The sequence below is a fragment of the Nostoc sp. genome, assembly GCF_036917675.1.
In the GTDB taxonomy this organism is placed as follows: Bacteria; Cyanobacteriota; Cyanobacteriia; order Cyanobacteriales; family Nostocaceae; genus Nostoc.
The window spans coordinates 1-54,831 of sequence record NZ_JBALCT010000008.1 but is presented as its reverse complement, the minus strand read 5'-3'; the positions used below and the strand labels follow the sequence as shown (position 1 = coordinate 54,831).

General features: G+C 41.5%; 56 protein-coding genes and 7 pseudogenes. 24 read left to right on the top strand and 39 right to left on the bottom strand.

The window, feature by feature from the left end; all coding sequences use genetic code 11:
* The 3 genes and pseudogenes from V7K31_RS03000 to V7K31_RS02990 all read right to left on the bottom strand — a co-directional run.
* Positions 1-404 (bottom strand): annotated as a pseudogene (locus tag V7K31_RS03000) (HEAT repeat domain-containing protein); the annotation flags it as partial.
* 370 nt (positions 405-774) lie between these two features.
* The gene (locus tag V7K31_RS02995; protein WP_335092501.1) at positions 775-1,113 is read right to left on the bottom strand and encodes a hypothetical protein; all 339 of its coding nucleotides are present in this window, start codon (positions 1,111-1,113) and stop codon (positions 775-777) included.
* 274 nt (positions 1,114-1,387) lie between these two features.
* On the bottom strand, positions 1,388-3,913 hold the full coding sequence (locus V7K31_RS02990; protein WP_335092500.1) for a sigma 54-interacting transcriptional regulator: 2,526 nt from the start codon (positions 3,911-3,913) through the stop codon (positions 1,388-1,390).
* 342 nt (positions 3,914-4,255) lie between these two features.
* Between V7K31_RS02990 and V7K31_RS02985 the strand changes: the two genes are divergently transcribed.
* The 5 genes and pseudogenes from V7K31_RS02985 (at position 4,256) to V7K31_RS02965 (ending at position 7,783) form a co-directional block, all read left to right on the top strand.
* A complete protein-coding gene (locus V7K31_RS02985; protein ID WP_335092498.1) occupies positions 4,256-4,891 on the top strand; it encodes a transaldolase family protein in 636 nt (211 codons plus the stop codon).
* 150 nt (positions 4,892-5,041) lie between these two features.
* Positions 5,042-5,680 (top strand): Uma2 family endonuclease, encoded by a 639-nt coding sequence (locus tag V7K31_RS02980; protein WP_335092497.1) that lies wholly within the window; start codon positions 5,042-5,044, stop codon positions 5,678-5,680.
* 37 nt (positions 5,681-5,717) lie between these two features.
* Positions 5,718-5,909: pseudogene (locus V7K31_RS02975) on the top strand (element excision factor XisH family protein); the annotation flags it as partial.
* Positions 5,910-6,298: 389 nt separating this feature from the next.
* Complete coding sequence (locus V7K31_RS02970; RefSeq protein ID WP_335092495.1) at positions 6,299-7,513, top strand: glutathione S-transferase family protein; 1,215 nt, start codon at positions 6,299-6,301, stop codon at positions 7,511-7,513.
* Between the two features lie 105 nt (positions 7,514-7,618).
* The gene (locus tag V7K31_RS02965; RefSeq protein ID WP_335092494.1) at positions 7,619-7,783 is read left to right on the top strand and encodes a hypothetical protein; all 165 of its coding nucleotides are present in this window, start codon (positions 7,619-7,621) and stop codon (positions 7,781-7,783) included.
* An 11-nt stretch (positions 7,784-7,794) separates the two neighbouring features.
* Here the strand turns inward: V7K31_RS02965 and V7K31_RS31770 are convergent.
* The 4 genes and pseudogenes from V7K31_RS31770 to V7K31_RS02950 form a co-directional block, all read right to left on the bottom strand.
* Positions 7,795-7,959: pseudogene (locus V7K31_RS31770) on the bottom strand (DUF3011 domain-containing protein); the annotation flags it as partial.
* A 310-nt stretch (positions 7,960-8,269) separates the two neighbouring features.
* Entirely contained in the window at positions 8,270-8,566 is a 297-nt protein-coding gene (locus V7K31_RS02960; RefSeq protein ID WP_335092492.1) for a hypothetical protein, read from the bottom strand.
* Between the two features lie 1,047 nt (positions 8,567-9,613).
* Positions 9,614-9,937, bottom strand: a complete 324-nt coding sequence (locus V7K31_RS02955; protein WP_335092491.1) for a hypothetical protein — start codon at positions 9,935-9,937, stop codon at positions 9,614-9,616.
* Between the two features lie 338 nt (positions 9,938-10,275).
* Positions 10,276-10,455: a chlorophyll a/b-binding protein gene (locus V7K31_RS02950; protein WP_190892099.1), complete on the bottom strand. Its 180-nt coding sequence runs from the start codon at positions 10,453-10,455 to the stop codon at positions 10,276-10,278.
* Positions 10,456-10,738: 283 nt separating this feature from the next.
* Between V7K31_RS02950 and V7K31_RS02945 the strand changes: the two genes are divergently transcribed.
* Together V7K31_RS02945 and V7K31_RS02940 are read left to right on the top strand one after the other, a co-directional pair.
* Positions 10,739-11,314 (top strand): DUF262 domain-containing protein, encoded by a 576-nt coding sequence (locus V7K31_RS02945; protein ID WP_335092490.1) that lies wholly within the window; start codon positions 10,739-10,741, stop codon positions 11,312-11,314.
* 3 nt (positions 11,315-11,317) lie between these two features.
* On the top strand, positions 11,318-12,421 hold the full coding sequence (locus V7K31_RS02940) for an HNH endonuclease family protein (RefSeq protein WP_335092489.1): 1,104 nt from the start codon (positions 11,318-11,320) through the stop codon (positions 12,419-12,421).
* A 159-nt stretch (positions 12,422-12,580) separates the two neighbouring features.
* Here the strand turns inward: V7K31_RS02940 and V7K31_RS02935 are convergent, their stop codons facing one another.
* From V7K31_RS02935 to aroA, 3 genes are all read right to left on the bottom strand, one after another.
* Complete coding sequence (locus tag V7K31_RS02935) at positions 12,581-14,197, bottom strand: alkaline phosphatase D family protein (protein WP_335092487.1); 1,617 nt, start codon at positions 14,195-14,197, stop codon at positions 12,581-12,583.
* A 226-nt stretch (positions 14,198-14,423) separates the two neighbouring features.
* On the bottom strand, positions 14,424-14,975 hold the full coding sequence (locus tag V7K31_RS02930; protein WP_335092486.1) for a PEP-CTERM sorting domain-containing protein: 552 nt from the start codon (positions 14,973-14,975) through the stop codon (positions 14,424-14,426).
* A 270-nt stretch (positions 14,976-15,245) separates the two neighbouring features.
* Positions 15,246-16,526 carry a 3-phosphoshikimate 1-carboxyvinyltransferase gene (gene aroA / locus V7K31_RS02925; protein WP_335092485.1) on the bottom strand — a complete coding sequence of 427 codons (1,281 nt, stop codon included), beginning with the start codon at positions 16,524-16,526 and terminating at the stop codon, positions 15,246-15,248.
* 614 nt (positions 16,527-17,140) lie between these two features.
* Between aroA and V7K31_RS02920 the strand changes: the two genes are divergently transcribed.
* Together V7K31_RS02920 and V7K31_RS02915 are read left to right on the top strand one after the other, a co-directional pair.
* Positions 17,141-18,103, top strand: coding sequence for a hydrogenase small subunit (locus V7K31_RS02920; RefSeq protein ID WP_335092484.1), 963 nt, complete (start codon positions 17,141-17,143; stop codon positions 18,101-18,103).
* A 157-nt stretch (positions 18,104-18,260) separates the two neighbouring features.
* Positions 18,261-18,770: pseudogene (locus V7K31_RS02915) on the top strand (nickel-dependent hydrogenase large subunit); the annotation flags it as partial.
* Between the two features lie 388 nt (positions 18,771-19,158).
* Here V7K31_RS02915 and V7K31_RS02910 read toward each other — a convergent pair.
* Positions 19,159-20,421: a hypothetical protein gene (locus V7K31_RS02910; RefSeq protein WP_335092483.1), complete on the bottom strand. Its 1,263-nt coding sequence runs from the start codon at positions 20,419-20,421 to the stop codon at positions 19,159-19,161.
* Positions 20,422-20,479: 58 nt separating this feature from the next.
* Between V7K31_RS02910 and V7K31_RS02905 the strand changes: the two are divergent.
* A pseudogene (locus V7K31_RS02905) lies at positions 20,480-21,738 on the top strand (ATP-binding protein); the annotation flags it as partial.
* Positions 21,739-21,788: 50 nt separating this feature from the next.
* On the opposite strand, the gene V7K31_RS02900 reads toward V7K31_RS02905, so the two are convergent.
* From V7K31_RS02900 to V7K31_RS02880, 5 genes are all read right to left on the bottom strand, one after another.
* Entirely contained in the window at positions 21,789-22,103 is a 315-nt protein-coding gene (locus V7K31_RS02900; RefSeq protein WP_335092481.1) for a hypothetical protein, read from the bottom strand.
* A complete protein-coding gene (locus tag V7K31_RS02895; RefSeq protein ID WP_335092480.1) occupies positions 22,100-22,471 on the bottom strand; it encodes a DUF6036 family nucleotidyltransferase in 372 nt (123 codons plus the stop codon). The genes V7K31_RS02900 and V7K31_RS02895 overlap by 4 nt, the downstream gene beginning before the upstream one ends.
* 355 nt (positions 22,472-22,826) lie before the next feature.
* Positions 22,827-23,243: an HNH endonuclease gene (locus V7K31_RS02890; RefSeq protein WP_335092479.1), complete on the bottom strand. Its 417-nt coding sequence runs from the start codon at positions 23,241-23,243 to the stop codon at positions 22,827-22,829.
* 1 nt (position 23,244) lies between these two features.
* Entirely contained in the window at positions 23,245-23,559 is a 315-nt protein-coding gene (locus V7K31_RS02885) for a hypothetical protein (protein WP_335092478.1), read from the bottom strand.
* 176 nt (positions 23,560-23,735) lie between these two features.
* Entirely contained in the window at positions 23,736-25,277 is a 1,542-nt protein-coding gene (locus V7K31_RS02880) for a site-specific integrase (protein ID WP_335092477.1), read from the bottom strand.
* A 116-nt stretch (positions 25,278-25,393) separates the two neighbouring features.
* Here V7K31_RS02880 and V7K31_RS02875 point away from each other — a divergent pair.
* The 3 genes and pseudogenes from V7K31_RS02875 to V7K31_RS02865 form a co-directional block, all read left to right on the top strand.
* Positions 25,394-26,494: pseudogene (locus tag V7K31_RS02875) on the top strand (nickel-dependent hydrogenase large subunit); the annotation flags it as partial.
* Between the two features lie 86 nt (positions 26,495-26,580).
* Positions 26,581-26,790, top strand: a complete 210-nt coding sequence (locus tag V7K31_RS02870) for a hypothetical protein (RefSeq protein WP_335092476.1) — start codon at positions 26,581-26,583, stop codon at positions 26,788-26,790.
* A complete protein-coding gene (locus V7K31_RS02865) occupies positions 26,791-27,204 on the top strand; it encodes an HNH endonuclease (protein WP_335092475.1) in 414 nt (137 codons plus the stop codon).
* Between the two features lie 106 nt (positions 27,205-27,310).
* Here V7K31_RS02865 and V7K31_RS02860 read toward each other — a convergent pair whose 3' ends face one another.
* The gene (locus tag V7K31_RS02860; RefSeq protein WP_335092473.1) at positions 27,311-27,979 is read right to left on the bottom strand and encodes a DUF1294 domain-containing protein; all 669 of its coding nucleotides are present in this window, start codon (positions 27,977-27,979) and stop codon (positions 27,311-27,313) included.
* 241 nt (positions 27,980-28,220) lie between these two features.
* On the opposite strand from V7K31_RS02860, the gene V7K31_RS02855 reads away from it, so the two are divergent.
* The gene (locus tag V7K31_RS02855) at positions 28,221-28,643 is read left to right on the top strand and encodes a hypothetical protein (protein ID WP_335092472.1); all 423 of its coding nucleotides are present in this window, start codon (positions 28,221-28,223) and stop codon (positions 28,641-28,643) included.
* Between the two features lie 103 nt (positions 28,644-28,746).
* On the opposite strand, the gene V7K31_RS02850 is transcribed toward V7K31_RS02855, so the two are convergent.
* Both V7K31_RS02850 and V7K31_RS02845 read right to left on the bottom strand, forming a co-directional pair.
* Positions 28,747-29,085, bottom strand: a complete 339-nt coding sequence (locus tag V7K31_RS02850) for a type II toxin-antitoxin system VapC family toxin (protein WP_335092505.1) — start codon at positions 29,083-29,085, stop codon at positions 28,747-28,749.
* A gap of 65 nt (positions 29,086-29,150) precedes the next feature.
* Positions 29,151-29,375 (bottom strand): FitA-like ribbon-helix-helix domain-containing protein, encoded by a 225-nt coding sequence (locus V7K31_RS02845; RefSeq protein ID WP_335092471.1) that lies wholly within the window; start codon positions 29,373-29,375, stop codon positions 29,151-29,153.
* Positions 29,376-29,601: 226 nt separating this feature from the next.
* Here V7K31_RS02845 and V7K31_RS02840 point away from each other — a divergent pair, with 226 nt between their 5' ends.
* From V7K31_RS02840 to V7K31_RS02830, 4 genes are read left to right on the top strand one after another with little or no spacing between them, the layout of a single operon-like run.
* Positions 29,602-29,826: a DUF433 domain-containing protein gene (locus V7K31_RS02840; RefSeq protein ID WP_335092470.1), complete on the top strand. Its 225-nt coding sequence runs from the start codon at positions 29,602-29,604 to the stop codon at positions 29,824-29,826.
* 24 nt (positions 29,827-29,850) lie between these two features.
* The gene (locus V7K31_RS31765) at positions 29,851-30,030 is read left to right on the top strand and encodes an element excision factor XisH family protein (protein WP_442941197.1); all 180 of its coding nucleotides are present in this window, start codon (positions 29,851-29,853) and stop codon (positions 30,028-30,030) included.
* Complete coding sequence (locus tag V7K31_RS02835) at positions 30,018-30,359, top strand: XisI protein (protein WP_335092468.1); 342 nt, start codon at positions 30,018-30,020, stop codon at positions 30,357-30,359. Before V7K31_RS31765 ends, V7K31_RS02835 begins: the two co-directional genes overlap by 13 nt.
* 13 nt (positions 30,360-30,372) lie before the next feature.
* Positions 30,373-30,846 (top strand): hydrogenase maturation protease, encoded by a 474-nt coding sequence (locus V7K31_RS02830; RefSeq protein WP_335092466.1) that lies wholly within the window; start codon positions 30,373-30,375, stop codon positions 30,844-30,846.
* 47 nt (positions 30,847-30,893) lie between these two features.
* Here V7K31_RS02830 and V7K31_RS02825 read toward each other — a convergent pair whose 3' ends face one another.
* Genes V7K31_RS02825 through V7K31_RS02815 form a run of 3 tightly spaced genes read right to left on the bottom strand, consistent with a single transcriptional unit; the run spans position 30,894 to position 33,024 of the window.
* Entirely contained in the window at positions 30,894-31,268 is a 375-nt protein-coding gene (locus V7K31_RS02825) for a hypothetical protein (protein WP_335092464.1), read from the bottom strand.
* Between the two features lie 18 nt (positions 31,269-31,286).
* On the bottom strand, positions 31,287-32,573 hold the full coding sequence (locus V7K31_RS02820) for a SagB/ThcOx family dehydrogenase (protein WP_335092463.1): 1,287 nt from the start codon (positions 32,571-32,573) through the stop codon (positions 31,287-31,289).
* Positions 32,536-33,024 (bottom strand): ankyrin repeat domain-containing protein, encoded by a 489-nt coding sequence (locus V7K31_RS02815; RefSeq protein ID WP_335092462.1) that lies wholly within the window; start codon positions 33,022-33,024, stop codon positions 32,536-32,538. The genes V7K31_RS02820 and V7K31_RS02815 overlap by 38 nt, the downstream gene beginning before the upstream one ends.
* A gap of 607 nt (positions 33,025-33,631) precedes the next feature.
* Between V7K31_RS02815 and V7K31_RS02810 the strand changes: the two genes are divergently transcribed.
* Positions 33,632-33,841, top strand: a complete 210-nt coding sequence (locus V7K31_RS02810; protein ID WP_334943549.1) for a TOBE domain-containing protein — start codon at positions 33,632-33,634, stop codon at positions 33,839-33,841.
* 612 nt (positions 33,842-34,453) lie between these two features.
* The gene (locus V7K31_RS02805; protein WP_335092461.1) at positions 34,454-35,215 is read left to right on the top strand and encodes an ABC transporter ATP-binding protein; all 762 of its coding nucleotides are present in this window, start codon (positions 34,454-34,456) and stop codon (positions 35,213-35,215) included.
* Between the two features lie 15 nt (positions 35,216-35,230).
* Here the strand turns inward: V7K31_RS02805 and V7K31_RS02800 are convergent, their stop codons facing one another.
* Positions 35,231-35,392, bottom strand: a complete 162-nt coding sequence (locus V7K31_RS02800) for a hypothetical protein (protein WP_335092459.1) — start codon at positions 35,390-35,392, stop codon at positions 35,231-35,233.
* Positions 35,393-35,449: 57 nt separating this feature from the next.
* Complete coding sequence (locus V7K31_RS02795; RefSeq protein ID WP_334826795.1) at positions 35,450-35,980, bottom strand: orange carotenoid protein N-terminal domain-containing protein; 531 nt, start codon at positions 35,978-35,980, stop codon at positions 35,450-35,452.
* Positions 35,981-36,196: 216 nt separating this feature from the next.
* Here V7K31_RS02795 and V7K31_RS02790 point away from each other — a divergent pair, with 216 nt between their 5' ends.
* Positions 36,197-36,574 carry a hypothetical protein gene (locus tag V7K31_RS02790; protein WP_335092458.1) on the top strand — a complete coding sequence of 126 codons (378 nt, stop codon included), beginning with the start codon at positions 36,197-36,199 and terminating at the stop codon, positions 36,572-36,574.
* A gap of 155 nt (positions 36,575-36,729) precedes the next feature.
* On the opposite strand, the gene V7K31_RS02785 is transcribed toward V7K31_RS02790, so the two are convergent.
* The 3 genes and pseudogenes from V7K31_RS02785 to V7K31_RS31760 all read right to left on the bottom strand — a co-directional run.
* Positions 36,730-37,365 (bottom strand): HAD-IA family hydrolase, encoded by a 636-nt coding sequence (locus V7K31_RS02785; protein WP_335092457.1) that lies wholly within the window; start codon positions 37,363-37,365, stop codon positions 36,730-36,732.
* A complete protein-coding gene (queG, locus tag V7K31_RS02780) occupies positions 37,340-38,314 on the bottom strand; it encodes a tRNA epoxyqueuosine(34) reductase QueG (protein ID WP_335092456.1) in 975 nt (324 codons plus the stop codon). Before queG ends, V7K31_RS02785 begins: the two co-directional genes overlap by 26 nt.
* Positions 38,315-38,658: 344 nt before the next feature.
* Positions 38,659-39,063: pseudogene (locus V7K31_RS31760) on the bottom strand (IS4 family transposase); the annotation flags it as partial.
* A gap of 421 nt (positions 39,064-39,484) precedes the next feature.
* On the opposite strand from V7K31_RS31760, the gene V7K31_RS02770 reads away from it, so the two are divergent.
* On the top strand, positions 39,485-39,856 hold the full coding sequence (locus V7K31_RS02770; protein ID WP_335092454.1) for a hypothetical protein: 372 nt from the start codon (positions 39,485-39,487) through the stop codon (positions 39,854-39,856).
* A 31-nt stretch (positions 39,857-39,887) separates the two neighbouring features.
* On the opposite strand, the gene V7K31_RS02765 is transcribed toward V7K31_RS02770, so the two are convergent.
* The gene (locus V7K31_RS02765) at positions 39,888-41,003 is read right to left on the bottom strand and encodes an ABC transporter permease (protein ID WP_335092453.1); all 1,116 of its coding nucleotides are present in this window, start codon (positions 41,001-41,003) and stop codon (positions 39,888-39,890) included.
* A gap of 154 nt (positions 41,004-41,157) precedes the next feature.
* Positions 41,158-42,039 (bottom strand): Npun_R2479 family HD domain-containing metalloprotein, encoded by an 882-nt coding sequence (locus tag V7K31_RS02760; protein ID WP_335092452.1) that lies wholly within the window; start codon positions 42,037-42,039, stop codon positions 41,158-41,160.
* A gap of 1,128 nt (positions 42,040-43,167) precedes the next feature.
* On the opposite strand from V7K31_RS02760, the gene V7K31_RS02755 reads away from it, so the two are divergent.
* A complete protein-coding gene (locus V7K31_RS02755) occupies positions 43,168-44,835 on the top strand; it encodes an MBL fold metallo-hydrolase (RefSeq protein WP_335092450.1) in 1,668 nt (555 codons plus the stop codon).
* Positions 44,836-45,294: 459 nt separating this feature from the next.
* Here the strand turns inward: V7K31_RS02755 and V7K31_RS02750 are convergent, their stop codons facing one another.
* The 10 genes from V7K31_RS02750 to V7K31_RS02705 all read right to left on the bottom strand — a co-directional run bounded on the left by V7K31_RS02750 (position 45,295) and on the right by V7K31_RS02705 (position 52,486).
* On the bottom strand, positions 45,295-45,606 hold the full coding sequence (locus tag V7K31_RS02750) for a DUF6679 family protein (RefSeq protein ID WP_012408115.1): 312 nt from the start codon (positions 45,604-45,606) through the stop codon (positions 45,295-45,297).
* 627 nt (positions 45,607-46,233) lie between these two features.
* Complete coding sequence (locus V7K31_RS02745) at positions 46,234-46,452, bottom strand: hypothetical protein (protein ID WP_335092449.1); 219 nt, start codon at positions 46,450-46,452, stop codon at positions 46,234-46,236.
* 227 nt (positions 46,453-46,679) lie between these two features.
* Entirely contained in the window at positions 46,680-47,468 is a 789-nt protein-coding gene (locus V7K31_RS02740; protein WP_335092448.1) for a Nif3-like dinuclear metal center hexameric protein, read from the bottom strand.
* A gap of 89 nt (positions 47,469-47,557) precedes the next feature.
* Positions 47,558-48,307: a hypothetical protein gene (locus tag V7K31_RS02735; RefSeq protein ID WP_335092447.1), complete on the bottom strand. Its 750-nt coding sequence runs from the start codon at positions 48,305-48,307 to the stop codon at positions 47,558-47,560.
* A gap of 270 nt (positions 48,308-48,577) precedes the next feature.
* Complete coding sequence (locus V7K31_RS02730; protein ID WP_335092446.1) at positions 48,578-48,991, bottom strand: secondary thiamine-phosphate synthase enzyme YjbQ; 414 nt, start codon at positions 48,989-48,991, stop codon at positions 48,578-48,580.
* Between the two features lie 265 nt (positions 48,992-49,256).
* Positions 49,257-49,418 carry a hypothetical protein gene (locus V7K31_RS02725; RefSeq protein WP_335092445.1) on the bottom strand — a complete coding sequence of 54 codons (162 nt, stop codon included), beginning with the start codon at positions 49,416-49,418 and terminating at the stop codon, positions 49,257-49,259.
* Positions 49,419-49,610: a hypothetical protein gene (locus V7K31_RS02720; protein WP_335092444.1), complete on the bottom strand. Its 192-nt coding sequence runs from the start codon at positions 49,608-49,610 to the stop codon at positions 49,419-49,421.
* Positions 49,611-49,946 (bottom strand): hypothetical protein, encoded by a 336-nt coding sequence (locus V7K31_RS02715; protein WP_335092443.1) that lies wholly within the window; start codon positions 49,944-49,946, stop codon positions 49,611-49,613. It abuts the gene before it with no gap.
* Between the two features lie 27 nt (positions 49,947-49,973).
* Positions 49,974-51,056, bottom strand: a complete 1,083-nt coding sequence (locus V7K31_RS02710) for a glycosyl transferase (RefSeq protein WP_335092442.1) — start codon at positions 51,054-51,056, stop codon at positions 49,974-49,976.
* Between the two features lie 236 nt (positions 51,057-51,292).
* The gene (locus tag V7K31_RS02705; RefSeq protein ID WP_335092441.1) at positions 51,293-52,486 is read right to left on the bottom strand and encodes an aminotransferase class V-fold PLP-dependent enzyme; all 1,194 of its coding nucleotides are present in this window, start codon (positions 52,484-52,486) and stop codon (positions 51,293-51,295) included.
* A gap of 492 nt (positions 52,487-52,978) precedes the next feature.
* Between V7K31_RS02705 and V7K31_RS02700 the strand changes: the two genes are divergently transcribed.
* The gene (locus V7K31_RS02700) at positions 52,979-54,439 is read left to right on the top strand and encodes a TM0106 family RecB-like putative nuclease (RefSeq protein ID WP_335092440.1); all 1,461 of its coding nucleotides are present in this window, start codon (positions 52,979-52,981) and stop codon (positions 54,437-54,439) included.
* The last annotated feature ends 392 nt before the right edge of the window (positions 54,440-54,831 follow it).

Below are 54,831 nucleotides of genomic sequence, written 5' to 3'. Positions count from 1 at the left end.
ACGGTTTTATCCTTGAGGATGTCAGCGATGTCTTTGACATAGGGTTTGGCAGCCTCCCCCAGATTTCCCAATGCCGATGCTGCACCGGAACGAACATTTGGGTCAACGGTTTTATCCTTGAGGATTTTGGCAGCTTTTTGAGCAATATCTTCCGCTTTCTTTCCCAGAGATTTTAAATCTTTCAGATCATATTCAACTAATTTGTTGAATGCAGACCCCTTTACTCCGTCATTTTCATCATCAATGGCAGCAACGATACCGTTAATCTGCCATGCTTCCGGCTTGGGCTTAGGCCGTTCTTTCGCGCTTACCCAAGGCAGGGCGACGAGGAGAGTCAACAGCAGGATAAAGGGAAAAAGGAAAAAGGGCGATCGCTTTTTCATTTGGTGTAGATGCTTAGGCATGGTTGAAGGATAAAACCAGGTGAATTAGGCTCCAACAAACTCTTTCTTCCCCAACCCTAGAAGGGTTGGGGGCAGGTGGTTAGGTTTTTTACCAATCAATCAGGAACTGCTACAGCTATATCTTTACCGTCTGATAACTAAACCTAGCCAGAAAAAGAATATTAATGTAGATACTACAATAATTTGAAAATATCCGGTTAGAGGAAAACAATTAGCTTGATATTAGGGCAAAAATGGGAAATTTTGCGTGAGATAAATTTTCCCATTTGAGCCAATGTCTGATAGCGCTAGGGGAGAAAATCGGGCGATTTAGGAAAAAAGTAATTTCAGCAGAAGAATGAAAACGAGTTGATCTGATCAAATCGCCACATTAAAGTTCAATTAACTTGAAGCCCCAAGGTTTGAGAGCCGCTAGAGCTATTTCTGGATCTACACCTTCATAAGCCTCCCATTCCAAGGGATGCTCTTTCGGATGTCCGTCGCCGACATTACCTGCAACTTTGATGATCGGACAGTTGGCGATGCGATCGCGCTCCAGCCCTTTTGGAATTGCTAACTCGATTTTATGACCGATAAACTTCGCTGTACTTTCATTAGCGACAGATTCACGGATTAAACAAATATCACCAGCAGTCCCCCAAGTCGTTTGGTAGATGTGCAGGAACGATATATAGGTTGCTGGTTTGATCGATCTTTTTAGAACGTGCATTATCTGTAATCCTTACACTATGAGCAAAAAATCATAAATCATATGAGTATTTTGTATCACGTTCGTAGGGAAGAATGTTTTTAAATCACATTTTGCAACTAGCCCAGGCGATTTATAAATTCCTCGTTCCTAGTCAGAGACTAGGAATGCCTAAAATGGGGCTGCTGCCTCCCACAAAAGCGGCAGAGCCGCAATGAGGTGCATTTCCAGGTAGAACCTGGAAACGAGATAAAAGGAGATAAACGAGATAAGGAGCGATCGCTAGATGTGAAGCTCAAAAGACGATAATCGCCCACATACTAACTCCCAAAGCGATCGCTGCTAGGTGTTGCGGCATGAGCGATCGCACTCCTTGTTTTGCAATCTTTTGCGTTAATAACATAGTCAGCAACACGGAGAAAATTATGGTGGCACCTTGTAAAAAGGCAATCACAGCCGGGTGAGCAACCAATATTGGCAATTGTTCACCACTCAGACCAAAAGTAGCAAAAGTTACGGGTAAAATCCGCCCACCTTCGCCTAAGCCCAAACGTAGATAGTGAGCCAAGTTTCCCCCCAAAACTAATGGTAGGTAGCCATAGGCAAGTTCTACAAATGAGCGAGACTTACGGTTAAAGTTGAACACTTGCAGCAAGCCATAAGCCGCAAAGGTAAATATCGCTGGGATAATTAACACTAGCAGCGATAATCCCAAGTGCTGCCAAAACTGAGTTAAATCCAGTTGTAAGCCCAACCAAGATTGCAACTCTGGCAAGCGATGCAGATATATCCCACCCAACAGCAAAAACAATAATGCTACTTCATAGGTGCGGGGTACATGAGTTGTCCACAGTTCAATTCCAGGGGGACGCAAGTTGAACTCAACGGAACGATGGGGACAGGCTTTCAGGCAAGTCATGCACAGTACGCAATCTCTGTTATCTTCTAACTGCGCTGGATGCGAGTATAAAGGACATCCATTGGTTTCCATCCCTTCGCCTTTTTGCGGTCCACCTTTATAGCACTGATACGTGGTGCAACTGGCAGAACATATCCCTTGCTGTGCCCGGAGTTCCGTCATTGAGAGTTTGGCAAATAAACCATTCATCCCGCCGATGGGGCAGAGATAGCGACACCAAAACCGTCGCTCAAAAATGGCAGAGAAAATCATCGCCCCGGCGGTAATTAACAGCAGCAAACAAGCGCTGAGGTAAGCAGTATTTTCTAAATGCCAGAGTTCTTCCCATAAGAAAATTAGGGAGAACAAACCAAACATGAACCATCCGCCCAATTTTTCAGCTTCTTCTCTCGGCCAGCGCTTAAGTTTTCGCGGCCACAGCCATAAAGATAACTTTTGGGTAATTTCCCCGTAAATCATGAAGGGACAAACAGAACACCACACACGACCCAAAAAGGGAAAGAGAAATAGGAAGAAAGGCCACCACCAAGCCCAAAAGAAATTTAATACGAAATTGCGATCGCGGGTTTGAGGCCCAATAAATAACACTGCAACAATGATCGCAAAAGCCGTTGCAGTAAAACCATAGTTAATGCGATCGGGCCACCAGGAACTACGTAAAAACCGCCGTAAAGGAGGATAGGCATTTAAAAGATTCACCCGAAATCGTTTTTTCTTAGTTTCGGCTGGCCAGAAAATTTCTTCTGTTAATTCATTGGCACCCTCCGCTTGCACGATCGCTCTTTCAACCAGATTTTTCAATTCCTTGAGGTTGCCAGGAAAATCATAGGACTGGAGGCGACGTAAAGCTTCTGGGGTGATGTGCGGTTTCGGAACGCCTCTAGCCCGAATGTAGAGACTAGTATAATATTCAACCTGTGCCTGAACATCAGCTTTCCGCACCCGTAGCGGTGGTACTTTAATAATGTGACCAATACAGCGCTCAATTGTTGGCTGAGTTTTTTCTGAAACAATCAGAATTCTGGCTTTACTGGGGCGAGCTTGGGACGCTGGTTCTCCTGAACGAGTCACGGGGGTATATGTACTAGTTTTAAGCAACTGCGTCACGGGAGCTAATAATTCTTCGGGCAATTCTTGGATGTTGTTGAGAACTAGAGTTCCTTCCCCCAACCATTCCAACAGTCCTGGTTTACCGCCAGCGCGACCAAATAAGTCTGCACCGCTCGTTTGGAGAATACCACAATTTACTTTAATAATTGGTTCTCGCCGTTTTGGAGAACCAAAGTGGATTAGGGCTGCTATATTGTCTTTTTCTAAGCCTGGTTCTCCAAAAATATCCACTGATTTACGGTCAGCAGCCGCTTCTCGAATTTGCTCCCGCAGCCGCACCGCATAGCGACTTGTACCGATAATTCCGCGTTGCGCTTTGGTGACTAAATATGGTCGCAAGGCGAGGGAACGTTCTTGTTCGTGGCCAAGTGCAGATGTCACTTGAGCTAATTCTTGAACCAATTGGCGAGAAAAAGCCTGAGTAATTTCGGGGTATTGGCTGACTAATTCCCGAAATTTAGCAACAGGCACAACCCACAAGTGACATTCTGTTACCGTAGTAATTGTGAATGGAGTTAATTCATCCAACAACAATTCTTGAAGTTGAATCACTGCTCCGGGGAGGAATCCACAAGCTAAGGCTGGGTTGGTTTCATTAGTGCTATTGGTTTCGAGTTGACCTTCTACAAGAATATAAAGGGCTTCTGGAGGAGTGCCTTCGCTAACTAAGTCAGTTTCGGCACTCACTACTTGTTCTTCAATTACTTGTGCGATCGCATTTAACACTTCAGGCGAGAGAATTCCTAAAGTCGTCCGTTCTTGTAGCCATATAACCGTTTCTGGAGATGTCATCTTAAGTTCTCCGTGTAGGCTGCTGTATAACCAGAATTATCCCTGAAAGGGTATGTCAAACGATTTTAAATTTTGGATTTTGGTGAAGCAGCGCGGTCTTCTCGCTTGACGCTAGCCTCTCCCAATGTGAGAAACTACGGTGTACATACAAGTCTTTCTGAACGCAATTTACGGTTAAGTCTCATGGCTCCTCAGATACCTCACCCTGGTTTTACTACGTAAAACCTGTCCCTCTCCTTATTAAGGAGAGGGATTAAAGATAGGGCAGGGTGAGGTTTTAGAGGATTTTTGGGTAATCTGATAACTTGTGTGTACACCGTAAGACTATTAAGAGGACGAATTATGGCAATTTATCTAGACTCAGCGATCGCATCTGAAGCCGAAGTTGTTAAGCTTTGGGGATGGGTGAAAGGCATTACAACAAATCCCACGCTGTTAGCTCAAAGCGATACCCCACCAGAAACCACGCTCAAAAAATTGGTAGCCTTGACGAATGGCCCGTTATACTATCAAATTGTGGCATCTGATAAAGCTGGGATGCTAGCTGAAGGTAGAAAAGCTTTCAAGATTATTGGTTCACAAACAATTTTGAAGATTCCCGCAACACCGATAGGTTTTGAAGTGGTGGCGAGTTTATCCTCAGAAATTACTTGTTCGGTGACAGCGATTTACAGTGCAGCACAAGCAGCAGTAGCACGGGAAGCCGGAGCTAAAATTGCCATAGCTTATGTAAATCGAGCTACGCGGTTGTTAGGTGATGGTATTGCTTTGGTGCGGGATATGGCTAGCGTCCTCAAAGGGAGTGATACTGAAATCTTGGCAGCTAGTATCAAATCTCCCGAAGAAGCAGCCGCTTCATTGCAAGCCGGGGCGGATCATTTGACTTTACCATTGGCAATGTTGCAGGCGATCGCAACTCATGAATTATCACAAAAAACTGTTGAAGAATTCGCTAAAGAAGGCATTGGCTTAAGATAATTCGTAATTCGTAATTAAATATGAGTTTGTCAGATATCCCTAATCTCTGGGTTCCCTTGGTACTTTTAGGTTTAATTATTGTCGCTGCTGTATTTTTCAGCCGCAGCAGTTGATATTTAAGTATTACAGTGGAGGTGGAGGTTCAGTTGTATGTTCGCTGTTGTCACACCCGATACCATCCATTTGCCCCCTGGCGCGGTAATACGCCTACCCGGAAGTTGGCAAGATTATCAAGCACTGAATGAACAACTAGGCGATCGCTCCTCTCCTCGTATTAAGTATCGAGATGGAGAAATTCTCTTGATGGCACCGCTACCAGAACATGGACGTAAAGTAAGTGTAATTGCAGATGTAGTCAAAGTTTTGCTTGATCATCTGGGACGAGAATACGAGGCATTTACCCCAATCACAATGGAATTGCCACAGGAAAGTGGTATAGAACCAGACTACTGTTTTTATATTGATAACTGGGAGGCAATCGCAGGTAAAAACCGCATCAATTGGGGCATTGATCCGTCACCCGATTTGGTGGTGGAGATAGACATTACCAGCTACACCGATGTGAATGACTACCTGCCTTATGGAGTACCAGAAGTTTGGTTGTTGAGGAAAAACCAGCTTGTGATTTACAGATTGCAAGGCGATCGCTACACTATTGAAACCAGTAGCCGTTATTTCCCTAACATCAATGTCTCAGAACTAGTCACAGAGTGTTTAAAAATTGCCTACGAACGTAATACTAGCGCTGCTATTCGAGAATTACGGCGGAAATTGGCGAGTGAGAATTAAATATTTTGCGATTGCGATCGCTGCAATCTGAGGACAAATGGCTGCCAAAGACCTATTCCATGATGCTGTAAAACAAGCACTTTTAAAAGAGCAGTGGGTGATTACAGCAGATCCGCTAAAAATCAGGATTGAGCGTGTAAAATTTGAGATTGACTTAGGGGCAGAAAAAGTCCTTGCAGCTGATAAGGCAGGGCGAAAAATTGCAGTTGAAATCAAAAGCTTTCTTAACCACAAGCCCCATTTGTAGATTTTCTCGGCTTGGCGATCGCGATCGTCTCAGCCATTTTAGCCATTCGCTTCCACCTCAATGCTGCATGGCTAGTCTTTGGTAGCGCTTTAATTGGATGAGGTGCTTCACTCTTGGGCTACACTCGATAAAATTGCAAGTATTGTAGATTCTAGCATTTATAGAGATTTTTATGATTTTGCCGACTTAAACAAGTCAAAAAATAGATATATTAAATCTTGCTTTCAAACTATTTTTATGCAATAATTACCATTAACTCCGGTAAGGTAATAAAATTACCGTACTTTCCAAAAAAAGTTGAATAATTAAGCTTTCTATTATCCTCTGGAACATTCTCACCCTATAAAAGTTAACTTAAATTAAGGTGAAATATGTCAATTCAAGACACAGTAACTAATTGGGAACAACTGTTAGAAATTGCTCAAAAAAATACCCCTGCTAGACGGGTGCGTAGACCAGGGCAATCTCCTTCTACTGCTCCCATCCCTAGCAGTCTTCATAAACTACCACCAAATACAGAACCGCCAGTACTGCTCTACCGCGATACCAATTCTTGGTGTCCATTTTGCGAACGGGTTTGGTTTGCTCTCGAAGAAAAAGAAATTCCCTTTGCGACAGAGTTTATCGACTTGACTAATAAACCTAAATGGTATAAAGATTTAGTTCCCACAGCTCTTGTCCCGGCTGCCAAAATTGAGGGAAAGTTAGTCTATGAATCCAAAAACATTCTGTTAGCATTAGAAGAACAATTTGGGACTACCCTGCTCCCTGAAGACCCAGAGGAAAACGCCGTTGCTAGACAGTGGCTTGAGGATGCTGAAACCAATGGTTTATATATCGCCTACAAATTCCTCAGACAAGCCCCTGAAGATCCTCATGAATTAGCAAGCTTACAGGCAGCTTTTGAAGCCAAATTAGACGAACTGGAGCAACTTTTCGGAAAGTATCCTGGCCCCTACTTTTTGTCAAACTTTAGCCTGGTAGATATTACCTATAGCCCCCATTTAGACCGATTGGCAGCTAACTTACCCGTTTATCGGGGATATCACCTCAAGGGAAATCCCCGATATCCTCGGATCAACGCTTGGTTTGAAGCACTCAAACAGCGTCCCGCCTATCACCGTGTCAAATCGGATGATACGACCAACAATTTACTCTTGCGTCGCAGATGGGGCGTGACACCAATCGGCAATCCCTTGCCCCTAGACCCAGCAATTAGCCAGGAAATCCAATTTCGGGCAGAAGCGGCTGAGAGGTTGACTGATAACCGGGAAGTTGCTTTAGGAGACATCCTGAAAAACTCCGGGGTGCAAGCATTGGCGGTTAATGGCGACACAACAGCTGTTAAAGAAGCGGTTGATTTTCACCTCAGACTGCTGGCTGACTATCTGATTAATGCTAATGGCGGAGCATTACCGTGGGGGCGCGTGGGTGGCAAAGACAATGCTGATCCGATTGTGTCTGCGATTGGAGCCATCACACTCGCCTATGTGAGAAATCGGATCTGTGCGCCACGGGATATGAGCGCTGGTGCAGCAACTGCATTCCGGGCAGCAGCAGATAAGGTGTTGGTATCTATTTATTAGCGATCGCTAGTGACAGGTTAAGATTCTATTTCGCATGGTGGTAGTGTGAACAATTTTTAACTACCACCTGTTTTTCTCACCAATTTATCTTGGGGTAGATATAGCATGGCTGACACCAAGGGCAATAGCCGCGATTCGCGCGTTAGACCGTTTCGATACGGCGACCCCAAATATCCAATTTCCTATCTGTCATTTCTGTCATTTCTGCGATCGCCAACTAAGAACTCAGCTCGGCAACCATTTTTCACCCAAATACGATTATTCCTATAGCCCCAATTTCCTCTACAACTGGCATCAGACAATTGCCTAACAAACCTTACTCTGCCTCTAGTAGGTATTGAACAAGTATTCCTCTGATTATTCTGGCTTGCACAAGTGATTACCTCCTGAGCTGAAGCGGGAGCTGCAACGCCCAAAAGTGTACCTATACTAACGCTGGCAACCATGAAGGTGGCAGCAACTATGGGAAGACGCATTATTACCATATTCAATGTTACACTTATTCAAAAATTTCAAAACTAAAACTACAGTAATTGTAGTGAACTGCATTAAGAGCCAATTTTAAAATCAATTAAATGCAAATATTCTTTGCATTCTCAACAGCAGTTCAACGAACCTTTATCTACCTTGAACTTTAGTTCAAGTCTGTCTCTCTCCGAGTCGGAGAGGGACGTTTTTGCCTAGTAAAACCTCTTAGAGGTCTTTTAATTTAGCTAATTAGACAAAGACTATATGAGCCGTCTAATTCACGTTTTCTTAGTGACGAAAGCGAGCTTGACGTTCACGCAATTCACGAATATGTCGTTCACGGGCTTGACGTTCACGCAATTCACGAATATGTCGTTCACGAGCTTGACGTTCACGCAATTCATGAGCGCGTTGTTCCCGGACTTGACGTTCGTGTTGGACTCTACCATTATTAAAAGCTACAGTATTGCGATTCAAATAATCATGCTCAGATTTAAATTCAGCAGCATTAGCATTTTGGGAAAAAGCAGAAATTGAAGCAGCTGCTAATAAGCCTCCAAGAAGAATAGATTTAAAGCGGTTCATATATCCTCTATCTGCCTTGCATTACTTGATTTGTATACTCTCAATCTAATCGGAATAATCAGGTATATGCCTGTGACAAAAGTCATGTTTAAATCGTTACTTTTGTCACTAAGTAAGTAAGTCGGCACGATAAAACATATGTATGTTTAGTTTTGTAAAAACTGTGGAATTAGTCATTTATAAGCTGTTCGCTGAGGTTACATTTCATCACATAGGTTGATTTTTTAACGCCGACTTACTAGGATTTATATTTGATTTTTGAAATCCTGTAACGGTAGAAACCTTACCTGATATGGGTTATACTCTCAGGGCAGCCTAATAAAACTCAAGTCGGATTCCTATATTAAAAACCATCGCCAAGCTGTGATGTCATAGAGCATTGGTCTACACATCTCAATTCTTCTGTTACACTTCTTTAGGAATACGTATAATGCTGTTTTAATCACTAAACTAATAAGTATTTGAGATAACTGTAATGTGCCCAAAACTACCAATTAACCCGCGCTGACCATTTCAATCCCTAATAGGGATTTTAGGTAATTGCGATACTCCAGAAGGCATCTTCACACTACATTTATCCCCGTTTCAATCCCTAATAGGGATTTTAGGTAATTGCGATATTTGAGTGCGGCTTGCGTTACATTTGGATTTAAATTGTTTCAATCCCTAATAGGGATTTTAGGTAATTGCGATCGCTGGCTTCTGAAAACCCTGCCTTATTTGATTTTTAAGGTTCGGTTGCGCGAATGCAGAAATCATAACATGAGGAGTCGTGATTTTGCTAGAGGTAAATGGCTGAAAAGTAGTCCCAATAAGGGGCGCGGATGCTTTACAAATGCTAAAGCTCTCAAGTTATTGCATATAGCGCAATTCAGCCATTTTTGTAGTCATCCCTTCCCCAACACCTACCCATCCGCGCATTCAGCAAAAAAAACTAATCTGATTGGAAAGCTGCTATAAATATCCTACTCGATTAGATTAGCTGACTTTAGGACGATGCTTGGGTTGGGTTACACCTACGCAATACCAGCACCTCCATCACCAACTTTATTTGGGAACGTCTTCAAAGTCTGTTATCGCACAAGCAAATTCTCTAAAAGCTGTTTTAATCAGAACCTCTTTTGTTCCCCTTTCCAGCGAAGAATTGCGTATGAGGTCTGTTAATTCTATGAACAATAGCGAAAACATAAAACGATCTTGGCGGTCAACTTGTTTCAAGCAAGACGATATAAATTGATAAAGCTCTGTTTTTCTAGGTTTGGTTTGTTCATCCCATATTTGCAATCCAAGCCGCAAGGTTCTCAAGCGGATTTCATTACTATTGAAGGACGCGTCTTTGTAGCGGACTGATACGCGTTGGGGTATTTCCATGAGTTTTAGCTATAGATATTCAATGTAAAGTAATTATTCACTTATATTTCGCCTCAACCGGAAAAATCTGATATTTTGCACCAATTCCATCAACCGCCATAGGTTAGAAACGAATGACTTGTGTGGAATATAGACAATAAGGTATACCCGTTATGCGTGTCAACTTGAGCAATGACGAATGGAATTCGCCCAGTTTACGGCCACACTAACAGAAGCTCACCCTCTGTTAGCTAAGAGGAACAAGGGGCTTAAGCCCCTTGTTTGAAACCTGTAAAGGCAGGTAAAGTTTCGTGTAGACGCGGTTTCTAACCGCCTATTTCACGTTAACTATCATCAATTTAGAGGATGCCCCAGAAATGGAGTAACCCTTGACCAGAAAAAGCTTCAATCAAAATTGCAGATAGAAAACCAATCATTGCAAGACGACCGTTCCAATTTTCACTCTGAGGAGTGAAGCCAAAACGCACAGCATTAGGATCTTCTGAAACAATAGGCGCAGGATTCTTAAAACCTGACATAAGTAAAACTCCAAAGTTCAAGTGTTGTAGCAGTTACAACCGTCTGTAAAGTAATGTAACAGATGTTTAAAAAAATGCAACGAGTACTAATAGTTCTGCTTGCAGGTTGAGGTTGAAAACATCGTGCGATCGCAAAAAGCCATTTTGTGGCATTCCCTTGTTGTCAAATAGCGATAACACTACTCCTGATATCAATGTGGCGATCGCAGTAATCAGTGAGTTAAACTGCGTCTGATTAGGGAAAGTAGCATCACATTATACTTAGCTAGTAAGTTAAAATTTTATGCCAGTAGCTATTCATGCCACAGAGGAAGCACTATTCAGAGTTTTTAGTAACGACTTCGCATTTTCCATACCGCCTTATCAGCGTCCTTATGCGTGGACAAAAGACCAAGCAAGTGAGTTGTTAACTGATTTATTGTCTTTTTTAGGAGATGGTTCAGAAGCTGTAACTGATGCCAACCCTTATTTTTTAGGAAGTATAGTTCTGATTAAGAGTGAAGATGCCCCTGAAGCAGATGTAGTGGATGGTCAGCAACGTCTGACGACTCTCACAATTCTTCTATCTGTTTTAAGGAGCTTGGCAAATTTTGAAAGTGCTTCAGAAATTACGCACTATATTTATCAAAAAGGTAAAAAGATTGAAGGGAAAGAGAATCGCTATCGTCTTAAACTAGGGAAAAGAGATGAAGATTTTTTCCGCCACTACATACAAGACGAGAAGAAACTAGACGATATTTTACAACTTGATACCTCGCAATTAACAGATAGTCAAAAAAACATTCAAATCAATGCGAACTATTTTCTTGAAGAACTAAGGAAACTTTCTGAGCAACGGCGAGATAGTTTTGCTCATTAGATAATGATGCGCTGTTTTCTCGTTGTTGTTTCTACACCTTATCTTGACTCAGCTTATCGCATATTTTCTATTCTCAATGCGCGTGGTCTAGACCTCTCGCTCAGTGATTTCCTTAAATCAGAGGTTATTGGAGCAATTGCTCCATCTCAACAGGAGAAATACACAAAAATCTGGGAAACTGAAGAAGAAGATTTAGGTCGAGAGAAGTTTCAAGAACTATTTGCCCATATCCGCATGATTGAGCGTAAGGCTAAACCGCGTAAGACAACTCTCAAGGAATTTCGTGAGGATATATTGCCTAAGATAGAGCCACAGAAATTTATTGACGAAGTATTAAAGCCTTATTCTGATGCTTTAGACATTATCAAAACAGCCAATTACCAAAGTGATAAAGATGCAGAAACGATTAATTCTTTACTTCGATGGTTGAATCAAATAGACAACTTTGATTGGGTTCCGCCAGCAATTCTATATTTTTCTATAAATAGCCAGACTCCTGGTAAATTAAAACAGTTTTTTACTGATCTTGAGCGATTAGCAGCAGGCTTATTCATTTTGCGAGCGGACATTAATGAACGGATCGGACGGTATGCAAAACTTCTTATCGCTATTCAAGTAAATCTCGATCTATATGCACTTGAGTCACCTTTACAGCTAACTCCTGAAGAAATCAATCGAATCATTAAAACGCTTGATGGGGATTTATATATTCTCAAGCGAATTAGGCAATATGTTCTTCTGCCCCTTGACTCTACACTTTCCCAAGGGGAAGCGAGTTCCGACTATTCAGTTATTACAGTTGAACACGTACTTCCTCAGAACCCAAGTAAAGGCAGTAAGTGGCTTCAGTGGTTTCCGAATGAAGTAGAACGCATCCAGTATCTGCATCGCATAGGTAACTTGGCATTACTCTCTCGAAACAAGAATGCTGAGGCTCAAAACTACGATTTTGGCAAAAAGAAAGAAAAGTATTTTGCTGGCAAAAAAGGGATTTCTCCTTTTGTTCTGACAACCCAAGTTTTACAACAATCTGAATGGACTCCAGCAGTTATTAAGCAGCGACAAGAAGATTGTTTGCAAAGTCTGAAAAAAATATGGCGGTTATAGTGCGATCGCTAATCTTGTCGATTGGGTTGACTCTAGAAAGCATCGACTTGCAAAAGTCAATTTTCTGAAAATGAAAACACAGATGGATACAGATAAATACTAATTATTTATCTGTGTCCATCTGTGATTGTCTGGTTTCAATACCTGGGAATTAAACGATTAGACTTGTTGTATTCCGGGACGACCATCTTCAACCACAAATGAAGCCCGCTTACTAATCGTGCCAAATGGGGTTGTGACGTTTGATAAAACTAGATAGTCTGTCTTGCAGGTTGTGGGAGTCAGCGCACAGCGAACATACCCCCGTTGACCGTTGAAGAACTTAATGTGTGGGTTATCGGGTAAGTAAGCTTCAACATTTGGATTGGTATCTGCCCCATCTCCACCGGAGGTTATTGAGGTACAGACGAATTCACTCCCGACTGTAGTAGATTCTGGGTTATTAAAGTCAGCCTTTAAATTCATTGCCCAGTTGGAATGGATATCGCCTGATAAGACTACTGGATTAGAGGGTTTGCGCTGTTCTAAGAAACGCATGAGGCGATCGCGGGAAGCCACATAACCATCCCACTTATCCATGCTGTAGGTTCCGCCTTTCCCTGGTTTTGTGTCTATCTGAGCAACTACAACTTGCTGGGCCAAAACGTTCCACTTAGCTTGTGAGCTATTTAGACCATCATATAGCCAATCTTCCTGACGCTTGCCAGTAATTGTTGCATTCGGATCTAAATTTTGTGGGCAACGTTCTTTGGTACCATCACCACAGGGCTGATCGGTGCGATATTGGCGGGTATCTAGGACATGGAAGGTGGCTAAGTTACCAAAGGAGAGCCGGCGGAAAAGTTGCATATCGGGGCCAACGGGACGCGAGAAGGGGCGCAGTGGCATATGTTCGTAGTAAGCCTGATAGGCAGCAGCCCGCCGTTGGAGGAAGATTGCCCGATTCTGATCTGGTTCAGTATCAATTTCTGAGATATCGTTGGCGTAGTTGTTTTCCACCTCATGGTCATCCCAGGTGACAATCCAGGGAAAGGCTGCATGAGCTGCTTGCAGATTGGTATCGGTTTTGTAGAGGGCGTGACGGTTGCGGTAATCTTCCAAAGTCAGAATTTCTGCACTGTTATGCTTTCTGGGGCGATCGCTTGAAATTCCTCCTTCATAAATGTAATCTCCAACATGCACTACCAAGTTGAGGTCGTCCTGGGCAATATATTTGTAAGCAGTATAGTACCCCTGCTCATAGTGCTGACAGGAAACAAGGGCAAAGTTTAATTTATTTAAGTAGCCACCTGCTAAAGGTGCTGTACGAGTGCGACCAATGGGACTAGCGTCTTGACCGACCAGAAAGCGATACCAGTACCAAGTATCAGATTGCAGTCCTTCTACCACAACTCGAACTGAGTGAGCTAGTTGTGGAGTTGCCAGTACGGTACCTCTGGAGACAATGTGCCTCATATCGGGATCGGTTGCTACTTCCCAGCGAATTGGCACATTAGCAGATGGCATTCCACCTCCGTTTAAGGGTTCGGGAGCTAGACGAGTCCAAATCACTACGCTGGTGGGATAGGGATCACCCGACGCTACACCCAAAGTGAAAGGATAATTGGAAAATCTGCTTTTAGCGTAGACGCCTAGCGGCTTGTCGGCAGACATCGCTGTTTGATGAGAAAATTGGTTAGCGATCGCTAACCCAGACAATGCTCCTGCCCCGACAATTAAGTTGCGTCGTTTGATTCGACTATGCAGGAACTGCTCAAAATTCCGGTAATCTACCATTCTCTACTCCTGACTAACAGGTAAGTTAAACCACAGCAACAGCTAACACAAAGAAGCCAGGGTAATCGTAGGCAAACTTCGTAATTAATTCCCTTAGCAAAATCAGGTTTTAATTCCCAATTTTTATCTTAGTATCAATGTGTTAGATGTTATATTGCTACGTAAAAGCCTACTAATAAGAGATTAATCCTTGGCAAAGAAAGCGTTAATATCAACTTAACTAAGGTTAGACTTTAACCTTTTTCATTGATGCTCCTTTTCTCTTGATCATCCAGCCAAGGCTACAAGCAAAGAGAGCGCCAACTAAAGGTGTAGGTTCAGGTACTTGTGTATACGAAACTCTACCTGATATAAGTTCAGCATTTGGAGAGGTTTTAGAAAAAATTGTCAAATCATTACCGATGATTTCGTAACTGATAGAACTGGAAGGATTAGCTTTATCGTTGAACTGATAATCTAATGCCAAAGATGTTTTTCCCGTTAAGGATGTGGTTGGAAAAACAACAGGAAAGTCTGGGTAGTTGGCATCATCTTGTTCTGTGTAAACGGTAGAATCACCGTCAAATTTGAAAGAGAGTGACTTAATAGTAGCTTCGGGATTATAGTCATTACTAAAAGTTGAGTCATCAAAGCTAAAAAAACCATTTCCCTTAGTTACGGGGCTATCAACTGTGAAAGCGTAATTAATAATTGCAGCAGATGCAGATTTTGCATCTACAGTAGCAAAACCTAAAGTCAGACTAGCAGCAGCAAGCACTAATTTTGGAACTAATTTCATCTCAGCTTTTCTCACAATAAACTTTTGTCAGCAATCCACACTACAAAGTATAGAAAGAGTTAGTTTCTAACTTACTTATTTCGGAAATGGGTATTCATCACTGATGATAATCAATGATTTTTCCCTTTTTAAGATAAAGAAATAAGTCTCCAAGTCATTGGAGTCACCATATTTTAGAATGATCAGTTTAAGTAAACTTTAATTAGAGGTAAAAAGAGTTGGTGCGTTAGCCTCCGGCATAACACACCCTACGAGAATACTGGTAATCTCCTATTGTTCTAACATTTGGAAGAATCGGGTAAAATAATCTGGAAAAGTTTTCGCTGTACAACCAGGATCTTTAATTACAATTCCTGGAACCTTCAAACCAGTGACAGCAAAAGCCATCGCCATTCGATGATCGTGATAGGTTTCAATCGCCGCCGGGGTAATGGGGCTAGGTTCAATATAAAGTCCATCTGCAAATTCTTCAACTTTGACTCCCAGACGACGCAACTCGGTGACAACGGCGCGAATGCGTTCGGTTTCTTTATATCGAATATGTTCCACGTTGCGAATGGTAATCGGTGAACTGGCAAAAGGCGCGATCGCAGCTAATGTTTGCACCAAATCTGATATATCATTCATATCAATGTCGATGCCTTGCAATTGCTTTGGCCCTGTCACTTCAGTGTAATCATCCGAATCCTTAATTTCGCAACCCATCTGTTCTAAAACATTCAGCCACAGAATATCACCCTGACAAGATTGTTTAGTCAAATGTTTGACGCGCACCCGTCCACCCGTGACGGCGGCGGCGGCAAAAAAGTAAGAAGCATTTGACGCATCAGGTTCTATTGTGTAATGTCGAGCTTGATAACGCTGATCGGCTTTAATCTGAAATTGATTCTCGCCGATTTCAATCACCTCTACGCCAAAATCCGCCATTAGGCGACAGGTCATTTTGACGTAAGACTGAGAAACCAGTGTACCCTCAACCTCAAAAATCGTATCCTGTTGAGCATAAGGGGCAATCATCAGCAATGCTGAAAGTTGCTGACTTGTTTGGTTGGCTTTCAGGCGAAAATTTCCGCCAGCGAATTGCCGACTATAGAGGGTGTAGGGCATAAACCCGGAGTTGCCCTCAAAATTAACAGTTGCTCCACCAATTTGCAGCACCGTCAACAAGTCGCCCATCGGTCGTTCTCGCATCCTAGTCACGCCATCTAGCCGATATTCGCCGTTACCCAGCGCCACTAGCGCCGAAATAAACCGTGCTGTAGTACCTGATAAACCCACAAATAAATCTGCCCGTTTAGCTGGGATGTCGCCTCCCCTTCCTGTAACCTGAATCTGAGCCAAATCAGGATTCAAAGTAATGGGAATGCCTAATTGCTCTACGCATTTGGCAAAATACTCGCTGTCTTCACTAAATAAGGCATTTTCTAAAATGGAGTCACCTTGCGCCAAAGCTGCGACAACCAATGCCCGATTGGTAAGACTTTTAGAACCGGGAATTTCTACCGTGGCATCCACTGGCCGATTTAGAGCAGGTATTGCAATGGTATCCACGTTAAACCTCTACCTAGGCGATCAGCTACAACTTTATATATTGCCATATTGTGAGCAAAAGGGGCAGGGGAGGCAGCTACCGTGTAGACACAAGTTATCAGATTACCCAAAAGTCGTCTAAAACCTCACCCTGTCCTATCTTTAATCCCTCTCCTTACTAAGGAGAGGGACAGATTTTACGTAGTAAAACCAGGGTGAAGTATCGCAGGAGCTATGAGACTTAACCGTAAATTGTGTCACCAAAGACTTGTGTGTACACCGTAGGGGGAGGCAGGGGAAGAAGAATTATAGATTATTGACCAATGCTCAATCTGACTAATTTAGGACTTACGCATCAAGAAATGTAGGGGCAATTCATGAATTGCCCCTACGGTCTAATCAAGGCTTTCACTGCCTTTTTGCATAAGTCCTGTAATTTAGCGAACAAGACATAACCTTTTAACTTAATCTTGATGGGATTTCAGTTATTGTTAATGATTAATTCTTCTTTAATGAAAGTGAATTAAATAAAAAAATATCTTACAATTGAAAAATAAATATTGATAAACAGGTGAAACTTTACAAGCATAATCACCTACATCATGCCTGGGAAACAATAGAAAAACGCATAGCCGATGACTAACGTACTATGGCTACAGGGTGGTGCTTGTTCAGGCAACACCATGTCATTTCTCAACGCTGAAGAACCGACAGTCTGCGATTTGATTGCCGATTTTGGTATCAATTTACTTTGGCATCCATCCTTGGGATTGGAACTAGGTAACAACTTACAAACACTGCTACGAAATTGCATTTCTGGCACAATTCCCCTAGATATCTTGGTATTTGAAGGCAGTGTTGTCAACGCCCCCAACGGCACCGGCGAATGGAATCGTTTTGCCGATCGCGCCATGAAAGATTGGTTAGCAGACCTCGCCCAAGTTGCTAAATTTATCGTCGCCGTGGGAGATTGTGCCACATGGGGAGGAATTCCCGCTATGTCACCCAACCCCAGCGAGTCGGAAGGTTTGCAATTTCTCAAGCGTCAAGAAGGCGGCTTTTTAGGGAAAGATTTCGTATCCCAAGTTGGATTACCTGTAATTAATATACCTGGATGTCCCGCCCATCCCGACTGGATTACGCAGATATTAGTTGCGATCGCTACTGGACGCATAGCAGACATTGCTTTCGATGAACTAAATCGTCCCCAAACCTTCTTCAACAGCTATACCCAAACAGGTTGTACCCGCAACGTCCATTTTGCCTACAAAGCCTCAACCGCCGAATTTGGTCAGCGTAAAGGCTGCTTATTCTATGACTTAGGTTGTCGCGGACCTATGACTCATTCCTCCTGCAACCGCATCTTATGGAACCGCGTCTCATCCAAAACCCGCGCTGGGATGCCTTGTTTAGGTTGCACCGAACCAGAATTTCCCTTCTTTGACCTCAAACCTGGAACTGTATTTAAAACCCAAACAGTCATGGGAGTTCCCAAAGAATTACCGCCAGGAGTGAACAAAAAAGACTACGCCTTACTCACAATGGTCGCCAAAGAGGCAGCACCACCTTGGGCAGAAGAAGACTTTTTTACAGTTTAGTTATTGGTCATTGGTCATTAGTCATTAAATTTTGTAGGGTGTGTTATCGCGTAGCGTAACGCACCACCTCAAATTTTAGGTGCGTTAGGACTAAAGTCCATAACGCACCCTACAAAACTACAAAACTTTAATGCTTATAAAAAATTAGGAGAAGAGAATGGGAATTCAATCATTAGATATATCGCCTGTCGGTAGAGTTGAAGGCGATTTAGATGTCCGAGTTGACATCGAAAATGGGCGGGTAGTCAACGCCTGGACACACGCCGAACTTTTCCGAGGATTTGAAGTAATCTTGCGTGGTAAAGATCCCCAAGCCGGATTAATTGTCACGCCTCGTATTTGCGGCATTTGCGGCGGTTCTCATCTAACTTGTGCATCTTGGGCATTAGATACAGCTTGGGAAACAGAAGTTCCTCGTAATGCAATTTTGGCAAGAAATTTAGGTCAGATCGTCGAAACAATCCAAAGTATACCCCGCTATTTTTATGGACTCTTTGCCATTGATTTAACTAATAAGAAATACCGTCATAGTCGCTTTTATGACGAAGCTGTGAGACGCTTTGCTGCTTTCACAGGCAAATCTTATGAACTAGGCATAACAATTTCCGCTAAACCTGTAGAAATTTATGCACTATTAGGCGGACAATGGCCCCACAGCAGTTATATGGAAATAAATTAGGGAATTGCTTATATAGTAAGGATTTGCGAGGATATGTGTAATGATTCCCTGGTTTTTCCTTAAATTAGGCGATAAACCCACGGCCAGCTACACCATAAGCAAAGATAGCAAGCAGTAAATCCATTTATTTTTCTCTGCTAAAAGTTATTTGCTTTTCTCAGGTATTACCTAATTTTTCCCTAACCCTAGATTAGCGATCGCGGTTAAGGAAGTTCAAGGCAAGTAGTTAAGTATAATTATTTTCTTCCTGTTGAAGTATAAATCCGGGTTTTCATCAATATAAATACGCAAAAAATTATATTGTAGCTTAAATAATCACAATGTTGTTTAAGTATAAAAGTATTGATTTATTTGTTTGGATATTGAGCCGATACTATTACTGAACTGATAGAGCATATTCCGCATCACTATCTGAAATCCGAATACGTTGTTCAAGGCGGACAATGTACGAAATAAACTCTATGCTCTCACCGCTCTCAAGCTTAAATGCTCGAATTACATAAGTGATTGTGTCCTTTTGTTCGTCACTCAAATCATCAATAATTAAAAGAATTTGCAGAGCCTTTTGGAAAGCTTCAGTGAGAATTCGATCAATCTCTCGGCCAACAAGTTGATCCGAAATATCTGGTCTAATTTGCTTAATCCAACTTGAAACTTTGCCAATATATTCGGGGGTTACATATATGTACTGTATGATCTTATCGACCCACATCTTAATAGTCTGATCTCGAATCTGTTTATCAGTGACGATACTAAATGCAGACGCAAATCGCATGAGTTGAGGAATAACTTGCCCATTGAGGTATTTCGACTTTTCTTGAGAACGGGTCTTGTTCTCGCCAAAGCATTCGTACTCAATCAGTGCAATTTTAAATGGCTGCTTTTCATACTCACTGTAGACAATCAAAAGTGCATCAGGAATAGACCTAATGCCTTTGATTAGTTTTTCACCACGTGCTTCAACGCCAGATGATAAGAATAGAGGATTTTCTGGAATAAGAAGGGAGTAATTAGAGCTATAGCGAGGAAATAGGTTATAAAAATTCTCATTTACCAAACTTTCGAGACCACGCAGGACATCTGTCTCATTTTTGAAGGGAATTGTCTGGAACGTACCCATAACATTAATTTTAGCTTCTGGAACTTCTAACAACACTTCTGACAATTCACTTGGATCGACTTCTAGAAGGGTATCCTCTTCCTCTTCCTTCTTTTCTGTATTTAAGTCATTTACCTTAAGTAACCGCACGGGTTGCTCAACATGGTGTTTGTCAAAAGCGTCATGAAGTGCTTGGACAGCTTTTTCGTCTTTTATAGCTTTTGCACCTTGTAGAAACTTAAGAGTCCAGTACTTTCCACCGTAGTCTAGAAGGAAACGAATATCAAAGGGATTAGCATACTCAATATCAATAAGTTTATAGGCTGAGACATAACGATCTGCATCAGGCCAAGGCTGTTGATCTGTTGGTTCGCCCAGTCTTGCTCGAAGTCCACAAAGAGTTCGCTTCTCATGGTTAACTGCGAGAAAAATAATGTCACCCTTTTCTGATCCTCGTGTACCGAAACCAGCAACTGAATACTCAATACAAAGATTGTAATTATTAAGTGACTTCCCGCAGTGAAGAATGCGACAGGACATTAATACTTTTCCTCATCCCTAATTAAAAGCATAACTACTTATTAGACGGAAACTTTCCCGATTACCCAATGAATTGCAACCACCTGTTAGGCAAGGGCAAAAAGAAGAACCAGGACGGAGAATTAGGGCTTTTTTGCAGGCTTGGGCACAGTCTTCCCCCCAACCTTTGGTATTATTTATTGATGAAATTGACTCCCTACAAGACCAAACACTAATTTCAGTTTTACGCCAATTACGAGATGGTTTTCCCAATCGTCCAGAAAATTTTCCCTCGTCCGTAGGATTAATTGGTTTACGCGATGTGCGGGATTATAAGGTTGCATCAGGTGGTAGTGACAGATTAAACACATCCAGTCCTTTTAATATTAAAGTCAGTTCGATTACCCTGAGAAATTTTAATGCCGCAGAGGTGCAAGAACTATACCAACAACATACAGAAGAAACAGGACAAATGTTCACTCCAGAAGCCACAGCAACAGCCTTTGATTTAACCCAGGGACAACCTTGGTTAGTTAATGCTCTTGCTAAAGAAGTTGTGGAAAAAATGGTTAAATATAGAAGTATTTCTATTACAAAAGAACATATTTTCCAGGCAAAGAAAATATTGATTGCCCGTCAAGATACTCATTTTGATAGTTTAGCTGAACGCTTACGAGAACCCAGGATAAAAGCGATTATCGAGCCAATGTTAGCGGGTTTCAAATTGGGGGATATACCCAATGATGATATTCAATTTGTGATTGATTTGGGTTTGTGTAAAATGCACCCCCAAGGTGGATTAACCATTGCTAATCCAATTTATCGGGAAGTTTTACCCAGGGTATTAACTGTGACACCAATGGCTTCCCTACCAGTGATTGCATCAACTTGGTTAACCCCAGAAGGAGAGTTAAATATAGATGCCTTGCTAGAAGCATTTCTCAAGTTTTGGCGACAGCATGGGGAACCGTTATTAGGTAGTACTGGCTATCATGAAATCGCACCGCATATCGTATTAATGGCTTTCTTGCATCGTGTTGTTAACGGTGGTGGAACCTGGAGAGGGAATATGCAATTGGTAGTGACAGAATGGATTTATGTCTGCGTTACAAGGATGTAACGTTAGGTATGGAGTTAAAGGTATGGCGCGAGAAAAAGCGTGACCCCCAAACTGAGGGTATTGAGCAATTAGAATCATATTTAGGGCGTTTGGGGTTGGATTTTGGTTGGTTATTTGTGTTTGACAGGCGTAAAAATGCCCTACCAATGGAAGAACGTTTGTCAACTCAGGTTGTGGTGACGGAAAATCAACGTGCGATTACTGTGATTCGGGCGTGAGTATTTTGAATGATTGATTTCTTTGTTTGGATATTGAGCGATCGCTTTTCTCAAAGATGTTTAACGGTGAAGTTAGACGGCTTATATTCATAACTTAGTTCGAGTGCATTACAAAAGCTATTAAGGCTATTCAGCAAAGCATTATAGTAAAGGTAAGCATCCTCTCGTTCATCTTGGAGACGTGCATACAAGGTTAGCTCTGGCTCTAGAACTAGGTGATTTTTGGGGATATCTAAACCTGCTTCAGTTAAGCGCATGGCTGCGATCGCCACTAGCAATGCTCCAATTGTATTGGACTCACCACTGTGAATATCTCTCAATCCAGGCAAGATTATCTCTGCTCCTGGCAACTCATTGAGATTCACGATTGATCCTCCTCTGGTTTATCTTCAGAACGTTCAATGAATTTCTCCACTTTGCTTCTAAGCAGATCAGGGTTAAGAGAAGGAAATCGGATGAGTTCGGGTTCAATCGCTTCAAAACCATTCTGTAGCTCATTCAAAGAGAACAATTTCTGTGCATACATGGCTTCAATGTCTTTAATGTCACGGTCAAATCCCCTAGATAGTTTAGCAAGAGCTTGGGCGGTAAAATCATAGTGATAGAATGAAATTTGACCTTGTTTGCCAATAAATACGCTCCTGTCACGCCATCCTGGAAGAGGAGGTAAGAAATCCTGTGGAGAAGCCAGTTCGATATTGATGTTCAATTCTTGTTTGAGTTTGGCGATCACTTGAAAAATGCCTAGAGGTTCAGGATCTAGACGAATATCAACATCAATCGTAGAACTACGTCACCCAATTAATAAGGCACTAGCACTACCTGTAAAGTAAATCCAGCCTTAACCTTGAGCTTCTCTACCCAAGGCTTGCATAAGTCGTTCTATTTTCAAAAGAGTCAACATTTGGGCGCATATTTTTTGACTGTGATTAGATTCCTCAATTTGCGACTTTTTTTGAGCATTGTCTATTCTTCATTCTATCTGACCAGAAAGTTTGAAAGGGACTCTTTCAATTCAAAAAGGTGCGTTACATTTCATTAAAGCACCCTACAAGATCGGCGATCGCACTAAAAGATCAGCGATCGCGCTATGGGGAAATTAGCCTGATTCTGCGATTCGGAGGAAGATTCATATACCTGCATTCCAGATACTTCAGCAAATCCATCATATCTACTTTTGCTCGTTTCTGGTTGTTGCATGTTTTATGAGCAAGTTGCAAATTACTGCGCTCATTACCCCCTCCATGAGCAAAAGGAATGATGTGGTCTACTTGCATTAACGGAGGATCTAGCTCAGTATTACACAATGGACACAAACCTTTCTGGACTTGATAAAGCTCATTCACAACCTCTGCCAACCATAATTTGCGTTGAGTTGGATGAATTTCTTTCAATATCGATGCACATTCCATGACCAGATCCCAGAGTTCTTGAGAGGTCTGCTCTTTCAGCCTTGCGGCTCGTTGTCCAGTCTCATTAATTCGCTTAATTAAATCTTCTTCCATTTTACGCCACCATTGCCTTTTTAATGCGTGTATAGTTATTCCTTAACCTCCGTTGAAGATTTTTGGCTCGCGTGATACCTTCTACATTGTCTAACGTCGATAAAACATCATCAATTTGATCCAAAAGGCGCGACACTTGAGACTCCATGAGTTTTAGCTCTTCATGAGTTCTACTCTTATAGTTTCCAAAGTCTTTAAGTATCAATTCAGTTGAATTCTCAAGAGATGATACACGATTTTCTAGATTATCTAGGCGTTTACGAATTTCGTTAATTCCTAGCATCTCACCGAGCCAGTTGAACAAGTTAACTTTCATACTCTTAGGCTAGTAACTGTGCAGATTTTGCTAGTGGTTGAGAAAAACTTGGGTGAAGCCACTAAGTTAGTTTACCCAGAAGCAAACAGTGACTAACAATTCTTAGCTCAAAAAATGACTATCCCCTCAAAGGAGTATTATACGGAATTCTTCAACGATAATTTATACTCATATTCTTAGCCGTGGTGATAAACCCGTTCCGACTTATTTGGATTTTTAATTCCCAACAATTTCCACTTTTCCGCTTCCAACCTTAACCTTTCATTCTCCATCCGTAGCGCCAATATTTCATTCTTCTGCAACTCAATTAACGACTTTTGACTAATTACTTCACCAAAGGCTTTTTTACGGTTTTCAATGCCAAACCAACGCTGGTAGGTTTTTGTATGTTCATCAACAGTATGACCTAAATTGTCTGCTGCGGCTTTGATGGGTATTCCCTGAAGATGCGCTCGAATCGCGCAAGCATGACGCAAATCGTAGGGTTGAAACTCAATTCCCACTTTTCTAAACCATCTGGATATATCTCTCCGCATCCAATTAATATTTTGCACAGATGCAATTTTTGTCACCTTTTTTTCTAAAATCTTTAATGGTTTGGGATTTTTTAAATCAAATAATTCTATCCATTCCGGTACAAAAGGGATAACTTCTCGATATCCAGTCTTTGTATTCTTATTGACTTTCCAAGTATGGTCTATATTTTGGGGAGACATCCACCAATTAATATCTGGTTCGACAAATAATTCCCTTGGTCTTAACCCAAAGGTTGCCAACATTCCATATACCCAACGCCACATTTCCCAGGTGTCTATTTCATCAGTGATATTTGTATTTCTGCGATTGAGCGCGAATTTTTCAAATAGGTCAAAAGAAGATAGTATTTTATCATTGTCAGGTATTTCTCGATGGGCAGGAGTGACATGATCCCGTCTCACATCAAGTATAAATCCCAACTTAAAGGTTTTAATAAAAACAGAAGTTACCGCAATCAGTTCATTTTTTTTATTTCCCTGAAATGAATTAATAATTTCCTCAAAATGATTTTTTGTTGACAAAGTTGTTAAAGGAAAGTTTCTTTTAATTACAGATATATAGTTAGAAAAGGTATTTTGACTGGTTATAGTTTTCTGACGGGTTTGATAATATTTTTCATCAAATGTATCTAATAATTCCCCAATAGTTTTTATCTCTTGCTTCTCTCTAGATTTAATTCCTAAATACTTCTCATTCCACTCGAAAGTGTGACGAGCGATTAATTTACCCAACTCGTAACTTTCCTCGATCGCAGTTTTCAGTCCCTCTAAATTTGCTGGTATCCCTAGAGACAAGTCATACTGCTTTTTTTCCTTGCCTAAACTGCGTTGGCTTTGCCCGCCGTAGGCATCGCCTGGTTTTAACGGTAGGGTAGCCCGTAACTGGAGAGAATTGCCAGTTTGTTTAATGGTGACTCTAATTCTATCCCTTTTTAAATTAGTATTGGCTTCGACAAACTTCTGCTCAAAAACTTCTTGATAGTGTAATTCTGTTGCTTTAATTTTCGCCATTGTTCCTCTGTAACTACCGTCTGTGGTGTTCTGCGGCTCAAAATCTGCAAAAATATCGGCGAAAAAGTCCCTTGAGTCTGCATTTGCATCCTCATCTGTAGATGGGGGATATGTCTCCGATATTAAATTTTGGCGATCGCAATTACCCTGGTTTTGATTTTGCCCGGTCATTCCCTAAATATTCCCTTATTTATAAGCTGAAATGGTGAAAATAAAATGTTGCCCTTGAGCAAAATCACTTTACATAATAAGTTACTCAGGAACATATTTAGCATACCACCAGTTGCCACAGCAGTTATATGGTGCCTGGTGGCGTGATGTGCGCCCCAACCCTCACTGACATTACCCGCGCTTGGGCGATTCTCGAATATTTCCGCACCAATTGGTTAGAACCAGTGTGGTTAGGTTGTTCTTTGGAACGCTACGAACAAATCCAGACTTATGATGACTTCAGGAATTGGTTAGATGAAGACCGAAATCATCGAGATTCTGACTTAGGTTTTTATTGGCGCATGGGTTTAGATATCGGTCTAGATAGATATGGTGCTGGTGTTGGGAAATATGTCACTTGGGGATATTTAGCCCATGAAGATAAATATCAAAAGCCGACTATTGAAGGACGAAATGCGGCGATGATTATGAAAAGTGGAGTGTACGACAGCTTCGCAGACACTCACACCTTAATGGATCAGTCATTTACCCGCGAGAATACAACTCACTCCTGGTACGATGAAGGAACAGCAGACATTCACCCTAGCGATCGCACCACTAAACCGACTGCAATCAATACCAAAGATTTCGATAACGCTTACTCTTGGTCGAGTGCAGTCCTTCACAAAGACTTCGGACGTTTGGAAACTGGACCCTTAGCGCGGCAATTAGTTGCGGGTGGTAAACATGGCGAATCTTGGCAACACTACGACGGCTTGATCCTTGATGTCTTCAAAAAGATGGGTGGCGCTAGTATTCATGTGCGTCAGCTAGCACGAGTTCACGAACTTGTCAAGTTATATCGTCAAGCTGAACACTGTTTACGCGAATTCAAATTAAACGACCCTTGGTATATCAAACCCAAAGAAAAAGATGGACGCGGTTGGGGTGCAACTGAAGCAGCGCGGGGTTCCTTATCTCACTGGGTGGAAGTAGAGGGCGGTAAGATTAAGAATTACCAAGTGATTGCCCCTGGTACATGGAATATCGGACCTCGTGACGGTGAAGGAATCCGCGGCCCCATTGAAGAAGCTTTAATTGGGACACCCATTTACGATTCTAGCGATCCGGTGGAAGTTGGGCATGTGGCGCGATCGTTTGATTCATGTTTGGTGTGTACAGTCCATGCCCATGATGCTAAGACTGGTGAAGAGTTAGCGCGTTTTCGGACTGCTTAATTCTCAAATATTAGATCGTCTAGCACAATGCATATTGGGTTACACTGGCTCTACAAGTAATTGCGATTTTGCTAGACATACTTTGTATGGCTGAAATTATTGAGATACCTGTTGAACTGACTCACTTTCAACTTCCTGAAGCTGTACAAGAGCGTCTGCAATTTCTGCTAGATCGCCAAGATGTAGGCGAAGTGCTTACCCTTGCAGAACGACGAGAAGCTGAAGGGCTGGTTGAGTTGGCAGAATTTTTATCTCTGCTGCACTTGCGTTCGCAGCGTGTGATGCAGCAGGGATAAATGGTAACGATTTCAGTTACTTTACGTCGATTAGTCATCCAAAGAGCAGCTGAACGCTGTGAATATTGCAGTTTATCCCAAGCAGGTCAAGCAGCTACATTTCATATCGATCACATCACTCCTGTGGTAGCAGGTGGTACAACAACAGCAAGTAATTTGGCACTTGCTTGCGTGTCCTGTTCACTCCGTAAGGCTGCCCGACAAATGGTTGAAGATCCAGAAACAGGAGAAAAAGTACCAATCTTCAACCCTCGTCAACAAGTATGGAAAGAACACTTTCAGTGGAATGGTGTAGAAGTTATCGGATTAACAGCTATAGGACGAGCAATCATTAATGCACTCAAAATGAATCGTGCGATTATGCTAGCGATTCGGGCAGAAGAAGAATTCCTGGGTCGTCATCCACCACCTTAATAAGCGACTGATGGTAGCGACGTTAACTGCTTATACCACCAACAAGAGCGATAGCCCTTGCCGACAACCAGATTAAACTTAGTTTACAGACTATGACTTGATTCAATTATCCTCTAGAAGCAATACCGAAAAACAGATTTATCAACGCCTTACCAAAAAATAGCCAATCTAACCAAAATACGATGTGAAGAATTGCTATCACCCAAAATACAACTTGATAAGAAACTTTGCTGCTTTTGTGACGTAGCTTCTCTTGAGCAACAAATGCACCTAACCAACCACCCATAAATTCGCACAGATGCAAAGTATTTTCTTGCCTTCTCCATCGTCCTTGTTGTGCACGAGATTTATCATCGGCATATAGCCTAAAGGTAATTAAACTCATAACAGGATAAAGAATTAGAGGAATTGGGTTGCCAGTTGTTAGTGCAAGATGGATTGAACCTAACCCTGGTAGTAAAGATAGAAGTAATGTCTGTAATGGTAATGATAAAGATTTGTCTACAGTTCTAGATACAGACTTCTTTGGTGCGGCAGAAGATGAGAACTTTGATGTAACTCCTTCAATAGAAGCATTACAAGCGCGTAGTTTGCCATCTTTACTAGCTGTTAGTTGATAACAAATGAAATCACCAACTTGGGGACGACGGTTAACGTCTTTGAATCCTGTAATGTGTAAAAAGACATCTTGACTACCATCATCGGGTTGTATGAAACCAAAGCCGTGATCGTCCTTCCATCTGATTAGTTGCCCTTTGTGTAAAGTAGGTTTCATGAATAAATCATATATTTATACCTACTTTATAGTGTGCCCTTGTTTACACAAATATACAACACCAAAAATGCGCTCGCCCCACCAACTCTTTTAATTTTGTAAAAATGTGGTGATAACTAATGGACTATGCCCAATGCCTGATATTCAAAACTCGTAGCGTAACACACTAAAACTGATAGAAATAGTGGGTTAGGCTTACCTTAATTCACTTCAACAAAACAGAAATTTACAAGGTAAGCTTGTGTCTGATTTAGCGCTACACGAATATCTCCCTCGCGTTCCCGATGCAGGATTGCAAGAATACATAGAATGGTGTGTTTTAGAGCAGGCAAAAGCCGCAGAATGTAACTTTACTCCTGATAGAAGTAAGTTAGATAATTTGCCACCAGAAGACTACATCCCTAAACTTGTCGATCAGTTCATGAAAGTTAAACCAGACCCAATTAGAGCAGGTCTAGTAGCAGCGATCGCAGGTAAAGAAGCTGACAAACATGCTTTATCCGGTTTAGCGATCGCAGCCGATTTTGTATCCCTTTATATCAAGTACTTAATCCCTAAAGAGGGAAGTACTAGAGAAGAGGCTGAAGAACTCTTAACTAAAGCATCACAACATCAGTCTGAGAAACTTACTGAAATTGCCAAGAAACATGGTGTAGAGTTATAGTTTCCTGCTGATAACTTAGTTTTTCAGAGGCTTTGTCTGTATTTTGGACTTTGGACAAAAAGCTTTGTTTGCGAATGTCATTTGCAAACAAAGCTTCTGTCCATCATAAATTACCTGATTCTAGTAATACAACGCGATCGCTAAACTTAGCCGCCAGTTTGCGATCACAAGTCAGCACTTGAGTATCAGCTTGAATTGCTGCTGCCACGAATAACGTATCGTAGAACGAATGACTTGCATCGACTGCCAGTTTTAGAGCAACATCCCGAATTTGAGAACTAGAAATAATTACATCAACCAATGCCTCAGCATCTTGCAGCGCATCTAAACCTATTTGCAACGGTAGTTGCCGGAATTGTATCCATTGCCAAATCACATTGCCCAACTCGGCAAACAACGAATCAGGCACCACAATCTGATCTACAGTTTCTAAAGCAGCGATCGCCTGTTCATACTAGTCCTCTACGTGTAAGAGCGCATAGGCAAATACCATTGTATCAATCACCATCAGGGTCGCCCTTCTGATTTCCAAGTCTGCGCCCGACTTTCTGATTCCATCGGTAATGCTTCCGCCCGTTGACGAATACGAGTAAGCACTTCATCACGTTGACCATAGCGTTTTTGCAACAAATCGCGGACTTCTTGCTCCATCGAAATTCCCTTTTGTCCCGCCAAGCGTTTAATGCGATCGACTAACTCATCAGATATATTGCGAATGGTAATTGTTGCCATACTGCCTCCTTTGCTAGTGCTATTCGACTAGTGGATTATTACCTTTATGCTAGCAGTTTGCTGGCATCCGAGTAGCCTAAATTATTTCAGCATCCCTTCCTGAATATTCGCCTCCAGCTTTGCCAAATTAGCTGAAGCAAAAAGAAAGTTTGAAAACACGCCTTAGTGGTTAAGCAAGGCGACTGTTTATCTTAAAATTGAGGAAACACATTTAACTTTATAGTTAATGGACAAAATTGTAGTTAACTCGCAAATTCATTTTGGTAAACCTTGCATAGCAGGAACACGCATTACTGTACAAAGCATTCTTGAACTACTCAATGATGGGCTTTCTTTTGAAGAAATTATCCGAGACTACTATCCAGAGCTACAAATTGAGGATATTCGTGCCTGCTTACGATACGCGATCGCGCTAGTGGCAGCTGAAGATATTCGCCTAGTATCTATTTGAGCATGAGATTCTTACTGGATCAAGATGTGTATACATCTGATTAAAATTACAGAACCTCAATATCAACTTTATTTAGCAATCAAGCAAAGTACTTCTGAAAAATTTTTCCAGCTAAAAGCAGTTAAAATAGTAGTCCAGCAAAATCAACTATTGTTAATAGTTGTAGATGTAGAAAGTGAGGTGATAGTTCAATGGATAAACTAAGTCACTATAGAAACATCATTAAAAACATTCTCATAGAATATGATCGCCTCTGCAATAGCTCACCTGATGACGACGTAGAGAGCCTTTTAGCACTCGATGATGAACGCGATCAATATCTATGGTTCCAGCTTGGCTGGCAAAAAAATCGCCGAATTAAAGGCATTACTGTACATATTCGCATTAAGAATAACAAAATTTGGATCGAAGAAGATTGGACTGAAGAAGGTATCGCCACCGAATTATTAAACGCAGGGGTTCCTCAAAGTGATATTGTGTTAGCTTTTCATCCTCCAAGCGATCGCGCTTTAACTGAATTTGCAACCGCTTAAACAATTAAATCTCATGCTAACTATTATCGGTTGCGGCAATCTAAATCGCAGTGACGACGCAGTAGGCGTTATCATTGCCCAACGCTTACAAAAATATCTAGCTGAAAACCCTTATCCTAATGTGCGAGTATATGACTGTGGCACCGCAGGGATGGAAGTAATGTTTCAAGCTAGAGGTAGTAAACAATTAGTGATTATTGATGCAAGTTCAACTGGTTCAGAACCAGGTGCTGTGTTTAAAGTTCCAGGAAAAGAACTGGAAGCAATGCCCGAACCTAGTTATAACTTGCATGATTTTCGTTGGGATAATGCTTTAGCCGCCGGACGGAAAATCTTTAAAAATGACTTTCCCGAAGATGTCACAGTTTATTTAATTGAAGCGGCTAATCTTGATTTTGGACTGGAGTTAAGTCCTGTTGTCAAACATTCTGCTGATTTGGTTTTTGAAGAGGTAGCTGTACTTATCAAACAGAATATCAACTTTTAGTTAACAATCCCAAATCTAAAATCCAAAATCCAAAATCTAAAATTGAATCACGCCCAATCCCGATAAACAGAAAGTTCATCTACCCTCATTTCAAAAGGTACGGCTTGAATCTCTGGCGGACAAACACGGATTTTAGCACTGCTGACAATTGCATAGAGTAATGTCCCCATTGGCACGATTTGTTGCAAAATACGCCAATTAGTAACTTGATCGGGACATTCAATTACTAATGTTAGAGCATTGGCATGGGTTGTGACATACCAGCGACAATTAGATAGAAGATTTTGAATGGTGCGATCGCACGCATCATAAAAGTATCTACTAATAGAATACTCTAGTTGCTGCCGCAGTATAATATCTGCCGATGTCGGTTGCATAGGATGTGAGTCATCACCATTAAAGTAATACATCTTTCTAGCCATCTCTCTTTAGCTTCCTGCTTATATTCCAATTACCATTCCATAAAGTACATCTTTATTTGTTTCTAATAATTCCTGGGTTTCATCATCATAATAAGCACCTATTCCACTACATTGAATTCCCAAATAATTACTAGTTAAATAAAGTCTCTGCCCTAGAAAACCAGCTATTTGCATAGCAGTTTGATAATTTAAATAATCTGACACAAAAAATAAAGTTACAGCGCTATCTTTAGCAATAGCCTGATTAATACATAAGTAACCCGTCTTTTCACTAAAATTACCCGTCTTAACCAGATACGTACCTTTATATAACCCAGGTGTCATTCCCTCTACTAGATGCACCACTGAGTAAATTTCTATTTCCTCATAATTTTCTGTCGGTATTGGCTGCTGAAGTTGCTGCACTATATATAAATAGTCTTCTTGAGAAATAGACTCTTTCCGGAAACGTCTAATAGAACGTCTATCCCAAACTGTTTGATAAAATTTATCCTTGTCAAAGTCAAATTGAGGATACTCTAATTTCTGCTGACGGCTCTTTTGTAGAGTAGTTGCTTTATAGGCATCTTCAATAAATTGATTAGATTCAAAATAATCAGTACCGCAGACAAAAGGAACTTTCAGCCTTAAGTGTCTGATTTTCTTGTCTTGTACTTCTCCTGACACCGCACAAGCAGTAATAAACTCCTTATTCTCAAATCCCAAATCTGAATTGAGCGTAAGTTTATCAAAGTCGAAAATTAATTGTATATCTCGGCTGTGGAGAAAAGCTGAAGCTGCGATCGCACCTAAATGATGCCCGCTATCTAATAAGCAATATCTTATGCTTCTATTTTGATATTTCCAGCTAGACCTATAATAAACACAACTAATTAAAAAGATGAATCCGTTGATACTTTTCCCCGGTATAATATAACTCTCTAACCCATCATCAATTAATTTATAGATAAGAGTTAGACAATTATTCTCAACTTCTAGATAATATATACCATCTACTATTCCCTCGATACCGCGAACCTGTACGTAAACTTCTGTGGGGTACAGAGCGCCTGCTGATGGATTCACTCGCAGTTTATAAGGGCCATCTTTATACACTTTCTCCAGGGTTATTGCACTGGTTAAGGAGATAAAAGAATGAACAGGATTATTGAGATTTAATTTTACTCTCCGATAAAATTTTGGATAAACTTTAAATGGAGATGGCTGTGTTGAAGCATCTACATAATTTGGATCAATTTGTACAGATAAGTAAGAATGCTTAGTAGCTTCATGATAGGCTTTGCCCGATATTTGACTTTGTGGCATTTTTAAGTATCCTTAAAACTTCTACATTGCTGGCAAAATCCATCGCTTTATAGTCGTCTAAGTTTTTCAAATCTAAGTTAGGATGATGCTGTAAAAGTAACTTAACGACTTCTGTCTTTCCGGCTGATGCTGCATACATTAAAACAGTTGCACCATTATCATTTTGATTGTCAATATTAATGTTGACAGCCAATAGTAAATTAATTAAATCGTAGTGATTACCAAAACAAGCAAACCACAAAGCATTGTTGTGATCGCTATTTCGAGCATTGATATCCGCACCTGCATCAATTAGTTCTTTTACGACTGCATAAACTCCCTCTCTTGTAGCTTTCATCAAAGCTGTATCGCCATTTTCACCTGGCTGATTTAAATCTCTAGTATTATAGCCTTTTGCTATTAGCCATTGGGTTGTTGCTTCACTCAAATCTTGCCTGCTTACTTGACTCATAATTGTTCCTTAAATATCACAAACCTAAGTTATTTATCAGCATAAACTTGCTTGCAAAACTTAATGGTGGGTATTACCCACCATTATTTGAAAATGCTATACGAGTAGCTAAAGTCTATTAGTTGAACAAACCAACTAGTAATAAGTTGACTAGCAACAATTGAACTTAGTTATATATTATCACTCTGATAATTTTGAATTCTGAATCATTTATAAAGAAACAATCTTGAGAAACACTGAAAATGCAGCATTTTTTACAATTTTATTTCATTATCTAGACTAATCGCAGATAGTCTCAACTTAACGTTAAAATGGCGGTTATAAAACGTAACTAGATGAGGCAAAAACCACCAACCTGGGCTGTGCTACTAAATACTAGCGATATCTAAAATGTGAGATGCTTACCCATGATCAATACCTGAAAATGCTCAATTTTGATGTAATATTTTCATTGAATATTATCTTTAATCAAACAGAAATATTACACTGAGATTTACTTTATGTCACTGACACTTATTAAGAAATATAAACTAATTTATTTTCTTTACAAAAATGTGCCTAAAAGTATGCTAGTTTATTTAAGTATTAAGTAAAACAGACACAAAAAATGGAAATTAGCGCTCGGAATTCTCTCAAAGGTACTGTCAAAAAAGTTGTGCATGGTTCAGTTAATACTGAGGTAACTTTAGAATTGGCACCAGGAATAGAGTTAGTGTCAATCATCACAAAATCATCTGCGGAAACGCTGGGACTTGTAGAAGGTAAGCAGGCTCATGCCGTGATTAAATCATCAGATGTGATAGTTGCTGTTGATTAAAAAATAGGCAAGTTGTCTTTTCTTGCAAGCGGCTCTATCTATAATACCGAATCAGGGTTAGCGGATTTCAAAACCTATTGATAAGCGGACTTATTTGATCTGTAACCTCGGTTTGAAAGTGGCACTATCCGAGTTAGGGTAGAACTCTTACCATCTAGCCGCAAGATCAAAATAATGCCAACAGGATTTGAGAACAAGAAAAGTAAGAAAAGCAACAGCAAATCCCAAACTCAACACTCTGCTAGAATCCACCTGTAAATAGGGTTTGAGACGCGCTAACTCTGGATTTACTTTTCTTTCGTATTAAAGTTGTCAAAGCTTATAAAGACAGTAGAAAAATTTATAAAAAATTAGATGCAGCTTATCTTCAAATAGAAGCAAAGATTGATAAAATGCCTAAATTAGGCGAGTAAGAATCTATGGTTGCAGCGAATTTAACTGACTTAAAAAAACCAGTTAAAAGCTTTACCACAGCTAGCAATAATATATACCCGTCTGCTGCAAAATTTAGAAGATTACCAAAATATCCTTTTTGTATCACTCTCCGAAAACAAAAATCAAAGGCAAATTTTAAAACTCTGACTGGTATTAGGTTTGTGGCTTTATATTTTTATGGCAAATACTATTTTAATTACCGATCCCCTGGTTGAAAATCCTGTATCGAAACCAGTAATCATTCGACTAGAAAACATTTTCAAGATTTATGGTAGTGGCGAAACAGAAATCCGAGCGCTGAATGATGTCAACCTAATTGTGGAACAGGGCGAATATTGTGCAATCATGGGGCCTTCAGGTTCTGGTAAATCCACAGCCATGAATATTATTGGTTGTCTAGATCGTCCTACTTCTGGACATTATTACTTAGATAATCTTGACGTAGCGCAAATGGACGATCGCTCATTGGCACACATCCGTAATAAAAAGCTGGGTTTTGTGTTCCAACAATTCCACCTATTGCCCCAACTAACAGCATTAGAAAATGTGATGCTGCCGATGGTGTATGCTGGCCTAAATCCAAAAGAAAGAAGCGATCGCGCCACAGTTGCACTGACACGAGTCGGTTTAGCAAATCGCCTCAACAACAAACCAACTCAACTATCTGGTGGACAACAACAACGAGTAGCGATCGCTCGTGCGATCGTTAATCGTCCCGTAGTACTCCTAGCCGATGAACCCACAGGCGCACTTGATTCCCACACAACCCAAGAAGTCTTAGATATTTTTGGCGAACTAAATGCCAGTGGAATCACCGTTGTCATGGTGACACATGAACCAGAAGTTGCTCGTCAAACCCGGCGCATCGTTTGGTTCCGTGATGGTGAAGTAGTACATTCTAACCTCACCCCAGCCGACTTGAATCACCTTGCTGTTTAAAGTCCGCGTTCGCCCTTAGCATTCTAGCATGGTAGGCGAACTTCCTTTGTGCAGCCAAGCCAGTGCGGTCTTGGGGGTTTCCACGCCACTTGACGGCAGTTGCTTCAAGTCGGGAAACCCGCCCAACACACTGCCTCCTTTATGCAGGTGTTCCCGTCCACCGCAGTGGCTCCCCATGAGCAACTGACGTGCTACTTCTAGTCGTCAGGGCTGATAAATGCGGTTTTGATCTGATTATAAACTCGGCGTTTTCCCAGTTTCTGCTTGCGTTGCGATCGGCTTAACATCGGTGTAACCCACTTCACCAGCTATTGTCCGAAACACCGACATTTGTTCTTCAAATTCTAATCCTTCAATTTGCGAAAGCAAATCTTTAATTTCTTTAGTTGGCTGGTAGGTGCTTGGCAAATCAACCACCGTATCTCCCATAGCTACCGCCCAAGCATACCAAACTAACAGCTGGTTGTTTTCTTTTATCGCCCCATAAGCACGGGAATATTCTGTATCTTTGCGGTTAACAATATCCCGCATAATATCTAGTTGCTGCTCATCTGATAATTCAAAATAATCTCCAAGCAGAAGTGGTGCTAACTCTGGTTCGGCCGCAGCTGGAGCAGCTGGGGTGATCGAGTCACCCATTTTTTTATAAACTAAATAGAACCAGGCTAATTTTGCATCAGTATCTAAGGCGTTAAACGCATCCACCAATTTTTGAGTTTCATTGCTCTGGGCTTGAGAAATAGTTTTATCGTAACTTGCAGTCATAAATTTGTTTCCAAGGAAATTTTACACGCCAAACTAAGTGGTACCAGAGTTTGATAATCAGATTCTACTACCCATAGAAAGAGTTAAATTAATTTAAAATTGCAGCTTTAATCTACCTTTTAATAGAGGTAAAAGTCTCCCCCAAGAAGCAAGAAAGCAGTATAGTACTTTGCTAGAATTGCCACAACAATAAAAAATTTACCTAAGGTTTTAATTATGCCTGATGAAGAAGTGAAGCCCAATTTAAATGAAGCTTCCACCCAGGATGCACAATTAGCTGCCGATAGCATAGCTAGTGGTGAAGAAAAAGCGCCAACTGTCAATTTTGATGCTGATTATGCAACTGCACAAAAATTTAGTGTGAGTGAAGTTGATCGCACAGGTAAAGGTGCAGCAGCAGCCGAAGCAGCCACTGCACCTAAATATCAAACCTCTAAACCACAAGAGACAAAAACCCAAACCCAGTCAACTGGTAATCCTGATGATTTTCTCGAGTTAGCAAAGGAAGTTGGGAATTCTCCGACTGAGGGTGTAACTAATGTCAGTGATGAGCTAGTACAACAAGCTTTGGAAAAGGGTGAACGGAAAAATTAAGTTTTCCGGATATCTTACTATTTTGTCGGGTGGGCAATCTCACAAATATTAAAATTGAAGTTATGGGCATTGCTAGACATTGCCCACCTTACTGTTTTAGTAAATCGTCAATAGTTAAGATTTTCACTATCTACTTTTGAATATTGATTGATTAATTAACAACCATTCATCACTTCTAATAGTTCGCTAGGTTGCTGAATTAAATAATCTGGATTTTGCTTGGCTAATACTTCTCGTGAGTTAAAGCCCCAAGTCACTGCAATCACTTGGATATTTGCTTTTCTTGATGCTTCTATATCTCTGGTTTCATCTCCGACATAAATAACTTCTTGAGGTTGGAGTTGATTTTGCCTTAATACATTATTGATTATGGTTGTTTTGCCAAAAATTGTAATTCCTGAGTAGATAAAATCAAATAGGTGATTTAAATCATTAATTGTCAGGAATTGCGTCACATTTTCTTTAGAATTAGAAGTGATAATGCCCAGCTTATATCCTTGATTTTGGAGTTCTATTAATGCTTCTTTAATTCCCGGAATGGGCTTTAATTCTGGAATTTTATTTTTTAATTCCCCTTTAACTTTTTTAACTAGAAAAGGTATCTTAAATAGAGAAACTCCTGAGTACTTAATAATTTCCCTAGATGTGAAGTTTTTAAGGACGGCTAATTGATCTGGGCTTATTTGTCTATAACCAAAGTCTACAGCTAGACGATTAGCAATACTTACAAGGGCATCTACTGTATCAGCAATTGTGCCATCAAAATCAAAAATAATTACTTTCGGGGTCATTCTTTCGCCTGGATGCGTCAAGATTAGCTAGGGCGTTGCGTCGTAACATTTCTGGCTTAATCCGCCGCAAGGCAGATGCTGGAAATCGTTTATCCCACTCCTGATCTGAGATTTGGGCTAATTCTAGCAGCTGGGGAGCAATATTCCCAGGATAAGGCTGAAACTCTGCAATATCAGTTGTGCTGGCAAAACGTTGATTCCAAGGACAAACATCTTGGCAAATATCGCAACCAGCAACCCAGCCTTGCAAATGGGGTATGATTGTCTCTGGTAATTCCTCGGCTCGATTTTCAATGGTATGATAAGCAATGCAGCGATTAGCATCCACCACAAAAGGCTGAGTAATTGCACCCGTAGGACAAGCTTGAAGACAAAGAGTACAGCTACCGCAGTGTTCTGTATGCGGGCGATCGCTCTCTAATTCCAAATTGGTCAACACTTCTCCCAAAAATACCCAAGAGCCATATTCTGGTGTAATCACATTACCATTTTTGGCAATCCAACCAATTCCGGCTTGTTGAGCTAACACTTTATCTTGCACCGGGCCAGTATCTGCATAATACCGAGCTTGTACGCTTTGATCAAGTGATTCTAGCCATGTAGATAGCTGTTTGAGTTTTTTATCTATCACCTTGTGATAATCCCTTCCCCAACCATAACGGGAAATTTTCGCATATTCCTCGCCTTCGGGACGTTGATCTGGTGTGTAGTAATTTAGCGCCACACAGACTAGCGATCGCGCCTGTGGCATCACTAAGCTGATATCCTGACGCTTGGGATTAGCCATCCATTCCATATCGGCGTGATAACCCAGTTCAATCCATGCTTGTAACCTCTGCGCTTCTGTGGCATCTACCCTATCTACAGCAGCAATTCCAACTTTGTGAAAGCCCAATTCCCTGGCTTTTTCTTTCACTACACTGCTGCTTGTTACGGAATACTGATTCATTTTTTTATTGGGATTTTGCCTAAATAAAGGCGATTTAATTTTATATTACATAGTCAATCCCTTTGATTAAGATTTGTTACTTCCATACATATAAATTTTATTTATAGCCCAATGCGTTACCTGCCCGATCTTGAGTGAGCTTAATTTCCTCCTTTTTAAGGCTACGGTATACACATCTTAGGCTATTCGATAAACCCTAAATTGCGTCAAGAAAGACTTGTGTGTACACGGTAGCCTTTTTAGGGACTGACAAGAAATAAATTATCCATCTTGTGGGGTGGGACGAAAAGCCATTGGTGTCAAGTTAAGGCATTAGCCCAGATGTCAAGAGAGTGAGCAGCCGTTCATCGGTGACGTTGACGGACGGCTTTAACTAAGCCCATCCAAGGATAATGTTCCACAAGCCAAGGAATAAGTTGTAACTTAGGGTTAAGTAAAAGTGGGCGGTGAAAAAAATATCAGATACGAAACACCATTTCTACGGAAATGCGTTCAATAGGCTGTCGTAGAGCGATGCCTACGGCGGTAAAGTAGGCTACATCAGCACACAAGTCATTCAGAACAGCGTAGAAAATCCAAGTAGCGTATATTTACATTTGTACACCGTTTGTGCCACCAACCCAAAGATCGGACAAGCCCAACAATCGCTTAGTCAATAAAAATGCCTCCTCAATGGGCCAAGGTCGTCAGTATAAATCACAAATTTCTTGTGCCGAAAGTTGTTGTGGGTCAAGAAGATTAGTCAAATGTCTTTGAGACAACGCTTGTTTACTGACTTTCGTTGCTTCTACCCAGATTAATCCTTCTATTTCTAGCGATCGCAATACATCCGTGAGATGTTGTACTTGTCGATACACTAGACTCAACACTATTGCTGCCATGACTGGTAAGGTCAGTACTCGTGAACGCAAGCTCCGTTCTTTGTCTTTTATCCCTTTGAGGTTAGTAAATGTACCTGGGCTGATTAGTTCAAACAGGCGTGATTCTATCTCTTTACTGCCTGGAACCCAGGTAATGAAGACTTCCCCCTCGATTACATCCCGTAAGCTTTAGATGAAATTTATGTTTTGACACATGGTCAACCATATTTAGTGGAACTCGTGGGTTTTCAATTAGTGCGCCGCTACAATGACTTTGTTTTTGAGCAAGGACGACTAGCCAGTTTTCACAGTGGAAGACGTGGAAGCAGTTATCAATGACCCTGAGTTTTTTAAGCGGGGACGCTACTACTTTGATGGGGTTTGGGGTCAGGCGGCGCGGGGTGCTGATGGTCAGCAGACAATTATACAAGTACTTCCACCTCACCCAGAGGGGTTAAGTCTGGATGTCTTGGCTCAGTCTATAGGTATGAACGACCCCAATTTAGAGGAAGCGCTGAATACTCTGAAGCGTCATGATGTCGTTGAGCAAAATCAGGGAAGCTGGCGAATTATGGTAGAACTGTTTCGCCGTTGGGTTTTGCAGCAGGAGCGGATTTTTTCAGCTAATAGAAGGCGAATGGAATTCGCGGCTACACAGGCAAAGTCCGCCTTCGCGGACTAATTTGGGCGATCGCATTTGCTATTCTAAGAGCTTATCTTCTCAAACTGCGGGGGTCGAGGGCATCTCTCAATCCATCACCCAGTAAGTTGAATGCTAACACTGTGAGGATAATCAGCACAGCTGGCGGCCAGATTAACCAAGGTTGCAGTACCAAAATTGAAGCATTGCTAGCCAGAGAAAGCATATTGCCCCAAGAGGGGTCTGGTTGTTGAATTCCCAAACCGATGAGACTCAGTATCGCTTCTGCACCAATAAAGCTGGGAATTGCAAGAGTAGCAGAGATAACTATATAACTAGCCGTTTGCGGCAAAACGTGGCGGAGGATGATATAAAGTGGATTCCCGCCCATTGCGCGTGCCGCTTGGACAAATTCTCGCTCTTTAATTGATAGTACCTGTCCGCGAATCACCCGTGCTAAACCAGCCCAGCTAATAACCGAAGTAATCACCACAATCAGCAAAAAGCGCTGGGTACTGCTTAAACCAGCTGGTAAGACTGCTCCCAAAGTCACCAAAAGATAAATACTAGGGAAAGTCATTAACACTTCTGCCAAGCGCATAATCACGCTATCAGTCACACCGCCCAAATAACCAGAAATTCCACCGATGAGCAAACCAAGGGGATAGGTAATGATAATGCCAAAAATCCCGATAAACATACTGATGCGACCGCCATGCAGGAGGCGACTAAATTGGTCGCGCCCTTGGTCATCAGTGCCGAAGATGTTGACTTTTACCCCACTTGTTGTCCCAAATAAATGCCAATTTAAGGGAATACCAGCAAAGATTGTGACTTCATCCCACTTCGGGGGTAATGGCAAACTCATCTGCAACAATCGGTATTCTGGCCCGGAGACAAATAGATGCAGGGGTGAGGGCTTTTTGAAGTCTACAATGAGTTGGCGATCGCCTGTTTCTAAATTTGTGTCCCCCTGAGTCGTCGGATAAACATGGGGCCCGATAAACTGCCCTGACTGAGAAACCCAATGTATCTTAGTTGGTGGCAGCAGTGAACCATTAGGCTGTGAAGCATAGGGGTCATAAGGAGCTACCAAATCAGCTGCAATTACTGCTATGTAGAAAACTAACAGCAAAATTGCCCCAAATCGTGCCAAAGGATTTTTCTTCAGTCGTCCCCACCAATCCATAGTAGTTAGGAGTTATAAGTTATGAGTTATCAAAGTTTTATCTTAATTCATAACTCATTCATGATTAATAATTCTTAACTCCCCATTCCTAACTCCTAACTCCCAACTCCTAACTCCTAACAGACGCGATTCATCGCGTCTCTACTCCTAACTCCTAACTGGCAACCCCTAACTTCTCTAAATACTGCTGCTGTTCTTGCTGTTGTTTTTCGTGTTCTACAACAAACACATTTGAGTAGAGATTAGCCAGAATTTGTTTTCCCTGCTGTGTCAGTGATAGATAATGCAGTCCCTCTTGAATATAAGGAAAGACACCATTCCAGTAAAACTTAGCGTAGTTATTACGTAAATCGGCAGGGGTTTTATAGCCCAAAACTTTATTTACACCAGTTTCTTCAAACTCGTAAAATAAAGAAGTAATTTTCTTCAAGTAACGCGGGTCACTTAGTTGCCCAATCAAATCAGCAGCACGTACTATTCCTGCAAAGCACTTTGTATCTTGCTGATCTTCTGCCGCAGGCACAGGAAATCGAGTCAATTCAATATTGCTCTTAATTGCCTCAGCATCTATTAACTTGTGACCTCCAAAACGCTCATCAATAAAAAGCTTGGCTCTATCAACATGATACGGTGTGAGACTGGCATCAGAAGCGCCAGACGCTACAGAAATCATTCTGCCATTTTTACCTGTGGAATATAAGTCTATTGCTTCTCGGTCTTGTCGGCAAACTCCCTTAACGTAGCCAATATCATGACACACTAAAGAAATAATACAATGCAACCAGTCTTCACTGGAAACACCGCCTTCTCTAATGTGTTTGCCACGTAAGATTTCTTGTCCCACTAGGGTTACAAGGACGGTGTGTTCAACATTGTGATAAAGAGCGTCGCTATTGGCAATGTTTTCCAAAGCCATGTTACCAGCCCAAGCGATAATGTCCTGATAATCATTTTTGAAGCAGCCATAGGTGCGACGGTAGCCTTCTCGAATTTCATCTACAAAGGCATCAATTAAAATTTCAGTGGCATTGAACATATCTGGTTACTCTGGTAAATACCAATTATTTATTGATTTGATTGATTTGAAAATTCCATAATCAGGGCTACCCTTGCTGGAATCTAGGGTAATGGAGTTTGCTCCTTTGTAACTCATTTGTAGCTGTGGACGCTAGCTTTACCTATGCTTGGATTGCATGGTATGGCCAATGATCGGGTCAAAAGAGGCAGGGGGCAGGGGGCAGGGGGCAGGGGGAGAGACTGAGACGGAGCATGGAATGGCGGCTTGCGTCTAAGCTCCTGGAAGGACGGGGCTTCATACCCATGTTCCGGTTTGCTCCACACAGAGTGTTGGGCTTGCTCCCCCCGCTAAGAGCTCCCTTCCCCTCTGCCTCTTCGGTGAGGAACTTTAAACCAGAGCAAGTTTGGGGTTAGGATATCCCAGGAAAGTGAGTATCCCGCCGTTTGTCCTTTTTCAATTGAGCAGATTCTAGATGAAGATTTTTACGGACTGTAGAGAATTGCGACGCCGAGTAGCCCGTCGTAGACATCGCACTCATATTGGTTTGCATCTAGATTGATGGACAGGTTGACCGAAAGGTTCTACAATTTGACTTAATTGCGGTAAATTTACCTATTGCCCAATCCACATAAGCATAGTAAAGATTTTCTAGTGATTGCGTTTTATTGCGGAAGCACTAAATTAATATAGGAAAGTCTTTGAGTTAAGGGACAGCAAACAAATGGACGTAAAGCTGATTTTAGCTGGATTAACAGTTATATTTACGCTTTCGTGCTTATTTTTTGGCACGAAAAATGGATTCTATGATTCAGATAACTATCACGGGAATGGCTCCGCACATTGAGATAAATCTGTAGATGCTTGGGCGACTTACCGTAGGGTGAATTGGCTAAGATAGCTCAGAACTTACAAAGGGAAATATAAACAAGAGCCAAACTCGTTTAGCTCCTAATTTGATGGCTTCTTGTTAGCCCACCTTTCCGAACCAGCGCGGGTTCGGTGGAGGCGTCCTCCCCAATCAAAAATCCGTATTCTCAGGGTGTAGGGGCGCACGAGAAAACTTACCCCTAAGTCACAAAACCAAAATTTGTGTAACTTTTGGCTTTTGGGATATGTCCATGATGATGAGGTTTGAGGGGAGGAAGCATGAGGGATAATCTGTCGGCATCTTCTCGCGTAGATGCTGCGGAAGCGGGTAGTGAATTAGAATGTTTGCCCTATAGTGTCCAGCATGACAATGAGGGCGTCTGTTTATTGGTGAAAATGGGACCACATCACATCTTGTTGGACTGTGGTTTGGAGGATATTTCATCGCTGCCTAAGGGGCCTAGTAAGTCGGTAAGTGCAACTAGTTCGCCCCTACCAGCAGATTTAGTTTTGATTAGTCACGCCCACCCAGATCACGCCAGAGGCTTACTGGAACTGCATAAAGCTTTTCCTAAGTTACCTATTTATGGTAGTGAGGTGACTAGCAAGTTACTGCCGCTGAATTGGCTAGACCAAGACGCTGAGGAAATTTCCCAATTTTGTCACGCTTTGCCGTTGCGATCGCCTGTGGAATTACAAGAGGGTCTGGTGGCAGAATTATTTCCCGCAGGGCATCTACCAGGGGCAGTGGCAATTCTCCTTACCTACACTACCAAGCAGCGTAGTTACAAGTTACTGTATACAGGTGACTTTTTCCTGTCAAACTCCCGGTTGGTAGAAGGTTTGCGTTTAGAGGAATTGCGGGGCTTAGACTTAGATGTACTAATCATTGAAGGTAGTTATGGCACATCCCGTCATCCTCATCGCCGCAACCAAGAAAATCAACTAGCAGAGCGAATTAATCGGGCGATCGCTGACCATTGTTCTGTAATCCTTCCCACCCCGGCTTTAGGATTGGGTCAAGAACTGCTAATGCTGTTACGGTCACATCACCACTTCACCGGACGAGATTTAGATATCTGGGTAGATGGTGCTGTCGCTACTGGGTGTGATGCGTACCTAGAACTGCTACCACACCTCCCCCCGTCCGTGCAGAATTTCGCCCGCCATCAACCCTTATTTTGGGATGAACGGGTGCGTCCTCGCGTGCGTCGTTTGCAACCAGAACATCGTCCCACTGTGGGCAAGTCACCTTGTATAGTCCTTACCGACTCTAAAGATGATTTGGGTAAGCACTGCCAACTAGACACCGGACCTTGGCTGATCCTCCTACCAGAAAAAAGTGATATAAAAGTTGACAAAGAATATCTAGCGCCTACCAATGTCGAAACCTATCTTTTGGCTCAACATAGTGATGGGCCTGGTACTACGCAGCTAATTCATAATTTGCGACCCCAGCACGTCATTTTTGTCCACGGTTCTCCTGCCTATTTGGCAGACCTGACTAGCTTAGAGGAGTTACAAAACCGCTACCATGTACATTCACCAGCAGCTAACACCTTAGTAGAACTGCCCATCGGCGATACCTTTTTACAACCAGCAGCACCAGAAACTAACTACGAAGGTGAACTGACAGAGTTGGAAACAGTAATCACCATCACCATACCCAACATGATTACTACCGATCCGCGTTGGCGGCAATTTGCCGATACTGGTTTAATCGAAGCTCGTTGGCAAGGGGAAGAACTAGTATTAAGGGGATTGTCTCAACGAGAACTGCTCAACCAAAATAGCGATCGCTATACATGGACAGATGTAGACTGTTGTGGTACTTGCCGACATCAAAGGGGGCAGAGGTGTTGGAACCCAGCTTCTCCGTTGTATAACTTTAAGGTAACTCTAGAAGGTTACTGTCCTGCTTTTGAAGGTTTGAATGAGAGCCAATAGTCATCAGAAATTTGGGTAGAAACCCCGTGCTAAAAGCACGGCTTTCTATTTCCATTACCGCCTTGGGGTTGCTCTATTCGGTGTACCTTTGTTTTGTACTTTCAACGGGACAATTACCGTTTCAAATCTCGCAACCCTGTACGCATAATGTTTTTGCACGCTATGTGCCTCCCTTGCGGGGTAATGTTAGCTTCTCCCAAGGGGAGACGCAAGCGCGAACGACCTGTTATAAGAGCTTGTTAGACTTGCAACACTGTTCCAGTGACCTTAGAACTGTTTAATTGGAAATGACAGAGCGGGGTACTAGCTACGCATTCCACAGTGTCATGACTCAAATAACGGCTACTCGTTTTACCGAGTGGTCTGGTCAGTACGGCTTGTTTGATTGCTCTTTCAAGCCTCACGCCTTTAGGCTGAGGTTCCTAACTTTTAATTAATGACTAATGACTAATGACTGAATTATTCTGGATTCGAGTCAGTGTAACGGTTGTGGATGCGTTCAGCTTCGGGACAATCTTCAGTCATTAGAGGTTCCACATTTCCGCGTGGTACTGAAGCCAATTTTTGCGTTACAGCACCAATGCTCTCGAGGCGAACCATTTCTTCCCAAGAACAAACTTCGTCTTCTTCTTCTGTTTCATAGCGTAGGGTCACTAAATCTCCCTCTATGTCGATGATGCGGGCGCGTTCAATCCAGCGTTGCTGGTCCCGCAAGAAAACACATACCTCGCGCCCATCGCAACACAGTTGATAAATCTTGCGGTGTAGCATGTATTGTTTCTGCCTTTTTAAACAACGTAGTTAAACCTGTCAAATTCTGGGTTCTACCCCATTACATTACACCTTTAAGAGGTTAATTTCACCGTTGAGAACAAGTACGCTTCATGAACCAATCCCAAGATTTGCTTGTAGTTGTCAAAATATCGGGAAATGTTGGGTCATCAATCAATGGTTGCTCTAGCAATGAACTCAATCTCCCTCTGGCTCGTTCTAGGGAATGTCTGCTTTATAAAAGTCAAACAATTCGGTACCTGTCCTAATCAGGTTCATATTTGTTGGTGAGTCATTCTTACCATTATGTAATAAAGAATACTCCAAAACAATCGTTGATTGCGGTTGTTTAACTTGCCTACTTTTAATCATTGGCATTACTGGGAAGTCCGGGCACTTGATTTTACTTTTACCCACTTGTATCTGATCTTAACTCATTCTCTTGCTGACCTTGATAGTTTTCAACAACAAGACCCAATGAGTTTTGAGTTTTTAAGGTTTTTGCCTGATCATAACTAAGAAAAAAGCAACGGAGTATAAGCAAGAGGCAGAAAGGCAAAGGAGATAGGGGCAGAGGGGAAAAACGATGAGAAAATTCCCCTCTGTCCTCCATCTTGTGTGGGAGTATCAACAAGATTTATCTGGTAGGGGAAATTCCATAAGCACATTCGACGAGGAAGCTTCTCGTTTAATTTGACCTGCCCTAACTGCATTGTATAGGGTTGCCAGGGCTGACAAATCCTGCTCCTTCCAGCATTTAGTGGCCAGCACTTGCTGAAGTAAACCCTCAGATTCAACACTAAGATATCCAGTTTGGAAGGCAGATTCAACGAGTGTGCGAATCATCTTGATTAGGGCAGAGTGAACAATTTGTTACGTCAAGTGTGGAATATTTTCTTCTGCTACTAGTTGATATGGAACATAAGTATTATGTGATTATAGTTACACATAATTGGTGATTTGCATCACAATAATGGATCAGAATATTAGCTCTAGGTGCGTCTATGTATTAATATACTGAATTCATAGTATGCGGTAGGGCATTCCGTGGACATATAGTGAAACATAAGCAATCAAGCAAAAAACTGGCGGAAATCTTCATCCTTTTGACTTAATTGCACCCAGTCTAGGTTTAAGGACTGGAATTTTTGCACCAAGCGATCGCAAGCAGGACGTTCGGTAGCATAATGTCCGGCATCGATTAAAATAAGATTGCAATCGCGGCTTTCTTGAAACTGATGAAACTTACAGTCAGAAGTCAGATAAGCTTGAGCGCCAGTTTTGGCTACGGTCCAAATGTAACTAGCCCCTGAACCACCCAAAACGGCAACTCGTGAAATTGTTTGCTGTAAATCAGCAGTTGGAGAAAAAATCAAATTAGGGGAAGCAAGTCGGGTTTGAATGGCTGTGAGTAATTCCTGTAATGTCAGAAATGGCTCTAGCAAACCAACACGCCCATATCCTAATCCGGCTTGTGTAGGTACTATGGGAGTAACTTCTTTGAGTTCTAATATCTGAGCCAAAACGTCAGCAGTACCATCCTGCACTTGGTCAAAATTGGTATGAGCAGTATAAATACCAATATTGTGAGTAAAAGCTAACCGTACCATTTCGGCGATCGCTTCACCAGTGCGTAAAGATTTGGGAGGAGTAAAAATTAATGGATGATGGGCAAATATCAGATTAGCATTCAGAGCGATCGCTTCTTGGATTACTGCCAAAGTCGGTGTCAAACATACCAAAACCCGTGCTTTTTCCTGCAAAACTCCTGGTTCAATCTGCCAGCCACAATTATCCCAGCTTTCACACCAAGCGGGATTTGCCCATGCTTCAAACCAAGTAATTAAATCAGCAATTTTCATACTATATTTCCAGGCAATTATTTTGTATGCAGCAAGTAGCTAAATACTTGCCTTTTAAAGCGTTCCATTTTTGATTTTTGAATTTATGATCAGTGTCTCTGTGGCTGAATATCTAATTTTAATGCTAATTGCTGGCGCATTTCCTGGAAAGGTTTGTTCCATACAGGGCTAGCATTCCAGCTCCACGCTGCTACTGGGATAAGTTGTTCTTCAGCAAGATAAGTTAGCAGACGATATTCATCTTCTGGTTCACGAGAAAAAGTGAAGGGATTGCGGTAGCCAGTCTCACACAGTTTATAAGATGTAATTTGGCCGTGACTAATACGTTGTAAAAGTTCTTTACCTTTGACGAGCAAATAATCTAAAAAAACCGGACTAAAAGGCTCTATATGTGCGCGTTTTTGTGGCTCTTTTTGTACCCATCTTGCCCAGTCAAATCCATATATAAAATCGTGAACATAACGGAAGCGCATTTCCGTTTTATTTCCGAACATCTCCGTCAGGCAAACCATCTTTTCACCAAAAACTGTTAAGAAAGGAACCGCGCCCTCCTCTGCGATTAAAGCTTGCCTAAGCATACTACTTACGAGAAAATCAAAATCCCAGAAGATATTTTCTGGGAAATTTCGTAACTGAGTATACACTATAGATTCGAGAGTTGCCTGAAGGGTTGTGAGGACTTTAATATCGGTATTTTGTTCAGTAATCAAATTTCCCAATTCGGCAAAGTTGGTAATTAATGTTTTTTGGGGATTAAGTGAGAATAGGTTTACAGGCTGCTGGGAAAGGATTTCATCAATAAATTGGAAAGTATGAGTTGGTGTCAGTTCTTGCTTCATAGTAATTGAAATAGCCCAGGCAGCTTACACTAAATATTAGTTTACATTGGAATAACTAGATTATTAAATAGTCACAAATAAACTTAACTTTTAAATTTACAAATTGACACGAATTATTTAGCGTATATCTGGTTAATTTTGGATCAATCATTTTTATTAAAAAGCTATGACCGTGAAATTTACGAAATTCTACCCAAAGGATACGCAGTATAACCAGGGTATTTAAACTCTACAAAACTATACCTTAAATAAATAAAACTTGATAATCCGCTATCCAGAAATGTGGACAACCAATTCTCTTAAATAACTACGCTGGCGATGTTCCCAAATATAAATTCCCTGCCAAATTCCCAGCACCAAATGACCACAATTAATGGGGATATGTTCCGAAGTGTGGGTGAGTGCGGTACGAATGTGTGCTGGCATATCATCAGCACCTTCTGCATCGTGGATGTATTTTCCAGATTCTGGGACGAGTTTCGCCATAAAGTTAGCTAAATCCACAAGAACATCAGGATCGGCATTTTCTTGGATGACTAAACTGGCTGAAGTGTGGCGTAAAAATAGAGTACAAAGACCAGTTTCAACTCCTGATTCTGCAACTATGGCTTCAATTTTTGCAGTGATGTTGTAAAAAGATTTACCAGTGGTGGAAATTTTTAGTAACTTTTGGTAGTGACTCATTTAAAACAGTAATTATTGATGAAAGTAAAAGCTAATTAGCAGTTGAATCTGCTTGATTTGGTTGTTCTTCTGCCGTTGGTTGATTGCTAGACTGAGTATGTCTTCTCTTAAAGAGACTTAACACCGCATTTACAGAATCTTTGAGAAAATCGGGGATTAATAGGTGTACTAGGTAGATTGTGAGACAAAGCTGTAATGTTATCTAGGTTTGGCTCTGGCAATTCTAAACTCTTTTTAGAGGATGTTGTATTATCTTGGTTGGTATTCATAGTTTTTGTAGTTCAGGAATGAAATAAACTGTTACTTGATGTAACAAGGCAAAAACAGCGATTCCGGCAGTCACACCAGTAGCATATTTCAAGGCTAGGGAAATATCGTCTACTTGCTTCTGGTTATTATTATAAGTCTCTCTGAAGTCAGCTAACATTCATAGTTTTTGTAGTTCAGGAATGAAATAAACTGTTACTTGATGTAACAAGGCAAAAACAGCGATTCCGGCAGTCACACCAGTAGCATATTTCAAGGCTAGGGAAATATCGTCTACTTGCTTCTGGTTATTATTATAAGTCTCTCTGAAGTCAGCTAATATCTGTAAATTGTATTCTTGAGGTGTAAACATCTAATAATCTTCTGGAAATTTTAGATTTTCTTTATTTCCTTGGTTTTCTTCCTTTTTTTCTAGATTGGGACTAATAAAAAACTTACGTGGCAATAAAGCCCGGATTAGTAACAGAAAGTTGATGGAAAATAATAATATCTCTAACGCACTGAAGATACTAAATATAGTAATCAATCTCGATATTGTTAGAAAACTTAGTATAGCGCTGTTTGTGACAAAGAGAATATTCATCTGGGTGATTAAAATTTGCCGTTCTTCCTTTTGCCTTTCAATCACTCGACGCACATCTTGACTGGCTAATTCTAAAGTTTTTTTATCTATTATTGGAGATTCCATTATTAATTGACGTTGTTTTGAATAACTTTATTTTGTCTGTAAATAATTGAGAACAGCATGAGCGATCGCTTCATTACCATCCTTAGCAATTGGTTGAGATTGCTTTGGTGGTTGGGGTAATTCATGGAGAAAATCCCAAGTCCCTCGAAAAAACTCCGATGGGGTGATGATTTGATGCTGGTTATAATTAGTTATGGCTTCTACAAGAAAAGTTGCTTCGGCAAAGTCATCACGCGGCATGGTAACAATAGGTACTCCTAATAGTGTGGCTTCAGAAAAAGTACCGTAACCAGGTTTAGAGACAACTCGCCCACAAATAGGCATAAAATCTACAGGGCGGTATTTACGATCGCTAATTTTCACTAAATTAGGTAAATCAGGCGCAGACTGATCAAAGACGATAAATTGCAAATCTGGAAATCGCCGCAGGTTATGATATGGTATTTGCTGTAAACCCAAGCCGCCAAAGGTCAACAAAATAGTTTTTTCAACTGGTGCAGTTATTCCCCAAAGAGAGCGTAAATCATCAGCAGAGTGACGGGGAGAACCGCCGGTTAAGCCGACATCTGTGATATTGTTAAAGGCTTGCATTGGTTCATGGAAAGGGAGACGAAATAAGCGATCGCACTTTGAGTACCAATCACTAATCCAATCAGCAATTGCGGTAAATTCGCCTCCCCAATCCCGGTAGATCAAGTCCCAGCCAAAGTTACTCATCATCCAGCAAGGAATATTTGCAGCTTTGGCAAACCCCGGAGCGAAGAAGGGAATATCTGCCAAGATGAGATTAACGCGATTTTGGCGGATAAAATTCACTTCTGAGGCAATCAGCGAATTTTGATGCTTCTTAATATCGAGCAACTTTTCTAAAGTCGCTACTTTATCCATTGTCAAACTATCGCTTTGCACCACACCCAAATCAAATGCACGGGGACGATAGATAAAATCGCCTTCTATATAGCATTCTAGCAACCAACGTGGGGCAGTAGTCGCTAGAATTAGCAGAACTTCTGGACATAATTTTTGAATTGTCGCAGCTACAGAAGCCGTGCGAGCAGCATGACCAAAGCCGTGGTTAGTTATGGCTAAGTATAAGATTGGGCGTTCCATTTATAGTTAAGAGTTAGGAGTTAGGAGTAGAGACGCGATTAATCGCGTCTGTACAGGAATGAGGAATTAGGAATTAGGAATTAGCAGTTTGGAGGTAGAAGTTAAAATCATAATTCCCAGACTGATATGGCGTTTACTAATCAGATGAGGTACATCATAGTCCCCTCTCGAAGAGCGGGGAGGGGTTCTTGTACCTAACTCAACCGAGAACCACCATAACTTATAACTCCTAACTTTTAACTAATTTTCTGAAAACTTTGAATCGCCTCAACCAATTGGTCAATTTCCGATTCTAAAGTAAAGTAATGGACAGTGGCGCGTATACAACTAGGCTCGGCAATTGTCCGAGTTAATATTCTTTGTAACTCAAAAAAATGCACCAACTTGAGACTAGCTTGGGGCTGATTATTTGCAAGTTGAAAAGAAACTATACCGCTTTCAGGTGGGGAAGTTCGCAAACATTTAATATCAGGTAACGCTGTCAATTGTCGCCAGAGATACTCACTGTTGTGGCAGATTTGCTCGTAACGTTCCTGTGAGTTTCCCCATTGCTGATGAATTGCGATCGCCTCCAGTAACCCAACATACAACGGATAAGCTAATGTAGACACTTCGTATCGTCGCCCATCTGGAAGCCAACCCACAGGCTGAGATTGACTATCCACAACAATCCCATTCAAGCCAATAAATGTAGGATTCAGGCTTTCTCGTGCTTCTGGTCGAACATACAAACCACCAGCACCCGCAGGACCACATAACCATTTGTGACCAGTGAAAGCATAAAAATCTACTCCCAATTCAGTCAAGTTTAAAGGCAACAAACCAACAGATTGGGCAGCATCTATCAATAATAAAGAATGATTATTTCTGCATACTTCGGCAATTTTATCAAGAGGTAAAACTTGACCAGTGTTCCAGAAAACATGACTCAATATCACTAGGCGTGTGTTGGGGCGCAAGTGCTGGATAATAACTTTTACGGGGTCGCCCTCATTTAAAGTCGTCTTTAGGGGACAGGTGGTAACTTCCACAGCGAATCTCCGCGCGATTTCCTGGGCTGTGGCAATCACGCCTGGGTGTTCACAGTCTGAGAGTAGTAGATGGTCGCCAGCTTGCCACTCAATGCCCCACATGGCGATATTACAGCCAACTGTGACATTCTGGGTGAGAGTAATTGTTTCGCTTGGTGCATATAACTCCGAAGCGATCGCAACTCTAGCGGCTTGAGTCTGAGGTGCTATCCAGCTATACGCCTCATTGCCAAAGGGGCCTATGTGCTGAACATGAGCTTGAGTTTGGGTCATAGCATCCATTGCCCTTTGGGGCATGGGTCCTTGTCCCCCATAATTGAAATAAGTCTTATTTGCTAAAGCGGGAAATTGCTCTCGATGGGTATGCAACCTGGTTTGTGCGACAGAAATACTAGTCATAATTTACAACGGATATCTGCTATTTAGAGGCTATTAATATAATAAATATTTGTACTTTATACTCGTAGCAACGCTAAAAATAGGGATGATAAATCTTGCACTGCGTTTCTATCCCGTCTCGGAATGAATTCCGAGTCTCATAGCTGAAGTCCACTCAAGTGGACTGAATTAATCATTTAGTCCACTTGAGTGGACTTCAGTTATCAGCACTGAACTTCAGTTCTGGGTGGGATTGCCTGTTTGTGTGAGAGTTTCACTCTGACAAAAATGTGGGTAAAGCATTTTTCGACTTGTGTGTACACCGTAGCATTTGTCACTTAGAGAAACGCAAGCGCCTATCTGTTTACGTCACTAGCTAGCTGTTGACAGTATAGAATAAACGGCAAATCAGATGTAGAGGCGTTGGCGTAGCCCACCGAAGGTATCGCCACTTCAAAACTTTAGTTGTCTGAGTTACTCGCAGAGTGTGCTAATTCTTGTTAACTTAAAAGAATGCTAATTAATGCTGAACTCCTACTGCAATACCAACGCTGTAAACGCCGGCCTTTTCTAGATATCCACGGTGACAAAAGTCAGCGCGATGCTCCCAATGAGTTGCTACGGAAACTACAACAGGACAAAATCGCCCATCAGATGAGTGCTTTGGCACAGGTGACTTATCATCAACCAGATTATTCATACGGAAACTGGGAAAACGCAGAGAAGGCAACTTTAGAATTGATGCAGCGTGGGGTTGAGTACATATATAAAGGAGTACTTTTAGCAACTTATTCTGAAGCATACACCTTACTGAGTCGTCCAGATTTACTTGTGAAACGGCCAGGAAAATCCTGCTTTGGAGATTGGATGTACGTTGCGGCTAATATTGAACTGGGTAAGCGCCCTAAGCAAGAATATCAAGTTGTTGCCGCCTTTCACACCCAAGTATTGGCAACAGTACAGGACTTGGCACCAGAAACAGCTTGGCTGATATTGCGTACCAAAGATAGAAATTATCCTGTGGATTTGCTCAAATGGACACCACGGATGCAGCAGATTCTAGAGGAGTTTATTCAAGTTTTAGAGTTACCGAATCCGCCAGAGGTGTTTATTGCTCGGCAAAAGTGCAATCTCTGCCATTGGTATAGTCAATGTTATGCTGTTGCTCAATCTGAAAAACATCTCTCACTGTTACCAGGCGTAACACCCATTCGCTACACTCAACTGCAAGCCTTAGCCATCACCACACTAGAATCTCTCGCTAACACCAGCCCCAGCACCTTAGAAAACCTGCTTGGTTTTGACACTGAAGTAGCGCCCAAGCTAGTAGTGCAAGCTCAATCTGCATTGGAAAAACGACCGCTTGTTTTACCATACCCGCTACCAATAAAAGATATTACATTCACAGCACCCATAGAGCTTTACTTTGATATTGAGGCACAGCCAGACTTAGATTTAGATTATCTTTTGGGGGTTTTGGTCGTTGATAGACTTGCCAATACAGAACAGTTTTATTCATTTTTAGCAGACAAACCAGAAGACGAAGAATTAGTTTGGCAGCAATTTTTGGATTTGGTTTGGCAATATCCCGAAGCACCAATTTATCATTTTTGTGTCTACGAGTTTGATACAGTCAAACGGTTGGCAAAGCTTTACAACACTCCCTACGCCTCAGTGCGTCCTGTATTGAGTCGATTTGTGGATGTGTATGAACAATTAACCCAAAGTGTAGCATTGCCCGTAGAAAGTTATGCCCTGAAAGCGATCGCTCGTTGGTTAGGATTTGAGTGGCGGGAAAAAGAAGCTAGTGGTGCCAAGTGTATTTATTGGTATGATCAGTGGCTAGAAACAGGCGATCGCACCTTACTAGAAATTATCCAAAGCTACAACGAAGATGATTGCCGCGCTACCCGCAGAGTCAAAGATTGGCTTGTCAATTTTTTTCAGGATGAATATGGTTTGCGACTAGCTTAAGTAATTTCGTATTTTCTAAAGGTTTTCAATTGGTTGGAATATATCTTATTTGTAGCGGCGCACAGATGTGTATCCCTAAGCTGACTTTTCGCGGTTTCTGTAAAACCTCACTTTTGCAAGGAGGAGCCACTCTTCTTGCACGTGGCGTCAGAGCCTTTGAATTCTCCCCTTTCCCTAATCTACGGTGTACACACAAGTCATCGAATTACCCAAAACAAAAACCTCACCCTGTCCTATCTTTAATCCCTCTCCTTACTAAGGAGAGGGACAGGTTTTGCGTAGCATAACCAGGGTGAGGTAAGCTGTTGTGCCTTTAATTTGCACAAATAGCGTTACCCTTATTTTTTATCCTTCTTCCCCATTTAATAATAAGCTCTCCATCATTTAAGAGT

Excerpts from the sequence above, each read along its gene's own strand:
- V7K31_RS02740 (WP_335092448.1), bottom strand. The coding sequence starts at position 47,468 with ATGAAAATTGCTGATTTAATTACTTGGTTTGAAGCATGGGCAAATCCC.
- V7K31_RS02920 (WP_335092484.1), top strand. The coding sequence starts at position 17,141 with ATGACTAACGTACTATGGCTACAGGGTGGTGCTTGTTCAGGCAACACC.
- V7K31_RS02840 (WP_335092470.1), top strand. The coding sequence starts at position 29,602 with ATGGACAAAATTGTAGTTAACTCGCAAATTCATTTTGGTAAACCTTGC.
- V7K31_RS02935 (WP_335092487.1), bottom strand. The coding sequence starts at position 14,197 with ATGGTAGATTACCGGAATTTTGAGCAGTTCCTGCATAGTCGAATCAAA.
- V7K31_RS02980 (WP_335092497.1), top strand. The coding sequence starts at position 5,042 with ATGTTCGCTGTTGTCACACCCGATACCATCCATTTGCCCCCTGGCGCG.
- V7K31_RS02750 (WP_012408115.1), bottom strand. The coding sequence starts at position 45,606 with ATGCTACACCGCAAGATTTATCAACTGTGTTGCGATGGGCGCGAGGTA.
- V7K31_RS02705 (WP_335092441.1), bottom strand. The coding sequence starts at position 52,486 with ATGACTAGTATTTCTGTCGCACAAACCAGGTTGCATACCCATCGAGAG.
- V7K31_RS02730 (WP_335092446.1), bottom strand. The coding sequence starts at position 48,991 with ATGAGTCACTACCAAAAGTTACTAAAAATTTCCACCACTGGTAAATCT.
- V7K31_RS02995 (WP_335092501.1), bottom strand. The coding sequence starts at position 1,113 with ATGCACGTTCTAAAAAGATCGATCAAACCAGCAACCTATATATCGTTC.
- V7K31_RS02985 (WP_335092498.1), top strand. The coding sequence starts at position 4,256 with ATGGCAATTTATCTAGACTCAGCGATCGCATCTGAAGCCGAAGTTGTT.
- V7K31_RS02960 (WP_335092492.1), bottom strand. The coding sequence starts at position 8,566 with ATGAACCGCTTTAAATCTATTCTTCTTGGAGGCTTATTAGCAGCTGCT.
- V7K31_RS02860 (WP_335092473.1), bottom strand. The coding sequence starts at position 27,979 with ATGAAACCTACTTTACACAAAGGGCAACTAATCAGATGGAAGGACGAT.
- V7K31_RS02955 (WP_335092491.1), bottom strand. The coding sequence starts at position 9,937 with ATGGAAATACCCCAACGCGTATCAGTCCGCTACAAAGACGCGTCCTTC.
- V7K31_RS02710 (WP_335092442.1), bottom strand. The coding sequence starts at position 51,056 with ATGGAACGCCCAATCTTATACTTAGCCATAACTAACCACGGCTTTGGT.
- V7K31_RS02805 (WP_335092461.1), top strand. The coding sequence starts at position 34,454 with ATGGCAAATACTATTTTAATTACCGATCCCCTGGTTGAAAATCCTGTA.
- V7K31_RS02990 (WP_335092500.1), bottom strand. The coding sequence starts at position 3,913 with ATGACATCTCCAGAAACGGTTATATGGCTACAAGAACGGACGACTTTA.
- V7K31_RS02795 (WP_334826795.1), bottom strand. The coding sequence starts at position 35,980 with ATGACTGCAAGTTACGATAAAACTATTTCTCAAGCCCAGAGCAATGAA.
- V7K31_RS02835 (WP_335092468.1), top strand. The coding sequence starts at position 30,018 with ATGGATAAACTAAGTCACTATAGAAACATCATTAAAAACATTCTCATA.
- V7K31_RS02965 (WP_335092494.1), top strand. The coding sequence starts at position 7,619 with ATGGCTGACACCAAGGGCAATAGCCGCGATTCGCGCGTTAGACCGTTT.
- V7K31_RS02825 (WP_335092464.1), bottom strand. The coding sequence starts at position 31,268 with ATGGCTAGAAAGATGTATTACTTTAATGGTGATGACTCACATCCTATG.
- V7K31_RS02800 (WP_335092459.1), bottom strand. The coding sequence starts at position 35,392 with ATGGGGAGCCACTGCGGTGGACGGGAACACCTGCATAAAGGAGGCAGT.
- V7K31_RS02810 (WP_334943549.1), top strand. The coding sequence starts at position 33,632 with ATGGAAATTAGCGCTCGGAATTCTCTCAAAGGTACTGTCAAAAAAGTT.
- V7K31_RS02945 (WP_335092490.1), top strand. The coding sequence starts at position 10,739 with ATGCCAGTAGCTATTCATGCCACAGAGGAAGCACTATTCAGAGTTTTT.
- V7K31_RS02735 (WP_335092447.1), bottom strand. The coding sequence starts at position 48,307 with ATGAAGCAAGAACTGACACCAACTCATACTTTCCAATTTATTGATGAA.
- V7K31_RS02930 (WP_335092486.1), bottom strand. The coding sequence starts at position 14,975 with ATGAAATTAGTTCCAAAATTAGTGCTTGCTGCTGCTAGTCTGACTTTA.
- V7K31_RS02820 (WP_335092463.1), bottom strand. The coding sequence starts at position 32,573 with ATGCCACAAAGTCAAATATCGGGCAAAGCCTATCATGAAGCTACTAAG.
- V7K31_RS02870 (WP_335092476.1), top strand. The coding sequence starts at position 26,581 with ATGGCTGAAATTATTGAGATACCTGTTGAACTGACTCACTTTCAACTT.
- V7K31_RS02890 (WP_335092479.1), bottom strand. The coding sequence starts at position 23,243 with ATGGAAGAAGATTTAATTAAGCGAATTAATGAGACTGGACAACGAGCC.
- V7K31_RS02725 (WP_335092445.1), bottom strand. The coding sequence starts at position 49,418 with ATGTTAGCTGACTTCAGAGAGACTTATAATAATAACCAGAAGCAAGTA.
- V7K31_RS02715 (WP_335092443.1), bottom strand. The coding sequence starts at position 49,946 with ATGGAATCTCCAATAATAGATAAAAAAACTTTAGAATTAGCCAGTCAA.
- V7K31_RS02885 (WP_335092478.1), bottom strand. The coding sequence starts at position 23,559 with ATGAAAGTTAACTTGTTCAACTGGCTCGGTGAGATGCTAGGAATTAAC.
- V7K31_RS02720 (WP_335092444.1), bottom strand. The coding sequence starts at position 49,610 with ATGTTTACACCTCAAGAATACAATTTACAGATATTAGCTGACTTCAGA.
- V7K31_RS02815 (WP_335092462.1), bottom strand. The coding sequence starts at position 33,024 with ATGAGTCAAGTAAGCAGGCAAGATTTGAGTGAAGCAACAACCCAATGG.
- V7K31_RS02910 (WP_335092483.1), bottom strand. The coding sequence starts at position 20,421 with ATGTCCTGTCGCATTCTTCACTGCGGGAAGTCACTTAATAATTACAAT.
- V7K31_RS02950 (WP_190892099.1), bottom strand. The coding sequence starts at position 10,455 with ATGTCAGGTTTTAAGAATCCTGCGCCTATTGTTTCAGAAGATCCTAAT.
- V7K31_RS02865 (WP_335092475.1), top strand. The coding sequence starts at position 26,791 with ATGGTAACGATTTCAGTTACTTTACGTCGATTAGTCATCCAAAGAGCA.
- V7K31_RS02745 (WP_335092449.1), bottom strand. The coding sequence starts at position 46,452 with ATGATTCGCACACTCGTTGAATCTGCCTTCCAAACTGGATATCTTAGT.
- V7K31_RS02970 (WP_335092495.1), top strand. The coding sequence starts at position 6,299 with ATGTCAATTCAAGACACAGTAACTAATTGGGAACAACTGTTAGAAATT.
- V7K31_RS02790 (WP_335092458.1), top strand. The coding sequence starts at position 36,197 with ATGCCTGATGAAGAAGTGAAGCCCAATTTAAATGAAGCTTCCACCCAG.
- V7K31_RS31765 (WP_442941197.1), top strand. The coding sequence starts at position 29,851 with ATGTGTATACATCTGATTAAAATTACAGAACCTCAATATCAACTTTAT.
- V7K31_RS02700 (WP_335092440.1), top strand. The coding sequence starts at position 52,979 with ATGCTAATTAATGCTGAACTCCTACTGCAATACCAACGCTGTAAACGC.
- V7K31_RS02940 (WP_335092489.1), top strand. The coding sequence starts at position 11,318 with ATGATGCGCTGTTTTCTCGTTGTTGTTTCTACACCTTATCTTGACTCA.
- V7K31_RS02765 (WP_335092453.1), bottom strand. The coding sequence starts at position 41,003 with ATGGATTGGTGGGGACGACTGAAGAAAAATCCTTTGGCACGATTTGGG.
- V7K31_RS02845 (WP_335092471.1), bottom strand. The coding sequence starts at position 29,375 with ATGGCAACAATTACCATTCGCAATATATCTGATGAGTTAGTCGATCGC.
- V7K31_RS02755 (WP_335092450.1), top strand. The coding sequence starts at position 43,168 with ATGAGGGATAATCTGTCGGCATCTTCTCGCGTAGATGCTGCGGAAGCG.
- V7K31_RS02880 (WP_335092477.1), bottom strand. The coding sequence starts at position 25,277 with ATGACCGGGCAAAATCAAAACCAGGGTAATTGCGATCGCCAAAATTTA.
- V7K31_RS02830 (WP_335092466.1), top strand. The coding sequence starts at position 30,373 with ATGCTAACTATTATCGGTTGCGGCAATCTAAATCGCAGTGACGACGCA.
- V7K31_RS02760 (WP_335092452.1), bottom strand. The coding sequence starts at position 42,039 with ATGTTCAATGCCACTGAAATTTTAATTGATGCCTTTGTAGATGAAATT.
- V7K31_RS02785 (WP_335092457.1), bottom strand. The coding sequence starts at position 37,365 with ATGACCCCGAAAGTAATTATTTTTGATTTTGATGGCACAATTGCTGAT.
- queG (WP_335092456.1), bottom strand. The coding sequence starts at position 38,314 with ATGAATCAGTATTCCGTAACAAGCAGCAGTGTAGTGAAAGAAAAAGCC.